Source organism: Pandoraea eparura (assembly GCF_902459725.1).
Classification (GTDB): Bacteria; Pseudomonadota; Gammaproteobacteria; order Burkholderiales; family Burkholderiaceae; genus Pandoraea; species Pandoraea eparura.
Genome location: NZ_CABPSH010000008.1, coordinates 167,253 through 208,091, shown reverse-complemented (window position 1 = coordinate 208,091; position 40,839 = coordinate 167,253). Strand labels below are relative to the sequence as shown.

35 protein-coding genes (1 of these 35 cut by a window edge) are annotated in these 40,839 nt (G+C 65.8%); 23 read left to right on the top strand and 12 right to left on the bottom strand.

Annotation, left to right across the window (positions count from 1 at the left end):
- Window positions 1-557: 557 nt before the first annotated feature.
- Together PEP31012_RS16770 and PEP31012_RS16765 are read right to left on the bottom strand one after the other, a co-directional pair.
- Window positions 558-1,361 (bottom strand): basic amino acid ABC transporter substrate-binding protein, encoded by an 804-nt coding sequence (locus PEP31012_RS16770; protein WP_150590436.1) that lies wholly within the window; start codon window positions 1,359-1,361, stop codon window positions 558-560.
- Between the two features lie 85 nt (window positions 1,362-1,446).
- Window positions 1,447-2,223: an enoyl-CoA hydratase gene (locus PEP31012_RS16765; RefSeq protein ID WP_150590435.1), complete on the bottom strand. Its 777-nt coding sequence runs from the start codon at window positions 2,221-2,223 to the stop codon at window positions 1,447-1,449.
- 560 nt (window positions 2,224-2,783) lie between these two features.
- Between PEP31012_RS16765 and paaN the strand changes: the two genes are divergently transcribed.
- From paaN to paaK, 5 genes are all read left to right on the top strand, one after another.
- Entirely contained in the window at window positions 2,784-4,478 is a 1,695-nt protein-coding gene (gene paaN, locus PEP31012_RS16760) for a phenylacetic acid degradation protein PaaN (protein ID WP_150590434.1), read from the top strand.
- A gap of 160 nt (window positions 4,479-4,638) precedes the next feature.
- On the top strand, window positions 4,639-5,841 hold the full coding sequence (gene pcaF / locus PEP31012_RS16755; protein ID WP_150590433.1) for a 3-oxoadipyl-CoA thiolase: 1,203 nt from the start codon (window positions 4,639-4,641) through the stop codon (window positions 5,839-5,841).
- Between the two features lie 53 nt (window positions 5,842-5,894).
- Complete coding sequence (paaG, locus tag PEP31012_RS16750; RefSeq protein ID WP_150590432.1) at window positions 5,895-6,677, top strand: 2-(1,2-epoxy-1,2-dihydrophenyl)acetyl-CoA isomerase PaaG; 783 nt, start codon at window positions 5,895-5,897, stop codon at window positions 6,675-6,677.
- 40 nt (window positions 6,678-6,717) lie between these two features.
- On the top strand, window positions 6,718-7,176 hold the full coding sequence (gene paaI, locus PEP31012_RS16745; RefSeq protein ID WP_174978265.1) for a hydroxyphenylacetyl-CoA thioesterase PaaI: 459 nt from the start codon (window positions 6,718-6,720) through the stop codon (window positions 7,174-7,176).
- A gap of 99 nt (window positions 7,177-7,275) precedes the next feature.
- On the top strand, window positions 7,276-8,571 hold the full coding sequence (gene paaK, locus PEP31012_RS16740) for a phenylacetate--CoA ligase PaaK (protein WP_150590431.1): 1,296 nt from the start codon (window positions 7,276-7,278) through the stop codon (window positions 8,569-8,571).
- A gap of 152 nt (window positions 8,572-8,723) precedes the next feature.
- On the opposite strand, the gene mltA is transcribed toward paaK, so the two are convergent.
- Entirely contained in the window at window positions 8,724-9,866 is a 1,143-nt protein-coding gene (gene mltA / locus PEP31012_RS16735) for a murein transglycosylase A (RefSeq protein ID WP_246171342.1), read from the bottom strand.
- On the opposite strand from mltA, the gene PEP31012_RS23695 reads away from it, so the two are divergent.
- Window positions 9,865-10,116 (top strand): hypothetical protein, encoded by a 252-nt coding sequence (locus PEP31012_RS23695; protein WP_174978260.1) that lies wholly within the window; start codon window positions 9,865-9,867, stop codon window positions 10,114-10,116. The two genes, mltA and PEP31012_RS23695, sit on opposite strands and share 2 nt — an antisense overlap.
- 27 nt (window positions 10,117-10,143) lie before the next feature.
- Here PEP31012_RS23695 and apaG read toward each other — a convergent pair whose 3' ends face one another.
- Complete coding sequence (apaG, locus tag PEP31012_RS16730; RefSeq protein ID WP_150590430.1) at window positions 10,144-10,518, bottom strand: Co2+/Mg2+ efflux protein ApaG; 375 nt, start codon at window positions 10,516-10,518, stop codon at window positions 10,144-10,146.
- A 203-nt stretch (window positions 10,519-10,721) separates the two neighbouring features.
- Here apaG and rpe point away from each other — a divergent pair, with 203 nt between their 5' ends.
- The 7 genes from rpe (at window position 10,722) to PEP31012_RS16695 (ending at window position 21,040) form a co-directional block, all read left to right on the top strand.
- Window positions 10,722-11,402 carry a ribulose-phosphate 3-epimerase gene (rpe, locus tag PEP31012_RS16725; RefSeq protein WP_150590452.1) on the top strand — a complete coding sequence of 227 codons (681 nt, stop codon included), beginning with the start codon at window positions 10,722-10,724 and terminating at the stop codon, window positions 11,400-11,402.
- Window positions 11,399-12,115 carry a phosphoglycolate phosphatase gene (locus tag PEP31012_RS16720; RefSeq protein ID WP_150590429.1) on the top strand — a complete coding sequence of 239 codons (717 nt, stop codon included), beginning with the start codon at window positions 11,399-11,401 and terminating at the stop codon, window positions 12,113-12,115. The genes rpe and PEP31012_RS16720 overlap by 4 nt, the downstream gene beginning before the upstream one ends.
- A 385-nt stretch (window positions 12,116-12,500) precedes the next feature.
- Complete coding sequence (gene trpE, locus PEP31012_RS16715) at window positions 12,501-14,006, top strand: anthranilate synthase component I (RefSeq protein ID WP_150590428.1); 1,506 nt, start codon at window positions 12,501-12,503, stop codon at window positions 14,004-14,006.
- 247 nt (window positions 14,007-14,253) lie between these two features.
- Window positions 14,254-15,864, top strand: a complete 1,611-nt coding sequence (locus tag PEP31012_RS16710) for an efflux transporter outer membrane subunit (protein WP_150590427.1) — start codon at window positions 14,254-14,256, stop codon at window positions 15,862-15,864.
- A gap of 19 nt (window positions 15,865-15,883) precedes the next feature.
- Window positions 15,884-16,957 (top strand): HlyD family secretion protein, encoded by a 1,074-nt coding sequence (locus PEP31012_RS16705; RefSeq protein ID WP_150590426.1) that lies wholly within the window; start codon window positions 15,884-15,886, stop codon window positions 16,955-16,957.
- A 10-nt stretch (window positions 16,958-16,967) separates the two neighbouring features.
- Complete coding sequence (rbbA, locus tag PEP31012_RS16700) at window positions 16,968-19,850, top strand: ribosome-associated ATPase/putative transporter RbbA (RefSeq protein ID WP_246171341.1); 2,883 nt, start codon at window positions 16,968-16,970, stop codon at window positions 19,848-19,850.
- Entirely contained in the window at window positions 19,850-21,040 is a 1,191-nt protein-coding gene (locus PEP31012_RS16695) for an ABC transporter permease (RefSeq protein ID WP_425494967.1), read from the top strand. Before rbbA ends, PEP31012_RS16695 begins: the two co-directional genes overlap by 1 nt.
- Here the strand turns inward: PEP31012_RS16695 and PEP31012_RS16690 are convergent.
- A complete protein-coding gene (locus PEP31012_RS16690; RefSeq protein WP_150590425.1) occupies window positions 21,024-22,544 on the bottom strand; it encodes an ATP-binding protein in 1,521 nt (506 codons plus the stop codon). The genes PEP31012_RS16695 and PEP31012_RS16690 overlap by 17 nt on opposite strands.
- Entirely contained in the window at window positions 22,541-23,206 is a 666-nt protein-coding gene (locus PEP31012_RS16685) for a response regulator (RefSeq protein WP_150590424.1), read from the bottom strand. Before PEP31012_RS16685 ends, PEP31012_RS16690 begins: the two co-directional genes overlap by 4 nt.
- 172 nt (window positions 23,207-23,378) lie before the next feature.
- Between PEP31012_RS16685 and dsbD the strand changes: the two genes are divergently transcribed.
- The 7 genes from dsbD (at window position 23,379) to PEP31012_RS16650 (ending at window position 31,067) form a co-directional block, all read left to right on the top strand.
- Window positions 23,379-25,289 (top strand): protein-disulfide reductase DsbD, encoded by a 1,911-nt coding sequence (gene dsbD, locus PEP31012_RS16680; RefSeq protein ID WP_425494966.1) that lies wholly within the window; start codon window positions 23,379-23,381, stop codon window positions 25,287-25,289.
- Window positions 25,286-26,116 carry a TlpA disulfide reductase family protein gene (locus PEP31012_RS16675; RefSeq protein ID WP_150590423.1) on the top strand — a complete coding sequence of 277 codons (831 nt, stop codon included), beginning with the start codon at window positions 25,286-25,288 and terminating at the stop codon, window positions 26,114-26,116. Before dsbD ends, PEP31012_RS16675 begins: the two co-directional genes overlap by 4 nt.
- Before the next feature lie 492 nt (window positions 26,117-26,608).
- Complete coding sequence (locus PEP31012_RS16670; RefSeq protein WP_150590422.1) at window positions 26,609-27,196, top strand: anthranilate synthase component II; 588 nt, start codon at window positions 26,609-26,611, stop codon at window positions 27,194-27,196.
- Window positions 27,197-27,268: 72 nt separating this feature from the next.
- Complete coding sequence (gene trpD / locus PEP31012_RS16665; RefSeq protein WP_150590421.1) at window positions 27,269-28,297, top strand: anthranilate phosphoribosyltransferase; 1,029 nt, start codon at window positions 27,269-27,271, stop codon at window positions 28,295-28,297.
- Window positions 28,298-28,413: 116 nt separating this feature from the next.
- Window positions 28,414-29,226 (top strand): indole-3-glycerol phosphate synthase TrpC, encoded by an 813-nt coding sequence (gene trpC / locus PEP31012_RS16660; RefSeq protein ID WP_150590420.1) that lies wholly within the window; start codon window positions 28,414-28,416, stop codon window positions 29,224-29,226.
- A gap of 63 nt (window positions 29,227-29,289) precedes the next feature.
- Complete coding sequence (locus tag PEP31012_RS16655; RefSeq protein WP_150590419.1) at window positions 29,290-29,985, top strand: CYTH domain-containing protein; 696 nt, start codon at window positions 29,290-29,292, stop codon at window positions 29,983-29,985.
- Between the two features lie 77 nt (window positions 29,986-30,062).
- Window positions 30,063-31,067, top strand: a complete 1,005-nt coding sequence (locus PEP31012_RS16650) for a uracil-DNA glycosylase (RefSeq protein ID WP_150590418.1) — start codon at window positions 30,063-30,065, stop codon at window positions 31,065-31,067.
- 60 nt (window positions 31,068-31,127) lie between these two features.
- Here the strand turns inward: PEP31012_RS16650 and PEP31012_RS16645 are convergent, their stop codons facing one another.
- Complete coding sequence (locus tag PEP31012_RS16645) at window positions 31,128-32,039, bottom strand: pirin-like C-terminal cupin domain-containing protein (protein ID WP_150590417.1); 912 nt, start codon at window positions 32,037-32,039, stop codon at window positions 31,128-31,130.
- 72 nt (window positions 32,040-32,111) lie between these two features.
- The gene (locus PEP31012_RS16640; protein WP_150590416.1) at window positions 32,112-32,711 is read right to left on the bottom strand and encodes an FMN-dependent NADH-azoreductase; all 600 of its coding nucleotides are present in this window, start codon (window positions 32,709-32,711) and stop codon (window positions 32,112-32,114) included.
- 213 nt (window positions 32,712-32,924) lie between these two features.
- Between PEP31012_RS16640 and PEP31012_RS16635 the strand changes: the two genes are divergently transcribed.
- On the top strand, window positions 32,925-33,851 hold the full coding sequence (locus PEP31012_RS16635; protein WP_150590415.1) for a LysR family transcriptional regulator: 927 nt from the start codon (window positions 32,925-32,927) through the stop codon (window positions 33,849-33,851).
- Between the two features lie 37 nt (window positions 33,852-33,888).
- On the opposite strand, the gene PEP31012_RS16630 is transcribed toward PEP31012_RS16635, so the two are convergent.
- The 3 genes from PEP31012_RS16630 to PEP31012_RS16620 all read right to left on the bottom strand — a co-directional run bounded on the left by PEP31012_RS16630 (window position 33,889) and on the right by PEP31012_RS16620 (window position 37,787).
- Window positions 33,889-35,703, bottom strand: coding sequence for a M61 family metallopeptidase (locus tag PEP31012_RS16630; RefSeq protein WP_150590414.1), 1,815 nt, complete (start codon window positions 35,701-35,703; stop codon window positions 33,889-33,891).
- Window positions 35,704-35,736: 33 nt separating this feature from the next.
- A complete protein-coding gene (locus tag PEP31012_RS16625; protein WP_150590413.1) occupies window positions 35,737-36,501 on the bottom strand; it encodes a DsbC family protein in 765 nt (254 codons plus the stop codon).
- A gap of 98 nt (window positions 36,502-36,599) precedes the next feature.
- Window positions 36,600-37,787 carry a UbiH/UbiF family hydroxylase gene (locus PEP31012_RS16620; RefSeq protein WP_150590412.1) on the bottom strand — a complete coding sequence of 396 codons (1,188 nt, stop codon included), beginning with the start codon at window positions 37,785-37,787 and terminating at the stop codon, window positions 36,600-36,602.
- A gap of 189 nt (window positions 37,788-37,976) precedes the next feature.
- On the opposite strand from PEP31012_RS16620, the gene ypfJ reads away from it, so the two are divergent.
- Window positions 37,977-38,846, top strand: coding sequence for a KPN_02809 family neutral zinc metallopeptidase (ypfJ, locus tag PEP31012_RS16615; RefSeq protein ID WP_150590411.1), 870 nt, complete (start codon window positions 37,977-37,979; stop codon window positions 38,844-38,846).
- 215 nt (window positions 38,847-39,061) lie between these two features.
- Window positions 39,062-40,156 (top strand): redox-regulated ATPase YchF, encoded by a 1,095-nt coding sequence (gene ychF, locus PEP31012_RS16610; protein ID WP_150590410.1) that lies wholly within the window; start codon window positions 39,062-39,064, stop codon window positions 40,154-40,156.
- 127 nt (window positions 40,157-40,283) lie between these two features.
- On the opposite strand, the gene PEP31012_RS16605 is transcribed toward ychF, so the two are convergent.
- Window positions 40,284-40,839 carry the 3' portion of an MDR family MFS transporter gene (locus PEP31012_RS16605; protein ID WP_150590409.1) on the bottom strand. It continues 944 nt past the right edge of the window, so 556 of the gene's 1,500 nt are visible here — the last part of the coding sequence; its start codon lies beyond the right edge, outside the window — the gene reads right to left on this strand; the stop codon is at window positions 40,284-40,286.

Genomic DNA, 40,839 nt, shown 5'->3' with positions numbered 1-40,839 from the left:
TATCTGCCGAAGCAGACGCACCATTCATCGAGTGCCCACACTTATCGGTTGTCTAGTTTTTAAAGATCAATCGCATCGAACTTCGCTTCGTCGCACACTTACCGCGCCGTCGCTTCGTTTTCTGCGTCGCTGCATCAGCAGCAGAGAAGTGAGATTATGTCGCAGCTTCTCGTCGTCGTCAACAGTTTTTTTCGCCTTCTTCGCTCATCGCCGTAGCGACTCACTAGCTCCAAAACCACTAACCACCGGGCTTTCCAGCCCGTCGCCACCACCGCTTCGCCGCTTTCGCTGCGTCGCTGTCGTTGCGAGAGACGAGATATTAGTGAAAACCCCGTACCCTGGCAAGCCCTTTGTGAAAATATTTTGAAAAAGCCATAGGCGATCAATCCCGATCAGCGATACCGCATCCATGATCGCCCTCCAAAAAAGAAAAATCCTCACTCAGCGTAGTCCACTGGGCGAGGATCGGGCTGACCATCCTATTAACCCCGCCATATGACTGGGCGGGGCTTCTTTAAATAACCACAGCACCCGCAGGCGCCCGCGGCGTGGCAGCTTCAGGACTTCTTGCCAAAGTAACGCGCGAAGATGGCGTCATACGTCCCGTCCGCCTTGATCGCCTCGATCCCCTTGTTGATCTTGCCCAGCAACTCGGCATCCCCCTTGCGTACCGCGATCCCGTAATACTCCTTGGGAAAGCTGCTATCGGAGACCGTACGCAGCTTGGCATCCGGATTGTTGGCAACAAAGTTCACCACAACGCCGTTGTCTGCCACCACCGCGTCGACACCGCCGGCCTCCAGCTCCTTCATCGCGAGCGGCGTGCCTTCAAAGCGTTTGACCGACGGATTGTTCTTGCCCATAAGCTTCTGTACCACCTCGTCGCCCGTGGTGGCCGTCTGCACGCCCACCTTCAGCGACTTCAGATCGTCGAACTTCTGCACGGTCGAGTTCAGCGGCACGGCGATCAACTGCGACGCCTCGAAGTAAGGCGACGAGAAGTCCATCTGCTTGCGACGCTCGTCGGTGATCGTGATCGCCGAAATCAGAATATCTCTATCGCCCTGAACCAACGAATTGAAGATGCCCTCGAACGGCGTATTGACGAAACGCACGGAGATGCCCGCCTTGTCCGCGACAGCCTTCATCACATCGATGTCGAAGCCCGCGATCTGACGCGTATCGGTTTCGAACTCGAATGGCGCGTAGGCGGCGTCCGTACCGACGACGTACACGGTCTGTGCGCCGTCCGCCCCCGCCGAGCGGCCCGCCGCCGATTCTTCCTTCTTCCCGCAGGCACTCAACAGCAGCCCCGAGGCCACGACTACGGCCAGTGCAAATGCGCGTCGGTTGATCGACATCGTTTTGTCCCTTGCTGAAAAAACCGGCAGCCTATCATAAGACGACCTCCCCGGAGGAGGTCGTCGCGATACTTTACGTCGGTGATCAGCGATGCTTGAAAACCGGTTTGCGCTTCTCGACGAACGCCGCCATGCCTTCCTTCTGGTCTTCGAGCGCGAAGAGCGAATGGAACATCCGGCGCTCGAACTGCACGCCCTCGTCCAGGGTCGACTCGAACGCGCGGTTGACGGCTTCCTTCGCCGCCATCACGACCGGCAATGAGTATTCGCAAATGGTGTTGGCCGCGCCGATCGCTTCGTCGAGCAGCGTCTCGAGCGGCACCACGCGCGAGACCAGTCCGGCGCGCTCGGCCTCGGTCGCGTCCATGAAACGCGCCGTCAGGCACATGTCCATGGCCTTGGCTTTCGACACGGCGCGCGTCAGACGTTGCGTGCCGCCGGCACCCGGAATCACGCCGAGCTTGATTTCCGGCTGGCCGAACTTGGCGTTCTCCGCGGCGATGATGAAATCGCACATCATTGCCAGCTCACAGCCGCCGCCGAGCGCGAAGCCCGACACGGCCGCGATGACCGGCTTGCGAATGCGGCGCACCGTCTCCCAGTTACGCGTGATGTAGTCGCCCTTGAAGACGTCCGCAAAGGTGTACTTCGACATCATGCCGATGTCGGCCCCCGCGGCGAACGCCTTCTCGCTGCCGGTAATCACCATGCAGCCAATGGCTTCGTCGGCGTCGAACGCGGTGAGCGCGGCGCCCAGTTCGTCCATCAGCGCATCATTCAGCGCATTGAGCGCTTTCGGACGATTCAGCGTGATCAGACCGACACGACCGCGCGTCTCCACCAGAATGTTCTCGTACGTCATCCTCTTCTTCCTCCAGTCAAAATCTCGTCTTCAGGTTTCGGGGGACCGGCGCTGCCGGAACATCGACACCCGGGCAGTCACCGGAAACAGGCATAAGGCGATGGATACGCCGTTGGTTCGCAACAGCGCTGCGGCGCCCACGGCGAGTTGGGGGTCACCCGACCCGCCGGGCGTCGACTGTAGTGATTAAGCATGATGCCATCGATCCCCCGGCCACGCACCTGGCGTTCCGCCGAGCAGACGGCCCGCCGCCTCGCGCCGAATCACCGCCGAACGACAGCCGAGTGACAGCCGAACCGAAGCCGAATCGCAGCCTCATCACCGTCATCGCCACCGCCTACGCTCAACTCTCGAGACGCCGCCACGGCCGTCGGGGAAAACCCGGCGTCATCGTGTGCCACGCCCGGAAGATTTGGTGCTATATTAACAAACCAACCGGTCGGTTAATTAATGTCGATGACAGTGATCGACGACGACCCGGTGCCGTCACCTGCGTCTTGCCGCCCGTCGGCAGACAGCGAATCCGCCAGCCGCATTCCGACACGGACAGATCCACAACCATGACTCATCCCCTCTTCGCCAAACACCAAGAGACTCTCGAGCGCGCCCTCCAGGCCATCGCCACGCGTGGATACTGGAGCCCGTTTGCCGAAATGCCGAGCCCGCGTGCTTATGGCGAGACGGCCGCCGCCGACGGCGAAGCCGCATTCAAACAGTATCTGAATGCCGCCTTCCCGCTGGAACAACGCGGCAGCACGGGCAGCGTCGGTCAAGAGGCCTCGCCGTTCGGCTTTGCCCTCGGTACGACGTATCCCGGTTTCGAAATCGACACCCTGCTCGCGCGCGTGAGCGACGCCCACCAGTCGTGGCGCGCCGCCACCCCGGACGCCTGGGTCGGCGTGTCGCTGGAAATTCTCAAGCGCCTGAACGCGCGTAGCTTTGAAATCGCCAACGCCGTGATGCACACGACCGGTCAGGCCTTCATGATGGCCTTCCAGGCCGGCGGCCCGCACGCGCAGGATCGCGGCCTCGAAGCCGTGGCCTATGCCTGGGACGAGCTGCGTCGTGTCCCGGCAAACGCCTACTGGGAAAAGCCGCAAGGCAAGAATCCGCCGCTCGCCATGGAAAAGCGCTACACCGTCGTGCCGCGCGGCGTGGCGCTGGTGCTCGGCTGCTGCACGTTCCCGACGTGGAACGGTTACCCGGGCCTGTTTGCCAGCCTGGCCACCGGCAACGCCGTGATTGTCAAGCCGCACCCGGGCGCGATTCTGCCGCTCGCCATCACGGTGAAGATCGCGCGCGACGTGCTGCGCGAAGCCGGTTTCGATCCGGACGTCGTCACACTTGCGGCCACCAACCCGAACGACGGTGCCATCGTGCAGCAACTGGCCACGCGTGGTGAAGTGCGCGTGATCGACTTCACGGGCAGCACCGCCAACGGCGATTGGCTCGAGACGCACGCACGTCAGGCGCAGGTCTACACCGAGAAGGCCGGGGTGAACCAGATCGTCGTCGATTCGACGGACGACCTGAAGGGCATGGCCCGCAATATCGGCTTCTCGCTCGCATTGTACTCGGGCCAGATGTGCACCGCGCCCCAGAACATCTACATTCCGCGCGACGGCATCCAGACGCCCGACGGCAAGGTGTCGTTCGAAGAAGTCGTCGCCGCCATCGCAGGCAGCGTCCAGAAGACGTGCAGCGACCCGGCCAAGGCCGTCGAACTGCTCGGTGCGATCCAGAACGAAGGCGTGCTCGCCCGCATCGACGAGGCCCGCAAGGTCGGCCGCGTCGTGCTCGACAGCCAGACGCTCCAGCACCCGGCCTTCGCCGATGCCCGCGTGCGCACGCCGTTGATCGTCGCGCTCGATGTTGCCGACGAAGCCACCTACACCCGCGAGTGGTTCGGCCCGATCGCCTTCGTGATCGCCGTGGACAGCAGCGCCCAGGCGTTCGCCCTGGCCGGACGCACCGCCGCGCAGCATGGCGCGCTCACGTTGTCGGCTTACACGACGTCCGCCGAGGGAGAAGCGCAGGCGCTCGACGCCGCCATCGAAGGCCGCGTCGCCCTGTCGCTCAACCTGACGGGCGGTGTGTTCGTGAACCAATCCGCGGCCTACTCGGATTACCACGGCACGGGCGGCAACCCGGCCGCCAATGCGAGCCTGGCCGACGCCGCCTTCGTCGCGAATCGGTTCCGTGTCGTGCAAAGCCGCCACCATGTGCCGGCCAAGTCCGACGCTGGCGCCGCCTGAGTCTCCGATACCGCTTAGATAGACTAGAGGACGGGAAACCCAGCGCTGCGCGCGCCGCCGCACACGGCCAGGTGACGGTCAGTGATTCCGCGAATCATTGACCGTCGCACGGCCGCCACCGAGCCAACCCCGTCCCACGACAAGACAGGAACGAACGATCATGACCGAAGCCTTCATCTGCGACGCGATCCGCACGCCCATTGGCCGCTACGGCGGCGCCCTGAAGGACGTGCGCGCCGACAACCTCGGCGCGATTCCGCTCAAGGCGCTTATGGCGCGCAACCCGAACGTCGACTGGACGCTGATCGACGATGTCATCTACGGCTGCGCCAATCAGGCTGGCGAAGACAATCGTAACGTCGCCCGAATGTCCGCGCTGCTCGCCGAGTTGCCGATCGACGTGCCGGGCGCCACGCTCAACCGTCTGTGCGGCTCGGGCATGGATGCCATCGGCACCGCCGCACGCGCCATCAAGGCAGGCGAAGCCGGACTGATGATCGCTGGTGGCGTCGAATCGATGACCCGTGCACCGTTCGTGATGGGCAAGGCCGACAGCGCGTTTTCGCGCCAGGCCGCGATCTTCGACACGACCATCGGCTGGCGCTTCATCAACCCGCTGATGAAGGCGCAATACGGCGTGGACTCGATGCCGGAGACGGCCGAAAACGTCGCTGACGACTTCAAGATCAGCCGTGAAGATCAGGACCGTTTCGCCGTGCGCAGCCAGGAGAAGGCGGCGCGCGCGCAGGCCGACGGCACACTCGCACAGGAAATCACGCCGGTCTCGATCGCGCAAAAGAAGGGCGATCCGATCATCGTCGAGCGTGACGAGCATCCGCGCGCCACGAGCCTCGAAGCGCTGGCCAAGCTCAAGGGCGTGGTCCGTGCGGACGGCACCGTCACCGCAGGCAATGCCTCCGGGGTGAACGACGGCGCATGCGCGCTGCTGCTCGCCAGCGAGAGCGCCGCCAAGCTGCACGGCCTCACGCCGCGCGCGCGCGTGCTCGGCATGGCCACCGCCGGTGTGCCCCCGCGCATCATGGGCATCGGCCCTGCCCCGGCCACCCTCAAGCTGTTGCGGCAATTGAACATGACGCTGGACCAGTTCGACGTGATCGAACTGAACGAAGCCTTCGCAAGCCAAGGCCTGGCGGTGTTGCGTCAGCTCGGCGTGGCCGACGACGACGCCCGCGTGAACCCGAACGGCGGCGCGATTGCGCTGGGCCACCCGCTGGGCGCCTCGGGCGCGCGTCTGGTGACCACGGCGATGTATCAGCTGCACCGAACCGGCGGACGCTATGCGCTGTGCACGATGTGCATCGGCGTGGGCCAGGGCATCGCAATCGCCATCGAGCGCCTCTGATCGCGCGCCCCGCCCCCACACGCAAGATAGACGACACCCGGAGGAAGACACCGATGACCGCCACGGTTCAACTGACGCTGCAAGCCAACGTCGCGACGATCACGCTCAACCGTCCCGAGAAGCTCAACAGCTTCACGCGGGAAATGCATGCGGCGTTGCGCGACGCCCTCGATACCGCGCAGGCACAGGGCGCGCGCGCCATTGTGCTGACCGGTGCCGGACGCGGCTTCTGCGCCGGTCAGGATCTGGCAGATCTCGACTTCACGCCGGGCTCCTCGACCGATCTCGGGGCACTGATCGACGAGAACTTCAACCCGCTCGTGCGCAAGCTGCGCGCGATGCCGCTGCCGGTGATCGCGGCCGTAAACGGCATCGCCGCGGGCGCGGGCGCGAATCTGGCGCTCGCCTGCGACATCGTGCTCGCGGGCGCGTCCGTCAACTTCCTGCAGGCGTTCGTGAAGATCGGGCTGCTGCCCGACACGGGCGGCACGTGGTTCTTGCCGCAACGCGTCGGGATGGCTCGCGCGATGGGGCTGGCGATGCTCGGCGACAAGCTTTCGGCCGAACAGGCCGAACAGTGGGGGCTGATCTGGCGCTGCGTCGACGACGGTGCGCTCATGCCCGAGGCGCAGAAACTTGCCGCGCAACTCGCATCGCAACCCACGAAGGCGCTCGCGACAATCAAGGAAGCGCTGTACGCCTCGGCGACCAACACGCTCGACCAGCAACTCGATCTCGAACGCGACGGACAGCGCACATTGGGCGCATCGTACGACTATGCCGAAGGCGTGAACGCGTTCCTGGAGAAGCGCGCGCCGAAGTTCGAAGGCCGCTGACCGACCGCCCCGACGACAAAACGACAAGACGAGAGACACGATGAGCCTGACCGCCCCCGCCCCCAAGGCAACCAGTGAGATGACCCCGGACGAACTCGCCCACGCCACGGGCGAGGCCATGTACCGCAGTGACCGCGCGAGCCAGTGGCTCGGCATGGAGTTGCAGGAAGTGCGTCCGGGCTATGCCCGCATGACGATGCGTATCCGCGACGAATTCCTCAACGGCCACGCCATCTGTCACGGCGGCCTGATGTTCACGCTGGCCGACTCGACGTTTGCATTCGCGTGCAACAGCTACAACATCAATACGGTGGCCGCCGGGTGCAGCATCGAATTCCTGAAGCCGGTCTCGGGGGGCGACACGCTCACAGCCGAGGCGCAGGAGCAGGTGCTCTCGGGGCGTCACGGCATCTACGACATTCGCTTGACGAACTCGGCTGGTGAAGCCGTCGCGATGTTCCGCGGCAAGTCCGCACAGATCAAGGGCAACGTCGTCTGACGCGTCCCGGCAGCACGCGTATCCCGACACGGGTTCGCGAGACACCAAGGTATTAGTGAGTATCAGTAGTAGTCAGTAGCCAGACCCAAGGAGACAGTCATGACCACCGCCTTGCCGCTCGAGCCGATCGAGAAAGCGAGCCTCGACGAACTGCGCGCCCTTCAGCTCGACCGTCTGAAGACGACGTTGCGGCATGCCTATGAGAATTCGCCGGTGTATCGCCGGAAGTTCGACGAGGCCGGCGTCCACCCGGACGATTTGACCTCGCTGGCCGATCTGGCCAAATTTCCGTTCACGACGAAGCAGGATCTGCGCGACAGCTATCCGTTCGGCATGTTCGCCGTGCCGATGGAGCAGGTCTCGCGCGTGCATGCGTCCTCGGGGACGACGGGCAAGCCGACGGTCGTGGGCTACACGGCCAACGACATCAGCACGTGGGCCGATCTGGTGGCGCGCTCGATCCGTGCCGCCGGCGCACGACGCGGCGACAAGGTGCATGTCAGCTACGGCTACGGTCTGTTCACGGGCGGTCTCGGGGCGCACTACGGCGCCGAGCGTGCCGGCTTGACGGTGATCCCGTTCGGCGGCGGCCAGACCGAGAAGCAGGTGCAACTGATCCAGGACTTCAAGCCGGACATCATCATGGTCACGCCGAGCTACATGCTCGCGATTGCCGACGAACTCGAGCGTCAGGGCATGGTGGCCGCCGAATCGTCGCTGCGCATCGGCATCTTCGGCGCGGAACCGTGGACGAACGACATGCGCTCGGCCATCGAGAAGCGCATGGGGATCGATGCGGTCGACATCTACGGTCTGTCGGAAGTGATGGGCCCGGGGGTTGCCAGCGAATGTGCCGAGACCAAGGACGGCCCGACGATCTGGGAAGATCACTTCTACCCCGAGATCATCGATCCGCAGACCGGAGAGGTGCTGCCCGACGGCGAGTTCGGCGAGTTGGTGTTCACCTCGCTCACGAAGGAAGCACTGCCGATCATCCGCTACCGCACGCGCGATCTCACGCGTCTGCTGCCGGGCACGGCGCGCACGATGCGCCGCATGGAGAAGATCACCGGCCGCTCCGACGACATGATGATCATTCGCGGCGTGAACGTCTTCCCGTCGCAGATCGAGGAACTGCTGCTGCGCCAGCCGGTGCTCTCACCGCACTATCAGATCATCCTCGACAAAGAGGGTCCGATGGACACGATGGCCGTTGAGGTCGAGGCGGCCGCCGGCTGCCATGACGACGCGGCCCTGCAATCGGCGGGCGGCGAACTCAAGCGCGACATCAAGACGCTCATCGGCGTGTCGTGCGCGGTGCGCGTGAAGCCGGTCGGCGGCATCGAGCGCTCGGTGGGCAAGGCACGCCGGGTTCTGGACAAGCGGGTGCGCTGAGCCCTGATAGGGTCCGGCACGACGACAAACGCTCGTCGGGCTTCGTCATGAAAAACCCCAAGGGTCGGATCCCTGTCCGACCCTTGGGGTTCAGTTCACCCTTTGCGGGCGGTTTTCATTGACGCCCGACCGTCACCGACCGTCAGTGACGCTCACCGATTCGGCAGGAACACCCACATCCGGCCGCTCTGGCGCATGCGTCCGGCCAGATCGCCGGCGTCATCGCCCAATCCCCAGAAGAAGTCGGCGCGCACACCGCCCTTGATCGCGCTGCCGGTGTCCTGCGCGAACATCAGGCGGTTGATCGGCGCATTCGCCTGGGCGCCGAACGGCGGACGCGTCGTCGCGAGGAACACCGGGCTGCCCAGCGGAATCGAGGCCGGATCCACGGCAATCGAGCGCTCCGCCGTGAGCGGCACGCCCAAGGCGCCCACCGGTCCCTCGATGCCGCCCACGCCGTGATTCGGCATTTCGCGGAAGAAAACGAAGCGCGGGTTCACATCGAGCAAGGCGTCGACGCGCGTCGGATTGGCACGCGCCCACGCGCGAATGCCCTGCATCGTCGCCTGCGCGGGCGTAATCTCGCCATGATCGATCAGCCAGCGGCCAATCGACTTGTACGGCTGGTCGTTGTTGCCCGCGTAGCCCACGCGCATGATGGTGCCGTCGTCGAGCAGCACCTGGCCCGAGCCTTGCACCTGCAGGAAGAACGCCTCGACGGGGTCGTCGACGTACACCAGCTCGTGACCGCGCAGAATGCCGCTGCGCATGAGTTCTGCACGGGCGGGCAGCGATCCGGCGCGCCGGCCGGTCGGCCATTTGTAGAGCGGTGTCTGATACACGCCGCCACGCACGCGCGAGCCGTGCAGCAACGGCTCGTAGTAGCCCGTGATCAGGCCCGTCTGCGTGCCGTCGGCGTTGGCAATGCGAAACGGCGTAAAGTACTGCTCGAAGAACTGCCTGACCGCGGCCGGGTCCAGATCGTCGATATGCTCGGACGCGCGGCAGGCAGGTTGCCAGTTCGTCTGACGTCCCAGCTTCACGCAGCTCTGGGCGAGCGCGAGGCGCGCGCCGATGAGCGAGTCGTCCTGCCAGCCATCGACCTGCGACCACGACACGGCCTGCATGCGACCCGCGCCGGAGGGAGGTGTCGCCACGGTTGACGGCGGCGTGCCTGGACGAGACGGGCTCGTCGGAGGCACACTCGAACAACCGTAGAGCAATGCGGCAAACGCGGCGAACGCCAGGCCCCGGCCGGCGCGCCACCGCCCGAACTTCGTCAGGAAGAGCGTCATGGGTAATCTGTTCGATGAATATCCGGCCTTGCTGGTCTTGCCGGAGGTGTTGCTGGCGATCGCGATCGTCGCCGCGATTGTGGTGTTGCGTCGCAAGCCGTCGCCCAAACGCAGGGTTCGCCAGATGCGCGCGATCCGGCCGATGCCGAGCGACACCGTCGACCCGGTGGACCCGAGGGATCGGGACGCCGCCGCCCGCGCGGCCGAGGACCCGCTCAACCGCGAAGACTGGTCCGATGACCGCCGCTGACGCCCGAACGCTGCGCGCATGCCCGGCTCAGTGCAACGTGCGCGGCATGGTCAGCGCGAATTCGGCAATGGGCACGTCGAAACGCGTGCCATCCTCGGCCACGCAGAAGTACTCGCCGCGCATGGTGCCGACTGGCGTGGCGACCATCGCCCAACTCGTGTACTCGAACTGCTCGCCGGGTTGCAGAAACGGCTGATGGCCGACCACGCCCAGGCCGTTGACCTCCTGCACATGATTGTCGCCGTCGGTAATCACCCAATGCCGCGAGATCAGTTGCGCCGGCACCTCCCCGCTGTTGCGAATCGTGATCGTGTAGGCGAAGGCGAATTGCTGCCGGTCCGGTTCCGATTGCTCCGGGAGGTATTGCGGGCGCACGGTGACGGTAAATTCGTACTGGCTCATCGGGTGTTCCTGTTGCGCATGCGGGCTCTCTGGTGGCGTTTTGCAACGCATTCTGCGGCAAGTCGTCGCGGGTCGCAACCGGCAAAGACGCCAGTGCGCAACCGATTCGAGGGGTGCCGATGCCCGCCGGTTCGGCCCACACCCGGCAGGCGTCATGCGAAAGCTTTAAAATGTCGCTTTTGACGCCCTTCGCCCGCCCCGCCATGACGCAATTCTGTATCGCCCCCAGCATCCTGTCCGCCGACTTTGCCCGGCTGGGCGAAGAAGTCCGTAACGTCGTGGCGGCAGGTGCCGACTGGATTCACTTCGACGTGATGGACAACCATTACGTTCCCAACCTGACCATCGGCCCGATGGTGTGCGAGGCGATCCGCCCGCACGTGGACGTGCCCATCGACGTGCATCTGATGGTACGCCCGGTCGATCGCATCGTGCCCGATTTCGCGAAAGCCGGTGCCAACCTGATCACGTTCCACCCGGAAGCGTCGGACCACGTCGACCGCACGCTCTCGCTGATTCGCGACAACGGCTGCAAAGCCGGTCTCGTGTTCAACCCGGGCACGCCGCTGCACTACCTCGACCACGTGATGGATCGTCTGGACATGGTGCTCGTCATGTCGGTGAACCCCGGCTTCGGCGGCCAGTCGTTCCTTCCCGAGGCGCTCAACAAGCTGCGCGCCGTGCGCGCGCGCATCGACGCCTACACGGCCGAGACCGGTCGTGAGATCCGTCTGGAAATCGATGGCGGCGTGAAGGTCGAGAACATCGCCGAGATCGCCGCCGCCGGGGCGGACACGTTCGTCGCCGGGTCGGCCATCTTCGGCAAACCCGACTACAAGGCGGTCATCGACCAGATGCGCGCACAACTGGCGAGCATGGCATGACCGATACCCAGGACCTTCAACTGAATGGCATCCGGGCGGTGCTGATCGACCTCGACGGCACGCTCGTCGACACGGCGGGCGACTTCGGGGTCGCGCTGAACGCCATGCTGGCCGAACTGGGCGCGGCGCCCGTGCCGACCGAACGCCTGATGACGTTCGTGGGCAAGGGCACCGCCAATCTCGTGCGCAAGACCCTCGCCGAGCGCTTTGCCGACACCGACATCGACGACCTGTTCGATCGGGCGCAGGACAAGTACGAAGCCGTCTACACGTCGATCAACGGCGCGAACACGGCGCTCTACCCGGAAGTTCGCGAAGGGCTGGCGGCCCTGCGCGCGGCCGGTCTGCCCGTGGCCTGCATCACCAACAAGCAGCATCGCTTCGCGGTGGCGCTGCTGGCGCATTACGACCTGTCCGAGCAGTTCGACCTTGTGTACGGCGGCGATTCCTGGCCCAAGCGCAAGCCTGACCCGATGCCGCTCGTCAAGGCGTGCGAAGTCTTCGGCGTGTCGCCGGCGCAAGCCGTGCTGATCGGAGACTCGGGCAACGATGCACAGGCAGCTCGGGCGGCAGGTTGCCGGTCGCTGACCGTGCCTTATGGCTACAACCATGGCGAATCTGTACAAACGATCGACACGGATGGTATAGTCGGCTCAATTCTGGGCGCCGCCCGGGCGATTCTGCCCAAGGCAACGCCCGCGCTGGCGAGCTGAATTCGCCATCTTCCACATTGCATTCAAGCGCATGTTCCTGAACAAGAAACGGAGTCTGAGCGTGATCGACCGGGGGGCCTGGCCCTGGCGACGCTGGTCCTGCTGAACCCTCCAAGGGGTGGCCGGGACCGCTGAAGTTCGTCTTCAGCAACCCGTTTCTTGCATCGTTGTTGTTCCCAAGACGTCATATCTCGGCGCGCTGTCTCGCACAGCGCGCGGGTTCGCCGAGCCGCGGCAAGCGCCATCGCTTCGTCCAGGCGCGCGCGTTCACCGTGGCTAGACGTGGGTCAGCACCCCACCCCGACACGACTCAGGTATTCTCAACGCCAATCCACGCCGATTTTGCGGGACCGCCCGCCGGCAAAACTTGCAGGCAGAGTGCAATATGACCGAACTCGAATTCAAATCGCTGGCCAACCAAGGCTTCAACCGCATTCCGCTGATCGCCGAGGCGCTGGCGGATCTCGACACGCCGCTCTCGCTGTATTTGAAGCTCGCGCTGGGTGACCGGCGCGGTGCGAACACCTTCCTGCTCGAATCGGTGGTCGGCGGCGAACGCTTCGGGCGCTACTCGTTCATCGGTCTGTCGGCCCACACCCTGCTGCGCAGCTTCGGCCCGAAGACCGAAGTCGTGCGCGACGGCGTCGTCGTCGAGACGCACGACGGCGATCCGCTCAAGTTCATCACGCAGTTCCAGGCGCGCTTCAAGGTGGCCCTGCGCCCGGGCATGCCGCGCTTTTGCGGCGGTCTCGCGGGCTACTTCGGCTACGACGCCGTGCGCTATATCGAGAAGAAGCTGGCGCACACCACGCCGCACGACGACCTGAACCTGCCCGACATTCAGTTGCTGCTCACGGAAGAACTGGCCGTGATCGACAACCTGACCGGCAAGCTCTACCTGATCATCTACGCGGATCCCACGCAGCCCGAAGCCTTCTCGAAAGCCCGCTTGCGTCTGCGCGAGCTGCGCGCCCGCCTGAAGGCGCCGGTCGATGCGCCGGTCACGTCCGGCAGCGTGCGTACCGAAACCTTCCGCGAATTCGCCAAGCCGGACTATCTCGCGGCCGTGGCGAAGGCCAAGGAGGCCATCGCCGCCGGCGAATTGATGCAGGTGCAAGTCGGCCAGCGTCTCATCAAGCCCTATCGCGATGCCCCGCTCTCGCTCTACCGTGCCCTGCGCTCGCTCAATCCGTCGCCGTACATGTACTTCTACAATTTCGGCGACTTCCAGGTGGTGGGTGCGTCGCCCGAGATCCTCGTGCGGCAGGAGCGTCGGCAAACGCCCGACGGCGAACAGGAAATCGTGACGATTCGCCCGCTGGCCGGCACGCGTCCGCGCGGCGCCACGCCCGAGCGCGACGCCGAACTGGCCACCGAATTGCTTGGAGATCCGAAGGAAATCGCCGAGCACGTCATGCTCATCGATCTGGCGCGCAACGATGTGGGCCGCATCGCCCAGACGGGCACCGTCGCCGTCACCGACAAGATGGTGATCGAGAAGTACTCGCATGTGCAGCACATCGTGAGTTCCGTGGAAGGCCGTCTGCAACCGGGTCTGTCGAACATCGACGTGCTGCGCGCGACGTTCCCGGCCGGCACGCTCACCGGCGCGCCGAAGATTCGCGCCATGGAGCTGATCGACGAACTCGAGCCGGTCAAGCGCGGCCTTTACGGCGGTGCGGTCGGCTATCTCTCGTTCGGCGGCGAAATGGATGTCGCCATCGCCATTCGCACCGGCGTCGTCAAGGACGGCAATCTCTATGTGCAGGCCGCGGCCGGCATCGTGGCCGACTCGGTTCCAGAATCCGAATGGCAAGAAACGGAGAACAAGGCCCGCGCCGTGCTGCGTGCGGCTGAACAGGTGCAGGACGGTCTGGACGCCGAGTACTGATCCCCGAGGCGAGGCGCTTCGCACGCCGCGCCTCGACGCCGATGTCACGCCCGCGACTTTTCGAGACGCCACGACTTCGGTGATATTGCCTGTACACGATGGATGAATAAGCAGGGCTCCGAATCGATCCTCGACTCGGAGCCCTTGTTGATTTAGCACAATGGTTCGCCATTTTCGCCCCCTCCCGTATACGCCCTGCGGCGTCGCCGAGCTATAGTGAAGTGTCCGTCGGGAGGTTGAAACTTCTATGGCGAAACCGTGCAATTCACCCAAGCGTTCGGGCGTCGCGAACTCCGCCGCGACGCCCGTAATTGCCGCGCTCGTCACGACCCTGTTGGGCGGCTGTCTGTCGATGGCGCCTCGCTACGAGCGCCCGGCGCCTCCGGTGGCCGATGTGTGGCCCCCCGATGTCGGCACGTCCCTCGCCACGATGGACGCGCAACCGGCGTCCGGGCTCGACTGGCGTGAGTATTTTTCCGATCCGCCGTTGCGCGGCCTCATCGAGACCGCGTTGGCCAACAATCGCGATCTGCGCGTCGCGCTCGCCCGTGTCGAGCAAGCGCGAGCGGTGTACGGGATTCAACGCGCTGACCAGTTTCCGTCGCTTGGTGCGGGGGCGAGCCAGACACGTCAACGCCTGCCCGGTGATCTCAGTCTGACCGGCAACCCTTATATCAGCAGCCAGTATCAGGTCGGTCTCGGCCTGTCGACGTGGGAGCTGGACTTCTGGGGGCGCATCCGCAACCTGAAGGATGCCGCGCTCGACGACTACCTGGCGTCCGATGCGTCTCGACGCGCACTCGCGCTCAGTCTGATCTCGCAAGTCGCACAAGCGTGGCTGAGCCTGCGCGAACTCGACGAACGCATCGCCCTGGCGCAGCAGACGGTCGACAGCCGTGCCGAGTCGCTGCGCATCTTTACGCGCCGCGAGCAGGTCGGCTCGACCTCGAAACTCGATCTCACCGAAGTTACCACGCTCTGGCAACAGGCCCGGGCGCTCGTCGCGCAACTGCAACAACAGCGCGCCGCACAGGCCCACGCGCTGCAAGTGCTGGTGGGCGCACCGATCGATACGTCGCCCGGCACCTTCGACACCTCGGTTGACGACGCCCGCCTGATGCGCGATCTCGACCCGGGCCTGCCGTCGTCGTTGCTGGAAGACCGGCCCGACATCATCGCGGCCGAGTATCAGCTGCGTGCGGCGCACGCCAACATCGGCGCGGCGCGCGCGGCGTTCTTCCCGCAGATCACACTCACCGGGTCGGTAGGCACCGCGAGCAGCGCGCTCGATGGCCTGTTCAAGGCCGGCAGCGCCGCGTGGACATTCACACCGAGCCTCAGCCTGCCGATCTTCGAGGGCGGACGCCTGGTGAACAATCTTGACCTCGCCGAAGCCCGGCGCGTGGCGTCGGTCGCGAACTACGAGAAGACGATCCAGGAGGCATTCCGCGATGTGGCCGACGCCCTGAGCGCGTGCCGCTGGCTGGCCGATCAGGTCACGATCCTGCAAGCCACGCAGGATGCCCAGGCCGAGCGCGCAAGGCTCGCCAAGCTGCGCTACGACCACGGCGCCGCCGCGTTTCTCGAAGTGCTCGACGCCCAGCGCGATCTCCTCGCCATCGAGCAGCAGACGGTGCAGACGCGACGCGCGTTGCTTTCCGCCCGCGTGTCGCTCTACACGGCGCTGGGCGGAGGCAGCCGGCACTTACCCGCCGCCGACACGCTGGGCGGACCGCTTGCCCGCACGCCGCCCGTCGCGCCGTCGCCGGCCAGCGCGACGGGCGCTACTAGCGCCGATGGCGCTAATGGCGCTAATGGCGCTACGGGTTCGGTGCCCCCTCCACCTTCCGTTCACTAAGCTCCCGAGATCCGCGCCCATGACGCTTCCCAATGCCAAGACACTGGTTCCCGCGCTGATCGTGCTCGCCGTGATCGGTCTGGGCTGGTATGGATGGACGACCTATCGAAACGCCGGTCCGGGGGAAGGGTTCGCGAGCGGCAACGGCCGCATCGAGGCGACCGAAGTCGACATCGCCACCAAGCTCGGTGGGCGCGTCGAAGCCATCTACGTTCGGGAGGGCGATTTCGTGAAGGCAGGCCAGGTGCTTGCCAAGATGCAGATCGACACGCTCAACGCACAGCGCGATGAAGCGAGCGCCCAGTATCGGCAGGCCGTGACCCACGTCGCCGCGATTCAGGCACAGGCCGCCGCGCGCGTGTCGGACAAGGCGACCGCCGAGGCGAACGTGGCCGCACGCGAAGCCGAACTCGATGCCGCCACGCGACGTCTGTCGCGCTCGGAAACGTTGTCGAAGGAAGGCGCGTCGTCGGTGCAGGAGCTGGACGATGATCGGGCCCGCGTTCGCAGCACGCGCGCCGCCGTCACCGCCGCCCGCGCGCAGGTTGCCGCCGCGCAATCGGCCGTGGAAGCGGCCAATGCCCAGGTGATCGGCGCGAAATCGACGGTCGAAGCCGCGCAAGCCACCATCCACCGTATCGAAGCCGACATCGCGGACAGCGAACTCAAGGCGCCGCGCGACGGCCGTGTGCAATTTCGCGTGGCACAACCCGGTGAAGTGCTGGCGGCGGGCGGCAAGGTGCTCAACCTCGTCGACCTGTCGGATGTGTACATGACATTCTTCCTGCCCGAGACGGTGGCGGGCCGTCTTGCCATGGGCGCCGAGGTTCGCATCATTCTCGACGCGGCGCCGCAGTACGTCATTCCCGCGAGCCTGTCCTTTGTCTCCAGCACGGCACAGTTCACGCCGAAGACCGTCGAGACCGAGAGCGAGCGCCAGAAGCTGATGTTCCGCGTGCGCGCGCAGATCGCGCCCGAACTGCTGCAACAGCATCTGAAGCTCGTGAAGACCGGCCTGCCCGGCACCGCCTGGGTGAAGACCGACAGTCGGGTGCCGTGGCCGGCCCAATTGCAGACCAAGCTGCCGCAGTGAGCCGCGCATCATGACGGTGCCTCCCTCGCCTTCGTCTTCCCCTTCGACTGCGCTGTCGCCCCCGCCCGGCAACCGCTTGCCGCCGGTGGTGCATGTGGCAGGCGTCACGCTGCGCTACGGCCGCAAGACCGTCGCGCTCGACAACGTCTGCCTCGACCTGCCCGCGCGCAGCATGGTCGGCCTGATCGGACCGGACGGCGTCGGCAAGTCCACTCTGCTGTCGCTCATCGCGGGCGCACGCAAGGTCCAGACAGGCACGGTCGAAGCGCTCGGCGGCGACATGACGAACCCGGCGCACCGCGACCGCGTGTGCCCGCGCATCGCCTACATGCCGCAAGGGCTTGGCAAGAATCTCTACCCGACGCTGTCGGTCGAGGAGAACCTGCAATTCTTCGCGCGGCTCTTCGGCCACGACGCCCCGGAGCGTCGGCGCCGCATCGACGACCTCACACACAGCACCGGCCTGCACCCGTTTCTCGACCGGCCGGCGGGCAAGCTCTCGGGCGGCATGAAGCAGAAGCTCGGCCTGTGCTGCTCGCTCATTCACGATCCCGATCTGCTGGTGCTCGACGAGCCGACAACCGGCGTGGATCCGCTCGCGCGTGCGCAGTTCTGGGCGCTGATCGCACGCATTCGTCGCGCGCGCCCGGCGATGAGCGTGATCGTCGCCACCGCTTACATGGACGAGGCGCAGCGCTTCGACTGGCTCGTCGCGATGGACGCCGGCAGGGTGCTCGCGGCCGGCACGCCCGCCGATTTGCTCGCACGCACGCAGCGAGACACCCTGGAGGCGGCATTCATCGACCTGCTGCCGGCGGAGAAGACACGCGGTTACGAGCCCGTCGCCATCCCGCCGCTGCCTGTCGACGAGCATACGGAGATCGCCATCGAAGCCCAGGATCTGACGATGCGCTTCGGCGATTTCGTCGCGGTCGATCACGTGGACTTCCGCATCCGGCGTGGCGAGATCTTCGGCTTCCTCGGCTCGAACGGTTGCGGCAAGACCACCACGATGAAGCTGCTCACCGGCCTGCTGCAAGCGAGCGACGGTCGGGCCTGGCTCTTTGGCCACGCGGTCGATCCAAGGGACATCAGCACGCGCCGACGCGTGGGCTATATGTCCCAGTCGTTCTCGCTCTATACCGAACTGACGGTGCGTCAAAACCTCGAGCTGCACGCCCGGCTGTTCCATGTTCCCGAGGCCTCGGTCGGCGCGCGCGTGATGGAGATGGCGCAGCGCTTCGGTCTGGCGGAAGTGCTCGGCGCGCTGCCCGACACGCTTGCGCTTGGCATGCGCCAGCGTCTGTCGCTTGCCGTGGCGATGGTACACAAGCCCGAACTGTTGATTCTCGATGAGCCGACATCGGGTGTGGATCCCATCGCGCGCGACAACTTCTGGCGACTATTGGTGGCATTGTCGCGCCGAAATCGCGTGACGATCTTCATCTCCACACACTTCATGAGCGAGGCGGAGCGCTGCGACCGCATCTCGTTGATGCATGCGGGCAAGGTGCTCGTGTCCGATCCGCCCGAGAAGATCACGCACGACAAGGGCGCGGCCACGCTCGAGCAGGCATTCATCGAGTTTCTCGTCGAGGCGGGGAGCGGCGCATCGCTGGGGCCCGGGACGCCCCACGCGTCTGAAACTTCCGCGTCGTCCGTATCGTCCGTATCGCCCGTATCGTCCGTATCGTCCGATTCGGCCAGCGGCCCCCATCCGCCTCCCGCCCGCGAGACCCTCACCGGGGTGACGCTCACGCAGCACAAGGCGTTCTCGCTCGGCCGCATGACGAGCTATCTATGGCGCGAGACGCTGGAGCTGCAGCGCGACCCTGTGCGCGCCACGCTGGCGCTGGTCGGCTCGCTCGTGTTGATGCTGGTGATGGGCTACGGCATCAGCATGGACGTCGAGGATTTGCGCTATGCCGTGCTCGACCGCGACCAGACGACGCTGAGCCAGAACTACGCCCTCAATATCGCGGGGTCGCGCTACTTCATTGAACAGCCGCCCATCAAGGACGATACCGACATGGACCGGCGACTGCGCGACGGCGAACTGGCGCTGGCCATCGAGATTCCGCCGGGCTTCGCTCGCGACGTATCGCACGGCAAGGCGGTAGAGATCGGTGCCTGGATCGACGGGGCGATGCCGATGCGCGCGGAGACGGTACAGGGCTACGTGCAGGGCATGCACCAGAACTGGCTGGCCGATCAGTCCCTGCATCGGCTCGGCGTGCGCCCGACAGCGTCGCTCAACATCGAGACCCGGTATCGCTACAACCCCGATGTGAAGAGCCTGCCCGCGATGGTGCCAGCGGTGATTCCGCTGCTGTTGCTCATGCTGCCCGCCATGCTCACGGCGCTGTCCGTCGTACGGGAGAAGGAACTCGGCTCGATCCTGAACCTGTACGTGACGCCGGTCACGCGCACGGAATTCCTGATCGGCAAGCAGATTCCGTACATCGCGCTCGCCATGCTGAACTTCCTGCTCATGGCGCTCATCGCGGTGACGCTGTTCGGCGTGCCGATCAAGGGCAGCTTCCTGACGCTCGTGAGCGCCGTCCTCATCTACAACGTCGTCGCCACGGGCATCGGCCTGCTTGCGTCCACCTTTACCCGCAGCCAGATCGCAGCGCTGTTCTTCACGATGATCGGCACGATGATTCCGGCGATCCAGTTCTCCGGAATGCTCACACCGGTGCCCTCGATGGAGGGCTCGGGCCGGCTCATCGGCGAGATCTATCCGTCGACCTACATGCTGATTGTCAGCCGCGGTGTGTTCAACAAGGCGCTCGGGTTCGCCGATCTCGGCAATGACTTCTGGCCGATGCTGATCGCCGTGCCCGTGATACTGGGCGCCACGATCCTGCTGCTCAACAAGCAGGAGACATGATGACCGGCCCCACGCCCCCGCAAGCCGCCCCGCCCGCCGCACCGCCGCAGGACCCGCATCCGTGGCCGCGACATCTGGCAAACATCTATCGGCTTGGCGTCAAGGAGCTGTGGAGTCTGGCGCGCGACGTAACGATGCTGGTACTCATTGTCTATACGTTCACGGCATCGGTCTATTCGGCGGCGACGGCGCAGCCCGACACGCTGCATCTCGCGCCCATCGCGATTGTGGACGAAGACGCGTCGCCGCTCTCTCAGCGCATCGTCTCGGCGTTCTATCCGCCGCAGTTCACCGTGCCGCGCATGATTACGGCAAACGCCGTCGACCGGGGCATGGACGAAGGCGCGTACACATTCGCGTTGAACATTCCGCCGAACTTTCAGCGCGACGTGCTCGCCGGACGCGCGGCCGAAGTGCAGCTCAATGTCGACGCCACGCGCATGAGTCAGGCGTTCACCGGCAGCGGCTATGTGCAGCAGATCGTCTCGGCGGAGGTGCGTGAATTCCTTCAGCGCTACCGATCGAATCCGGCACTGCCAATCGATCTGGCGTTGCGCGTGCGCTTCAACCCGACGTTGGAACGAGCGTGGTTCGGCGCGCTCATGGAGATCGTCAACAACATCACGATGCTCTCGATCATCCTCACCGGCGCGGCCCTCATTCGCGAGCGCGAGCACGGCACGATCGAGCATCTGCTCGTCATGCCGGTAACGCCGACGGAGATCATGGTGGCGAAGGTCTGGTCGATGGGATTGGTGGTGCTGATCGCCGCCACGATGTCGCTATGGCTGATCGTGAGCGGCGCGCTGCATGTGCCGATCGGCGGATCGGTGGCGCTGTTCCTGTTGGGCGCGACGCTGCACCTGTTCGCCACCACGTCGATGGGGATCTTCCTCGCGACGCTCGCGCGTTCGATGCCGCAGTTCGGCATGTTGCTGATTCTGGTGCTACTGCCGCTGGAAATGCTCTCGGGCGCGAACACGCCGCGCGAAAGTATGCCGACGGTGGTGAAGGACCTCATGCTGGCCGCGCCCACCACGCATTTCGTCGAGCTCGGTCAGGCCATCCTGTTCCGGGGGGCCGGGATCGGCGTCGTGTGGGTGCAGTTCGTGGCGCTCGCACTCATCGGCGCCGTGTTCTTCGCCATCTCGCTGCAACGGTTTCGTCGTACGCTCAGTCTGATGGCATAACGGGGGCTACCGGTGTCGAAGATGCAAAAGGTGCAAAAGGTGCGATGGGCGCGATGGGCGTGATGGGCGCGACGGGTGCCGTGGGTGCCGCGCATCGCCCCACGGGCACGGACAGTCGCGCCAGCAAGCCGCCCCCATCGCGAGGCGCAAACTCAAGCGTGGCGCCAAAGCGCGATGCAATGGCCTGCACGATGGAAATGCCCAAGCCCGCCCCCTCGCCCTGCTGCCTGCCCTGATCGCCTCGCCAGAAGCGCTGGCCCAGTCGCGTCGTCTGCTCGGGCGCCAGGCCCGGGCCTCGGTCGGCCACCACGATGCAGTACCGCTGACCGTGTTCGTCCATCCCTACCGTCACGTCGATCGAACGTTCGGCCGGAGAGTACCGCAGCGCGTTATCCACGAGATTGCGCACCGCCGTGCCAAGCATCGAGCGAGACATCGGCGTGGCCCCGTCGTTGCACGACATGCTGAATGCAATCCGAGGTGCGCCACGACGGACCGGGGCTCCATTCCGCCACTCGGACAGCGACCCAACTCGCAGCGGAACGAGGCCCCGATCCGTCGCTTCCCATGCGGCAATGACGTCCACCAACACCTCGCGCACCGACGTGCACTCGTCCGGCGAATGCGCAGGCGCCTCCGCTCGCGCGAGTGTCAGCATCTGATCCAGCGTATGCCGCAAACGGCGCACGCCCACCCCCGCCCGATGCAACGCCCGCCGAGCTGGCTCCCCCCGGGTGATTTCCGCCACCTGCAAGTGCGTGTCGACCGCAGTCAACGGCGTGCGCAGTTCATGCGCCGCCGCGTCGGTGAACGCCCGCTGATACGCCAACGCCTGCGTTAATCGCGCAAGCAGGCCGTTTACCGCGGAGACAACCGGACGCAGCTCGGTCGGCGCCCGTCCCAGGTCGATAGGCGCGGTGTCGTCGGCATGCTTGCGGCGCAACGCCGATCGCAAGGTCTCCAACGGCGACAACCCGCGACCGATGCCGACCCACAACGCCATCAGCCCCCCCACCACCGCGATCATGAACGGCACCCCCACCGCGCGCAGCAATGCGCCCGTGAGCGCCGCCCGCTTTTCGAGTCCGTCGGCCGTCATCACCTGATACCCGCGATCGTCCTGCAACACGTAGATGCGCCAGCGCTTGCCTTCGAAGTCCATCGTGCTGAAGCCGAGCGGCAGCGACCGCTCGGCCGACTGCGGCCCGCCGTCGGTGCGCGCGAGCACTGCGCCATGCACCGAACGAATCTCGCACGCCATCGCGTCGTCGGTGCCCACACGGATGACATCGCCCCAATCCGCCCGGCCAGCGCCCGATGCCAGCGGCGATAGTTCGGCGCGCGCCAACAGCCCCGACACCATTCGCGCCGACATTGCGAGACGCTCATCGAGCGCCCGGTCAAGATTGGCTTGCACCCCGCGCATCATCCAACCCGCCACCACCGCCCAGAGCACGACGAGCGCCACACCCGCGATCAACACCGCCCGCAAACGAAGACTCATGACAGCGACCATCCCAGACGGTAGCCAAGGCCACGCGCCGTCTGAATGGCATCGCCACCCAACTTGCGACGCACGTTGTGAATGTGCACGTTCAACGCGTTGCTGCCCAGTCGCTCGGTCAACCCGTACAGCCGCTCGTGCAACATGTCGGGCGTGAGCCACCGTCCCCGACCGCTCGCCAGATGCGCCAGCAAGTCGACCTCCTTGCGCGACAGCGCGACCGGCTCGCCGTCTAGCCACGCCAATCCGTTCGCCGGCTCCAGCCGCAGTGGGCCCGCTTCGATGACGGGCGCCGCGCGCCCCTGCACGCGGCGATTCAAGGCATGCAGTCGCGCCGCCAACTCGCGCAGGTCGAACGGCTTGACCATGTAGTCGTCACCGCCGCCATTCAAGCCGGCAATGCGGTGCTCGATGCCGTCGCGCGCCGTCAGGATCAGGACAGGAATGTCTCGCTCGACCGCGCGAATCTCGGCCAGCACGTCAAGGCCATCGCCATCGGGCAAGCCCAGATCGAGCACCAGCGCATCGAACGTATTCTCCGCATGCGCCGCCACCGCCGCCGTGCCGCACGCGGCAGGCTCGACCGCAATGCCCAGCGCCCCCAGCCCCGCGACAATGCCGCTCGCAATCAAGTCGTCGTCTTCCACCAACAGCACTCGCACGATTGCCCACCTCTTGTGAATACCGCGCCATGTTACGTACTTTGCGTAATGAATTGGACGGCGATCCTGCGTGTGTCGGCGTATCTCCCACACCTGACTCAAGCCTTAATTCTCGGTTAATCGGCGTGGGCCACACTCTTGCCTGCTTCGGGATTTCCGCAGGAGAACAGATTTGCTACGTCGTGCTTTTTTCATTTTTGTGACTTTGCTCGGTGCGCTCGGCGCGATGCGCACCGCCGATGCCTTGCCCTGGCAGATCACGCCGAAATTCCTGGAGGCGTCGCAGGTGCTGACGCTGGCCCCGGTCAGTCACGTTGATGGCCGGTTCGACGTTGTCGGCCATGTTGCCAAGGACTATTACGTTTATCGTCATTCGCTGCGCGCGGAGGATGCGTCGGGCAGCCCCGTGGCACTGACGCTCTCGGCAGGGTCGACACACACGGACGAGTTCTTCGGCGAGACCGAGATCTATACCGGTGATGCATTGCGCTTGCACCTGCCTGCAACGACGCCCGGTCCGGTGACGCTGCACTGGCAAGGCTGCGCCGATGCCGGCATCTGCTATCCGCCGCAAACGATGACGATCGCCTTGCCTGCCAGTCTGGCCTCGGGCACTCTCATCCCGACCATCCCGGCCATCCCGCCCACATCGGCCAGTCCCGATGCCTCTGCCGCCTCGCTTGCCTCCGTCAGCCCGGTGCCCCCTTATCCCCCCGCGACTCCCACAACTTCTGCAACGCCCGCCGACGATAACGCCGCGCCCGCCACGCCGCTCGCACAGGACCAGGCGGCGGCACAACGACTCGCCTCGCTGGGCCCTATCACCGGCACGCTACTGTTCTTCGGCTTCGGCTTGCTGCTCGCCTTCACGCCGTGCACGCTGCCGATGATCCCTATCGTCTCGACGATGATCGTGGGCAATCGTCCGGCGCCGTTGCGCGCGCTCGCACTCTCGCTGTCGTACGTGCTGGCGATGGCGCTGACGTATGCGTCGGTGGGCGTCGCGGCGGGCCTGGCCGGCGCGAACTTGCAGGCGACGCTGCAATCGCCCTGGCTGCTCGGCGCGTTCGCAGGCCTCTTCCTGGTACTGGCCGCCTCGTTGTTCGGGCTGTTCGAGCTGCGTCTGCCGGCCTTCGTGACCCATCGACTCAACGCCACGGGGCAGTCGCGTCCCGGCGGCAGCCTCGCCGGGGCGGCTGCGCTCGGGTTCCTCTCGGCGCTGCTCGTCGGTCCGTGCATGACGGCCCCGCTGGCCGGCGCGCTGCTGTACATCGGCCAGACCGGTAATGCGTGGACAGGGGGCATCGCGCTGTTCGCGCTGGGTGTCGGCATGGGACTGCCGTTGCTGGCCATCGCCCTGTTCGGCGCGCGGATTCTGCCGCGTCCGGGGGCGTGGATGGTGCGCGTGCGGTTCGCGTTCGCGTATGTCATGACGGGCATGGCGATCCTGATGTTGAGCCGCTTCCTGCCCGGCAGCGTCAGCCTGATGCTGTGGGGCGCGCTCGGCCTCGGGCTCGCCGTCGGTCTTGGCGCGTGGGCGTGGGCGATGCGCGGTCGGTCGCCGGGATGGACACTGCTGTTCGCGTCGGCGTTGGCCGGCATCTGGTCGGTGCTGATGCTCGTGGGCGCGGCGTCCGGCAGCGACGCCGTGCTAAGCCCTCTCGCACGGGCGAGCACGGCCTTTGCGAATGGCGCGGCCCCGCAAGGCGGCAAGCCGTTCGAATACGTGAGCGTCAAGTCGGCGGAGGATGTCGATGCCCGCCTCGCCCAGGCGGCCGCGAACGGTCAATGGACGCTGATCGACTTCTACGCCGACTGGTGCGTGAGCTGCCATGTCATCGAGCGCAATGTGTTCGGGGATCCGACGGTCGCCGCGCGCCTCGCCAGAATGCAGGTGCTGCGCCCTGACGTGACGAAAAACGACACGATCGACCAGGCCCTGATGAAGCGCTGGGGAGTGCTCGGCCCGCCCACGCTCATTCTCATCGATGCGAACGGCACGGAGGTGCGCGCCCAGCGCATGGTCGGCGAACTGGATGCGCGCAGCTTCCTGCGCCATCTCGACGCCGCGGGGGCCGCATGACCACGCTTGGCCCGTTTTCCGTGCAGACGGTCGCCGTGGCTGCGGCGGCCTTGTTGGCGTGGCTCGTCGCGCGCTGTCTCCCGCGTGGCACAGACGCCTCGGCGCGCCGCTCGGCGGCGAGCGTGCTACTCGACGCGCTCTTCGTCGGCCTGCTTGCCGCGCGCGCCGCCTACGTGCTGCGCTGGTGGCCGGACTACGCCGCGGCACCGCTTTCCATCATCGCGATCGGCGACGGCGGGTTTACGGTCTGGGTCGGGCTGCCCGTCGCGCTGGGCTGGGCGCTGTGGCGTGTGCGCCGTCACCCAGCACAGCGTCGCCCGATGCTGCGTGGCTTCGTCGCGGGCGTGGCGCTCTGGGGCGCTGCACAAGTGGGGCTGAGCGCCGTGCAGCGCGCCGCCCCGCCGCTGCCGTCGCTCACGCTCGCGACGACCGACGGCCGGCCCGTCGCGCTCGACGCGTATCGCGGCAGCCCCGTCGCGATCAATCTGTGGGCGAGCTGGTGCCCACCGTGCCGTCGTGAAATGCCCGTGCTGGAAAAGGCGCAGGCGGACTATCCCGGCGTGAAATTCCTGATGATCAATCAGGGCGAAGCCCCGCATACGGTCGACGCGTTCGTGCAGTCGCAAGGCCTGCGCTTCGATCACCTGCTGCTCGACCCGGCCTCGCAAACCCTGCAGGCGGCCGGGGCCCGCGCCCTGCCGACGACGTTGTTCTTCGATACGCAGGGGCGTCTCGTCGATGCGCATCTGGGCGAACTGAGCGCGGCGCGTCTGCGCGATACGCTGCATGGACGCCTTCATCAATCTCAGACACCGCCGGCGCGCTGAGCGTCATCGACGTCTGTACCGAAGTGTGTCGCGCGTGCACCGAGCGCCGCGCGAACGTTGGCTGCGGCGGCACGCACCGGTGCCGCGCGGGTCGAGCGTCTGTGGGCGGCCCCTCGGACGGCCCCGGCGCGGGACCCCGCCAGACATTGCAGAATCGTCGAACGACCGCCGCCGGGACACGTGCATTCTTGCGAAAAATGGCTCGATCGCGCGAGAAACCCGCCGAATGACCGCTTTTTGCGCCGCCCCGCCCACGACACCCCGCAGATACTGCTACAATCGTCGTCACTATGAAGTCGCTTCAGTCTTCCCCCCTCCTCTGGTCGCCTCTGACCGCCGCCCTGCGCTGGTGGCGGTAACCCGCCACGTCCATCTCATCCCCATAGCGCCCTCCCCCGCGGATCGCGAACTCAATGTGGGGGCACGCTCAGGGGGAATTCGCAAATCTCATGCGTTCGACAATCCTTTGTCACCCGACGAACAGGGACCATCATGCTGCTGATGATCGACAACTACGACTCGTTTACCTACAACATCGTCCAGTACTTCGGTGAACTGGGCGAAGACGTGCGGGTCTTTCGCAACGACGAAATCACGCTCGACGCCATCGCCGAACTCGCCCCCGAGCGCATCTGCCTCTCGCCGGGCCCGAGCTGTCCGGCCAACGCGGGCATCACGCTCGACGTGCTCAAGCGCTTCGCCGGCGAGATCCCGATCCTGGGCGTCTGCCTCGGCCATCAGGCGATCGGCGAAGCCTTCGGCGGCAAGGTCGTGCGCGCCCAGCAAATCATGCACGGCAAGGTGAGCGAGATCGAGACCACGCAACAAGGCGTGTTCGCGAATCTGCCCAAGCGCTTTACCGTCACGCGTTATCACTCGCTGGCCATCGAGCGCGCATCGCTGCCCGACTGCCTCGAAGTCACCGCCTGGACGGACGACGGCGAAATCATGGGCGTGCGTCACAAGACACTCGATGTCGAGGGCGTTCAGTTCCACCCTGAGTCGATCCTGTCGGAGCACGGCCACGACGTGCTGCGCAATTTCCTGCAAGCCGCGCCGCGCGTGGCGCAGGCCGCATGAGCGCATGACCCGAGCGAGCCGCGCAAGCCAATTGCGCCACCCGAGCCGATCCGACCGACAAGAGACCCAGCCATGATTACCCCGCAAGAAGCCCTGCAACGCACCATCGAGCACCGTGAAATCTTCCACGACGAGATGCTGCACCTGATGCGTCTCATCATGAAGGGCGAGATTTCGCCGGTCATGTGCGCGGCCATCATCACCGGCCTGCGCGTGAAGAAGGAAACCATCGGCGAAATCGCAGCGGCCGCGCAAGTGATGCGCGAATTCGCCAACCACGTCGACGCGCCCCCCGGCGAGCATTTCGTCGACATCGTGGGCACCGGCGGCGATGTGTCGCATACCTTCAACATCTCCACCGCCTCGATGTTCGTGGCGGCAGGCGCCGGCGCGAAGGTCGCCAAGCACGGCAACCGTGGCGTGAGTTCCAAGTCGGGCAGCGCCGACGTGCTCGAAGCGCTGGGCGTGAACATCATGCTCTCGCCCGAGCAGGTCGCCGAATGTCTGCGTGAAGTCGGCATCGGCTTCATGTTCGCGCCGAACCACCACCCGGCGATGAAGAACGTGGCGGCCGTGCGCAAGGAAATGGGCGTGCGCACGATCTTCAACATTCTCGGGCCGCTGACCAATCCGGCCGGCGCGCCGAATCAGTTGATGGGCGTATTCCACCCTGATCTGGTCGGTATCCAGGTGCGCGTGATGCAGCGTCTGGGCGCCGAACACGTGCTCGTGGTCTACGGCAAGGACGGCATGGACGAAGTGTCGCTCGGCGCCGCGACGCTGGTGGGCGAACTGAAGGACGGCAAGGTCACCGAGTACGAGATTCACCCGGAAGACTTCGGCCTGCAGATGGTGAGCAATCGCGGCCTGAAGGTCGGCAGCGCCGACGAATCGAAGGCGATGCTGATCGACGCACTCGACAACAAGCCGGGCACCGCGCGCGAGATCGTCGCGCTCAACGCCGGTACCGCGCTGTATGCAGCCAACCGTGCGGCATCGATCGGCGATGGGATTCGGTTGGCGCGCGAATCGATCGCCAGCGGCGCGGCGCGCGCGAAGCTCGACGAGTTTGTCGCCTTCACACAGCGATTCAAGGGATAGGGCGTGACGCCGGTACCACCGACGGTACCGCATCGGCCCCTCCCGATTTCGATTACGACAGGCGTCGTTTCCGATGACGCCGATCACATTCCGTAGCACCCGAGTCATCCATCGATATGTCTACCGTTCTCGACAAGATCCTGGCCGTCAAGGCTGAAGAAGTCGCCGCTGCGAAGCGCGTGCGTGACCTCGCGAGCCTGCGCCGCGACGCCGAAGCCACCGTCGCCGACAGCGCGCTGCGCGCACGCGATTTCGTGGGCGCAGTGCGCGCCAAGCTCGACGGCGGATTGGCCGGCGTGATCGCCGAGATCAAGAAGGCCAGCCCGTCGAAGGGCGTGATTCGCGAGCATTTCGTCCCGCCGCAAATCGCCGAGTCGTATCAGAAAGGCGGTGCGGCCTGCCTGTCGGTGCTCACCGATGTGCAGTTCTTCCAGGGCTCGCCCGAGTATCTGAAGTCCGCGCGCGCCGCCTGCGATCTGCCGGTGCTGCGCAAGGACTTCATGATCGACGCCTACCAGGTGTACGAGGCGCGCGAGATGGGCGCCGACTGCATTCTGCTCATCGCCGCGGCGCTGGAGCTGGCCCATATGCGCGATCTCGAAGCACAAGCCCACGAGCTGGGCATGGCGGTGCTCGTCGAGGTGCACAACGGTCAGGAGCTGGTCGCCGGGCTCGAGCTGAGCACGCCGCTGCTGGGCATCAACAATCGCAACCTCCACACCTTCGACGTGTCGCTCGACACGACGCTCGGTCTGTTGAAACACATTCCGGACGATCGTGTGGTCGTGACGGAGTCGGGTATTCTGTCGCGCGACGACGTGACGCGCATGCGCGCGGCGGGCGTCAATGCCTTCCTCGTCGGCGAAGCCTTCATGCGCGCGCCGGAACCGGGCGAGGCGCTCGCCACGCTGTTCGACATGCCCCGCTGATCCCCTGCCACGCGCCACGCGAGCGATCGGTGGCGCGGCGTCCTTCTCACAGGAGCGGCCCCGATGGCCATCGAACGCGAACTCAAACTGGCCCTCCCGGGCGATCTGTCAGCCGAGCGCGCCGACGCGCTGATTTCCCACCTCGACCGTTTGCCTGGGGCAGAAGCCCGGGGGGAACGGCATCTCGTCAATCGCTATTTCGACACGCCCACGCTGGCGCTCGCGCAAGCGAAGGCAGCGCTGCGGTTGCGTTTCGTGGCGCGCGACGGCCACCCCGGACAATGGCTGCAAACGCTCAAGTCGGTGGGTGAGGCGCGCGACGGGCTGCATGTGCGTCACGAGTGGGAGCAAGCGGTGCAGGGCGAAGCGCTCGAACTCGCGCCGCTGATCGCCGCTTGCGACGTGCCCGGCACGGCGGATCTGCTGCGCACCGAGGGAGCGAATGTCGTCGCACAGTTCGAGACGAATTTCGTACGACGCCTGTGGCGCTATATCGCAGGAGACGGGACTGTCGTCGAGATTGCATTCGACCGGGGCGAAGTCGCGGTGCAAGCCGATGGCACGCGTCATACGGAACCGCTAGTGGAGGTAGAACTGGAACTGCTCGACGCCCCGGACGACGACCGCGAGGGGCAAGGCGAACGCATTCTGCATGCGCTCGCGCAGGAACTGCGCGACGTCCTGCCCGAATTGCAGAGCGACAACGTGAGCAAGGCGCAGCGCGGGTATCGTCTGCGGCAAAAGGTGCTCGGTCGCTGAGTGTCCCGCTCGGATACCGGCGCGACACACGTTGCACTCGCTCAAGTCCACTCAAGCCCACTCAAACGACGCATCGAATGACCTCACGCTCACGCGCAGCATCCCTGTCGCCTGCCGATGAACGGCAACGCTCGCTGTTCGACGACCCGACGCCAGTGGCAGGAACGAACGACACGACGGCTTCGCCGCAGCTCCCCGCCGATGTCGCTGATGTCGCTGGCGTCGTTGCTCCCGCCGTTCCCACCGCGCCATCACCGCGTCGACGCGGTCGTCCGCCGAAAGCGGGCGCGCCGGTGACGTCTGCATCGAAGCCCGTCACGTCAATCGCCGAGTCGGTAGCCGCGAGCGCTGACATCGCCGGCCCACTCAAGGGGCGCGTCGAAGATCAGTTCGCCGCCTTGCCCGGCGAGTGGAAGACATTGGTCGCACCATTCGTCCAGAGCGACGCCTATGCACCGCTGTGTCGCTACGTCGACGCCGAAGTCGCCGCCGGCAGAACCGTCTACCCGGCGGACATCTTCCACGCGCTGCGCATGACGTTGCCCGCCGACGTGAAGGTCGTGATCCTCGGGCAGGACCCTTATCACGGCGACGATCACGGCATCGCGCAGGCGCACGGCCTGGCGTTTTCCGTGCAACGCGGTGTGCGCGTGCCGCCGTCGCTGAGAAACATCTACAAGGAAATCGAGCGCGACCTGGGGATCGCTGCGCCGCCGCACGGCAATCTCGATGCCTGGGCGAAGCAGGGCGTGCTGTTGCTCAACACGACGTTGACCGTGGAAGCAGGCAACGCGGCGAGTCACGCGAAGCCGTTCAAGAAGGGGGGATGGCAAGCTTGCACCGACACGCTACTCAAGGGGCTGGCCGCGCAGCAAGGGCCGCTGGTCTTCCTGCTGTGGGGCAGCCATGCGCAGGCCAAGGCGCCGCTGCTTGCCGGTCACGCTCACCTGCTGCTCGAAGCCCCGCACCCCTCGCCGCTCTCGGCACATCGCGGCTTCCTGGGCTGCGGCCACTTCAGCGCCGCCAATGCGTTCCTCGAACAGCACGGCAAAACGCCCATCGACTGGCACCTGCCAGCGTAAGGCGTAGGGGCTGAGGCGTAAGGCCTGAGGCGCAGAGCGTAGTGCGGTTGCGGGGGTGACTCAGTCGCTCGATGACGCGTAAATTGGCGTCAGTGTGCCCATCGCGCCCTGCTGATAGCGGCGTGTGAGCGCCACGAGGTCGCTCTCGTCGCGCGCTGCGAAGTTGCCGCGATAGACCACGGGTTCGGCGAGCGGCTCGCCGCCGGCGAGCATGAGGCGTGCGCCGGCGCGTCCGGCCAGTTGCCACGCCCCGGGCGGCAGCAACATCGCTTGCGCACCGGCGCCTTCCGCCCGTAAGGCATGATTGGCCAGCGCCGCCTCGCCCTGCGCGATCAATGCGACCCAACGACGACCATCGCACGGGATCGTCAAGGTGCGCAACCCGTCGTCGCGCCAGTCGAGCTGCAGCAGCGTCGTGCGCTCACCTTCGGCACGGGCGACATGATGCTCGCCCCACTGCCCGCAGATCAACGTCAGGTCAACCGCGCCTTCGCGCCAATGCGGCATGGCCTCGGCGCGCACCACGGTTTGCGCGGGCGCGCCGCGCGCATGGCGGCCAGCGCGGCTCACGATCATCCGTATGCCGCGCGCCGTACCGTCGGCGCTCTCGGGAATGTCCTCGTGTACCGTGCCGCAGTTGGCTTCGAGCCAGAGCAGATCGCCGGCACGCAGCCTGTCGTCGCCGTGATGGGCGTGACGGCAGCGCAGCGACGTCGTGGATTCGGGAAACAGGTAGGTCGCCACCACGCATCCGGCATGCGGATGAGGCGGTATGCACGCGCCGTGACGACGGAAGCGATCGATCGACAGAAACGGATCCGTTTCGGCGACCTGATCGAAAACGCCCGCCCCCGCAGCCGCGGCGCAGCGGCCGGGCTGGGTGACGGGAAGCACGCGCGGGATGGCGCTCGCGTCGGCGTGAGCCGCCGGACGCTTCGTCTGACGCGGATGCAAGGGCGTCGGATGGGCCATGGGGGTACCTGCGCGTGCGGGAGGCAGCGGTAACGGTGGTAACAGCGATAGCAGCAGCGTCGGCCCGAGGGCTCAGAGCGCTGCGATGGCTTCGCGCGCGTTCGCGAACCCGGCAGCCGCCGATTCCGGACCACGCGCCAGGCCTTCCGCGAAGATGAACGTCACGTCCGTCATGCCCAGAAAGCCAAGAATCGTCTTGAGGTACGGGGTCTGGCTGTCGGCCGGCGTGTCCTTGTAGTTGCCGCCGCGGGCGAACGCCACGATCACCTTCTTGCCCTGGATCAGGCCTTCCACGGTGCCATCTTCACGATAGCGGAAGGTCACGCGGGCACGGGCGATCCAGTCGAAGTACGCCTTCAGTTGCGACGGCACCTGGAAGTTGTACAGCGGCACGCCGAACACGACATAGTCGGCGGCCTGAATTTCGGCGATCAGTTCGTCGCTGCGGGCGATGATGGCGTTTTGTTCGGCCGAGCGCTGGTCTTCCGGCGTGAAAAACGCGCCGATCACGGCTTCGTCCAGGTGCGGCACGCCATCGGCCAACAGATCGCGCACGACGACCTTGGCACCCGGGTGCTTCACGGCCAGTTGCGCCACGGATTCGTTGGCGAGCGTGGTCGAGTTGGCGCCTTGCGAACGGGCGGCGGAATTGATTTGCAGAATCGTGGTCATGTCACTGGCTCCTGAGCCTGGGGGTTCGAAAATCCGTCCGCGCTGGCCCCCGTCTCGGGATTGCCGTGAATGGCGCGTCGGCTTGGTATGAATTCTAGTTACCCACAAAAATGAAACAAGCCGGTAAAATCGAATTGTTTGTTCCCATTTTGGAACAATGTGCGCCATCCCTCCCCCTTTGCCGGATGGTCGCGTCACCGAGGAGCGTGCGCGATGATTGACGATCTGAATGACATGCTGATCTTTGCGGAGGTCGTGCGCTCCGGCAGCATCACGCGGGCCGGCGAGCGGCTCGATCTGCCCAAGGCGACGGTGAGCCGGCGTCTGTCGCGACTGGAGACGCGGCTGGGCACGAAGCTGCTGCACAAGACCACACGGCGACTGGAACTGACCGAAGTGGGCGAGGCGTATTACGAGCGTTGCCTGCCGATTCTCGAGGAAGTGGAAGAGACGCGAGACTTCGCGTCGCAGTTGTCGAGCAAGCCGCGCGGACGGCTTCGCATTACGGCGCCCGGCGACCTGGCGGTGCAGTGGCTGGCCGTGCCGCTCGCGACATTCTGCGCCGCCTACCCCGAGATCACGGTGGATGTCGATCTGAGTTCGCGACAGGTCGATCTGATCGCCGAACGCATCGACGTGGCCATTCGTGCCGGACAACTCTCCGATTCCACCCTCGTGGCGCGCCCGCTCCTCAAGCTCACGCGCAGTCTGTATGCCAGCCCGCTGTATCTGAGTGCGACGGGGTTGCCCGCCACGCCCGATGAGCTGGCGGGACATCGCTTCGTGATCCTGCAGGGCGCGCGGCGTCTGTTCAACGCGGACACGCTGCACAAGGGGCGCCAGCGTGCCGACATCACCATGCACGGGGCGATCCAGGTCAACAGCATGGGGATGGTCAAAGAGATGACGGTGGCAGGCAGCGGCATCGCCGCGCTGACGGATATCCTGGCCGAGGATGCGTTGCGCACCGGCCGTCTGATCAAGGTGCTGCCCGAGTGGTCGTTACCGTCCAGCCCGGTGCATCTGGTCACGCCGTCGCGGCGCTTCCTGCCGCGCAAGACGCAGGTCTTCATCGAGCACATGCTCGCGGTCGCCAAGTCGTGTCCCGAGGAGAACCGGGACCCGACGGTGCCAGGCTGACGGGCGCGGCCCTTCAGCCGCTCAGCCCCTCATTGCGTCAGGCCGACAGCCACTTGTCGCGACGCTGTGCCGCGGGGCGATCGCGCGTCTCGGCGATGCGATATTTCGAAATCTCCGGCGCGTCGAGCGTGAGCGCGGTCTCGCGCAACGCATCACGGCGGAACGCATGGACCGTCACCCGGTTGCCCGGCCGATAGCGCTCGAGCAGCTTGTCGAGATTGGCGTGCGTCACGCGCAGCCCGTCGATGGCGACCAGCACATCGCCCGCCGACAATCCGGCAGCTTGCGCCGCGCCCCCGTCGAGCACCTGCGAGAGCGTGAGGTCGTCGCCGCGCTTTGCCGTCTTCACCCCCAGCGCCGGACGACCGTCCTCAGGCGTGACCGGTTCCAGCGTGAGACCCACGCGTTCGAGCAGCGTCTTGATCGGCAGATCGCGCGTGCCGTGGATGGCCGTGGCAAAGAAATCCGACAGGTCGAGTCCCGAGACTTCCTCGAAGAACGGCTGCACGGCGTCCTCGTCGATGCCCACGGGCGCGCCGCGGTAGAAATCGCGGCCATAGCGTTGCCACAGCGCGCGCATGATGTCATCGAGCGACTTCTGGCCGCGCGTCTTCGAACGAATCGTCAGATCGAGCGCGAGCGCGACCAGCGAGCCCTTCGTGTAATAGCTGACGATGGCGTTCGGTGCGTTTTCGTCCTGACGGTAGTACTTCGTCCAGGCATCGAACGAACTCTCGGCCACGCTCTGCTTGAGACGACCGCTGCCGCGTAACACGCTCGCCACCGTCTTGGCGACGAGGTCGTAGTAGTCGGCGGGGGCGATCACGCCACTGCGCACCAGCATCAGATCGTCGTAATAGGACGTGAAACCTTCGAACAGCCAGAGCAGCCGCGTGTACACCTCGCGATCGAGCACATACGGCGCGAACACCGCCGGCTTGATGCGCTTGACGTTCCACGTGTGGAAATACTCGTGACTGACCAGACCGAGGAAGCCGCGATAGGCCTCGCTCATGCGCGCCTGTCCCTGCACCGGCAAATCGTTGCGGCTCGCGAGCAGCGCCGTGGAGGCCCGGTGTTCCAGACCGCCGTAGCCCTCGCCGAGCGTCATGAGCAGGAAGACGTAGCGCGACATCGGCACGCGCGCGCGCGAACCGGCGCCCGGCTCGAACAACCGGATCTGCGCTTCGCAGATCTTCTTCATGTCGCGCAGCAAGCGATCGAGATCGAGATTCGGCACCGGGCCTGTGATGGCGACTTCGTGCGTCACGCCGCAGGCCTTGAACGTGCCGTGCACGAAGGTCCCCATCTCAACCGGCGAGTCGATCAGCTCGTCGTAGTCGGCGGCCAGGTAGCGCCCGAAGTCGAGCGCCGCCGTGCCTTCGGCCGGCGTCAGCGCGCTCGCGACGCGCCACGCCTTGAACGCCGCACCGCGCGGGCGCAGCACGTCGACTTCACACGGTGACTGTTCCTGGCCTTCGACGCGCAGGAACACGCTCGTGCCGTTGAAGAAGCCGTGCGTGTCGTCGAGGTGCGCGGCGCGCACGGACAGGTCCCACGCGTACACCTCGTAGGTCACGATCAGCGTGCCCTTGCACGGCGCCGCCTGCCAGGTGTGCTTGTCGAGCTTGTCGAGCGCCACCTTGCGGCCGCGGCACGTCGCGCCGATCGTCACGATGTTGCGAGCGAACTCGCGCACCATGTAGCTGCCCGGAATCCATGCGGGCAGCGTGAACCGCTGCCCTTCGGGGGCGGGATGCGAGACCGTGACGGTGACTTCGAACAGATGCGCGGCGGGCGACTTCGGAACAATCGCATACCGGATGGCAGGCTGGGCAGACGTGGCTTTCATGAGGTGGCGGCTTCTTGTTGTCGGGACGCTCGGTTACTTGAGCGTGGCGAGCGCCTTTTCCAGGGCTTCGGCGGGCACGGCGCCCGGCAGACGGCGGCCGTCGGACAGAATGATCGTCGGCGTACCCGTCACGTTGAACCGATGGCCCAGCGCCACGTTCTGCGTCACCCCGTCGTCGTTGCACGTGGCCGCGGGGGTCGGCGGCAGCTTCTTGTCGAGCATCCAGTCATGCCATGCCGTGAGTCGATTCGGGGCGCACCAGATCGCCTTCGACTTCGCGTCAGAGTCCGGGCCGAGCACCGGGTAGAGGAAGGTGTAGACCGTGATGTTGTCGAGCTTCGACGTCTTGAGCGTTTCCTCGAAGCGCTTGCAGTACGGGCAGTTCGGATCCGAGAACACGGCGACCTTGCGGCTGCCGTTGCCCTTCACGTACTTGATGGCGCGATCGAGCGGCAGCTTGGCGAAGTCGATCTTGTTCAGTTCCGACTGACTCGCTTCGGTCAGGCTCTGACGCGTCTTCGTATCGACGAGGTTGCCGCCGACGATCACGTATTTCGCCTTCTCGTCGACATAGATGATGTCGCCGCCGACCCCCACCTCAAAGAGTCCGGGGATGGGCGTGCGGGCCACCGACTTGACAGGGGCGTCGGCGCCGAGCGTCTTCTGCACGGCGGCCTTCACGCGGTCGAGCGCTGCGTCGGCCTTGTTCTGCGCGACGGCGAGCGTCGTGACCGTCGCGGCGCAAACTGCCGCCAGACCGAGCGCTGCGAGCGCCGCGGCGCGATAACGTTGCAACATCGAATATCTCCAGTAGGGTGTCGAGCCAGCGGTGCGTCGGGCACGCGCGGTATCGACCGGCATGGGGTGGAACGGGCCGGAACAGGCGCCCGACGGGGTCAGCCCAACGCGCGGCCGATCAGGAATTTCTTGACGAAGGGCAGCACGTTCACGCTGTCGAGCCCCGCGTTGCGCACGAATCTGGCCAGCGGATTGCGCGTGGCAAACAGCTTGTGCAGGCCGTCCGTCGTGAGCGCCATGCTGCCGATGTCTTCCTTGCGGGCGCGCTCGTAGCGACGCAATACCGCCGCGTCGCCGCAATCGCGGAACGATTCGCGGCCGGCGAGCGCGTCGCCAAGCGCCGCCACGTCGCGCAATCCGAGGTTCATCCCCTGGCCCGCGAGCGGATGCACGACGTGCGCCGCGTCGCCGACCAGCGCCACGCGCGGGGCGATCAGGCGTTTGGCCTGCGCGAGCACGAGCGGGAACCCCTGGGCGCGCGATGAGACCGGCGTGAGTTGACCGAGTTCAACGTTCGAGAAAGTGCCGACGCGTTCAGCGAGATCTTTGGGATCAAGCGCGAGCAACGCCTGGGCGTGATCCTGGGCGGCGGACCAGACAAGCGAGACGTGCTGATCGGGCAGGGGCAGCAGCGCGATGATCTCGCCGTCGTGGAACCATTGGAATGCCGTGTCGCGATGCGCCCGCTCCGCGCGGAAATTGCACACCACGCCGAGTTGCTCGTACGGACGTACCGAGCCGTCCAGCCCGGCGGCGCTGCGCACCCACGAGTGGGCGCCGTCGGCACCGACCACGAGCGACGCGCGCAGGGTCTTGCCGTCCGACAGACGCACCGAGGCGGCCGCGGCATCGACTTCGAGCGCGTCGGCGCGGGCGTCGAGCCATTGCACTTGCGGGGAGAATCGCAAGGCGGCGTCGAGCGCGCGTTCGAGGTTCGACGATTCGGCGATCCAGGCGAGTTGCGGCACGGCGGCCTGGTACGCGGAGAAATGCAAGCTGCCACGCTCGTCGCCGAAGACTTCCATGTCGTAGACAGGATTGACGCGTGCGGGGTCGACGGCCTGCCAGACGCGCATGCGCTCGAAGAGCGCCTGCGAGCTGGACGAGAGCGAGTAGATGCGGGCGTCCCACAGATCGCCCATGGCGGGCGCGGCCGCAGCCGGCTGGGCGAGCAGTGCGACGGACAGGCGTGCCTGCGAAAGCAGCAGGGCGGCGGCCTTGCCGACCAGACCGCCACCGACGACGACGACATCGTGCGTTTGGCTGGAGGTGTGCGTTAGAGACATGCGGCGAATACCGCGCCAGCGCCTGAATCGCGCGAGCCGGCTGGTTCAGAAAACGAGATGCCGTATTGTCGCACGCCTGCCGCGCAAACGACGCCCGGTCGCCCGGGGGCGGGCTGTGGCACAGCGTCGCGCGCCACGGGCCGGCGCTATACTGGCGCGCATATCGAATATCAGACAGGGAGTCCGTCAATGCGCCTCGACAACGAATCCGAAAGCGACAACGTCGAAGATCGCCGAGGGGGCGGTTTCGGGGGACGCACCACCATTGGCATCGGCACGATCGTGGTGGCGCTGGCCGCCTCGTATTTCTTCGGGATCGATCCGCGCGTGATCATCCAGGGCTCGCAGATGCTTCAGGGGCAGACATCGTCACAGCCCCAGTCCGCGCCGAACGCCACGCCAGCCCACGATCCCAAGACGGTCTTCACCCGCAAGGTGCTCGGCAACATCGAGCGAACGTGGGCGACGGTATTCCCGCAGCAAGTGAACCGCCAGTACGTGGCGCCGAAGTTGGTGCTTTTCTCTGGCGCGACGCCCACGGCATGCGGCACCGGACAAACGGCGATGGGGCCGTTCTACTGTCCGGGCGACAGCAAGGTGTACATCGATCTGGCGTTCTATGACGAGTTGCGCCAGCGCTTCGGCGCGGGTGGCGACTTCGCGCAGGCGTACGTGATCGCGCACGAAGTGGGCCATCACATCCAGAATCTGCTGGGGATTTCCGAGAAATTCGATGAGGCGCGGCGCCGCATGAGCGAGGCGCAGGCCAATGCGTTGTCGGTGCGACTGGAATTGCAGGCCGACTGCTTCGCTGGCGTCTGGGCGAACAATGCCGAGAAGGCCAACCAGCAGTTGCTGGAGCCGGGCGACGTCGAGCAGGGGCTGAAGACGGCGGCGGCGATCGGCGACGACCGGCTGCAGCAGCAGGCGCAGGGCCGCGTGGTGCCGGAGTCGTTTACGCACGGCACGAGCGCGCAGCGCGTGTATTGGCTTCGCCAGGGGTTGCAGTATGGCGACATGCGCAAGTGCGACACGTTCTCGGCGAAGTCCCTGAGTTGAGCGGTATCCCGGGCGGTGGGCGTCAAGGGGGCTGGCTCAGAACTGGAACGAGGCTGGCACCTTAGCCCCCAGGGCGCCGTTGGCGGCAGAACGGGTACAATAGCGGACTTTCCGCGACGCAATCACCGGCGCAGTCCACGGCGCTCTCCCGGCGCATCCCAGGCGCACCCCCGGCGCACTTGTCGGCGCATTTATCGGATTAGACAGGATTTAGCATGAGCCTCAAATGCGGCATCGTCGGCTTGCCCAACGTCGGCAAGTCGACCCTTTTCAACGCGTTGACCAAAGCGGGCATCGCTGCCGAGAACTATCCGTTCTGCACCATCGAGCCGAATGTCGGCGTGGTGGAAGTGCCGGACCCGCGTCTGGGCAAGCTGGCCGAGATCGTCAAGCCAGAGCGGATCATGCCGGCGACGGTCGAGTTCGTGGACATTGCCGGCCTGGTGGCGGGCGCGTCCAAGGGTGAGGGGTTGGGCAACCAGTTCCTCGCCAACATCCGCGAGACGGACGCCATCACGCACGTCGTGCGTTGCTTCGAGGACGAAAACGTCATCCACGTGGCGGGCAAGGTGAATCCGATCTCGGACATCGAAGTCATCAACACCGAGCTGGCGCTGGCCGACCTGGCCACGGTCGAGAAGGCGTTGCAGCGCTACACGAAGGCGGCGAAGTCGGGCAACGACAAGGAAGCCGCCAAGCTGGTGGCGGTGCTGGAAAAGGTGGCGCCGGTGCTCAACGAAGCGCGTCCGGTGCGCTCGATCAAGCTGTCGGACGACGAGCTGGCGCTGATCAAGCCGTTCTGCCTGATCACGGCCAAGCCGACGATGTATGTCGCGAACGTGAAGGACGATGGCTTCGAGAACAATCCGCATCTGGAAGCGGTGCGCAAGTACGCGGAAGCCGAGAACGCGCCGGTGGTGGCGGTGTGTGCGGCCATCGAGGCGGAGATTGGCGATATGGACGACGCCGACAAGGCGGAATTCCTGGCCGACATGGGCATGGACGAGCCGGGCCTGGATCGCGTGATCCGCGCGGGCTTCAAGCTGCTGGGTCTGCAGACATACTTCACCGCGGGCGTGAAGGAAGTGCGCGCCTGGACGATCCACGTGGGCGACACGGCCCCGCAGGCCGCTGGCGTGATCCACACCGACTTCGAACGCGGCTTCATTCGCGCGCAAACCATCGCCTTCGACGACTACATTCAGTTCAAGGGCGAACAGGGCGCGAAGGAAGCGGGCAAGATGCGCGCCGAAGGCAAGGAGTATGTCGTGCACGATGGCGATGTCATGAACTTCCTGTTCAACGTCTGACGCTGTAGCCTCGCCAGACAACGAATACCCCGGCCATCGCGCCGGGGTGTTTTGTTTTTGGGATACTGAAACCGTCGCGCGTTCCTGCGCCCTCTCATTGGCCTCCACGCGACAACCGCCGCGTCAATCAATGTCCGCCGGGCACGAACTCCGGTTTGTCACGCGACGTGTCGCGCGAACGGTCGACGGCGTTGGTCGGCACCAGCAGCAACAGCAGCACGACCCCGATCGAGATCGCCAGGATCGACAGGAACGTGAGGTGCAGCGAATGTTGCAGCACCGCGCGAATCGCCTGATCGGCCAGCGTCGACACGCCCCGGTCTTCCAGCACATGACGCAACTGGTCGGAGGTGACCGGCGCCAGCCCGCTCGAATGCGTCAAGCCGAAGTTCAGCACGGCGCCGAAGAGCGTCGCGCCCAGCGTGCTGCCCAGGTTCCGCGAGAAGATGTTCGATGCCGTGGCACTGCCGCGCTGCGACGGATCGACCAGCTCCTGAATCAGCACGAGCGCGCTCACGCTGCCCGTGCCCATCGAAAAGCCCATCAGCAACGACCCGAACCCGGCCAGCAGCGGCGAGCTGCTCGGCCCAAGCAGCGCGAAGACGATCCCGCCCACCGGCATCAGCAGGCTGCCGCCCACGAGAATGCGCCGCAGGCCATAGCGCGTGAAGGTCTTGGCGGCG

Bases quoted from the DNA above. Each gene is read 5' to 3' on its own strand.
- PEP31012_RS16770 (WP_150590436.1), bottom strand. From the start codon at position 1,361: ATGTCGATCAACCGACGCGCATTTGCACTGGCCGTAGTCGTGGCCTCG.
- PEP31012_RS16765 (WP_150590435.1), bottom strand. From the start codon at position 2,223: ATGACGTACGAGAACATTCTGGTGGAGACGCGCGGTCGTGTCGGTCTG.
- paaN (WP_150590434.1), top strand. From the start codon at position 2,784: ATGACTCATCCCCTCTTCGCCAAACACCAAGAGACTCTCGAGCGCGCC.
- pcaF (WP_150590433.1), top strand. From the start codon at position 4,639: ATGACCGAAGCCTTCATCTGCGACGCGATCCGCACGCCCATTGGCCGC.
- paaG (WP_150590432.1), top strand. From the start codon at position 5,895: ATGACCGCCACGGTTCAACTGACGCTGCAAGCCAACGTCGCGACGATC.
- paaI (WP_174978265.1), top strand. From the start codon at position 6,718: ATGAGCCTGACCGCCCCCGCCCCCAAGGCAACCAGTGAGATGACCCCG.
- paaK (WP_150590431.1), top strand. From the start codon at position 7,276: ATGACCACCGCCTTGCCGCTCGAGCCGATCGAGAAAGCGAGCCTCGAC.
- PEP31012_RS23695 (WP_174978260.1), top strand. From the start codon at position 9,865: ATGGGTAATCTGTTCGATGAATATCCGGCCTTGCTGGTCTTGCCGGAG.
- mltA (WP_246171342.1), bottom strand. From the start codon at position 9,866: ATGACGCTCTTCCTGACGAAGTTCGGGCGGTGGCGCGCCGGCCGGGGC.
- apaG (WP_150590430.1), bottom strand. From the start codon at position 10,518: ATGAGCCAGTACGAATTTACCGTCACCGTGCGCCCGCAATACCTCCCG.
- rpe (WP_150590452.1), top strand. From the start codon at position 10,722: ATGACGCAATTCTGTATCGCCCCCAGCATCCTGTCCGCCGACTTTGCC.
- PEP31012_RS16720 (WP_150590429.1), top strand. From the start codon at position 11,399: ATGACCGATACCCAGGACCTTCAACTGAATGGCATCCGGGCGGTGCTG.
- trpE (WP_150590428.1), top strand. From the start codon at position 12,501: ATGACCGAACTCGAATTCAAATCGCTGGCCAACCAAGGCTTCAACCGC.
- PEP31012_RS16710 (WP_150590427.1), top strand. From the start codon at position 14,254: ATGGCGAAACCGTGCAATTCACCCAAGCGTTCGGGCGTCGCGAACTCC.
- PEP31012_RS16705 (WP_150590426.1), top strand. From the start codon at position 15,884: ATGACGCTTCCCAATGCCAAGACACTGGTTCCCGCGCTGATCGTGCTC.
- rbbA (WP_246171341.1), top strand. From the start codon at position 16,968: ATGACGGTGCCTCCCTCGCCTTCGTCTTCCCCTTCGACTGCGCTGTCG.
- PEP31012_RS16695 (WP_425494967.1), top strand. From the start codon at position 19,850: ATGACCGGCCCCACGCCCCCGCAAGCCGCCCCGCCCGCCGCACCGCCG.
- PEP31012_RS16690 (WP_150590425.1), bottom strand. From the start codon at position 22,544: ATGAGTCTTCGTTTGCGGGCGGTGTTGATCGCGGGTGTGGCGCTCGTC.
- PEP31012_RS16675 (WP_150590423.1), top strand. From the start codon at position 25,286: ATGACCACGCTTGGCCCGTTTTCCGTGCAGACGGTCGCCGTGGCTGCG.
- PEP31012_RS16670 (WP_150590422.1), top strand. From the start codon at position 26,609: ATGCTGCTGATGATCGACAACTACGACTCGTTTACCTACAACATCGTC.
- trpD (WP_150590421.1), top strand. From the start codon at position 27,269: ATGATTACCCCGCAAGAAGCCCTGCAACGCACCATCGAGCACCGTGAA.
- trpC (WP_150590420.1), top strand. From the start codon at position 28,414: ATGTCTACCGTTCTCGACAAGATCCTGGCCGTCAAGGCTGAAGAAGTC.
- PEP31012_RS16655 (WP_150590419.1), top strand. From the start codon at position 29,290: ATGGCCATCGAACGCGAACTCAAACTGGCCCTCCCGGGCGATCTGTCA.
- PEP31012_RS16650 (WP_150590418.1), top strand. From the start codon at position 30,063: ATGACCTCACGCTCACGCGCAGCATCCCTGTCGCCTGCCGATGAACGG.
- PEP31012_RS16645 (WP_150590417.1), bottom strand. From the start codon at position 32,039: ATGGCCCATCCGACGCCCTTGCATCCGCGTCAGACGAAGCGTCCGGCG.
- PEP31012_RS16640 (WP_150590416.1), bottom strand. From the start codon at position 32,711: ATGACCACGATTCTGCAAATCAATTCCGCCGCCCGTTCGCAAGGCGCC.
- PEP31012_RS16635 (WP_150590415.1), top strand. From the start codon at position 32,925: ATGATTGACGATCTGAATGACATGCTGATCTTTGCGGAGGTCGTGCGC.
- PEP31012_RS16630 (WP_150590414.1), bottom strand. From the start codon at position 35,703: ATGAAAGCCACGTCTGCCCAGCCTGCCATCCGGTATGCGATTGTTCCG.
- PEP31012_RS16625 (WP_150590413.1), bottom strand. From the start codon at position 36,501: ATGTTGCAACGTTATCGCGCCGCGGCGCTCGCAGCGCTCGGTCTGGCG.
- PEP31012_RS16620 (WP_150590412.1), bottom strand. From the start codon at position 37,787: ATGTCTCTAACGCACACCTCCAGCCAAACGCACGATGTCGTCGTCGTC.
- ypfJ (WP_150590411.1), top strand. From the start codon at position 37,977: ATGCGCCTCGACAACGAATCCGAAAGCGACAACGTCGAAGATCGCCGA.
- ychF (WP_150590410.1), top strand. From the start codon at position 39,062: ATGAGCCTCAAATGCGGCATCGTCGGCTTGCCCAACGTCGGCAAGTCG.